Genomic DNA, 55,707 nt, shown 5'->3' with positions numbered 1-55,707 from the left:
ATCGAGCGCCTGTCGATCACCTGGGAAGAGCGCGGCGCCAGCCATGCCATGAAAGTCGCCATCGGCACGCTGTTCGCAGCCTCCCTGGCGTTCCTGATCATGACCGTGCCGCAACTGACCTATTTCGTCTTCACCTTCCCGGCCGTGTTGCTGGTGCTGGTCGGCTTCATGCTGGCCATGGGTCGCTACCGCGGCTACCGCCTGACCGAGCTGGTGCGTTTTCGCGCCTTCCTCAAGGAAGACGCCAAATGATCGGCTGGTGGAAGACCTGGAAGGCGCTGGAAGCCAAGGGGATCATGGGCATCAACCGGCGTAACGCCGACTATGTGCTCAAGTACAACAAGCGCAGCCTGTACCCGATCGTCGATGACAAGATCATCACCAAGGAGCGCGCCATCGCTGCCGGCATTCATGTGCCGCAGATGTACGGGGTGATTTCCACGGAAAAGCAGATCGACAACCTCGGCAAGATCATCGACGGCCACGACGATTTCGTCATCAAGCCAGCGCAGGGTGCCGGCGGCGACGGCATCCTGGTGATCGCCGACCGCTTCGAAGACAACTTTCGCAGCATTTCCGGGCGGCTGGTCAGCCGCTCGGAAATCGAGCACCAGATTTCCAGCATCCTGACCGGCCTGTACTCGCTGGGCGGCCACCGCGACCGGGCGCTGATCGAGTACCGCGTCATCCCCGACACCATCTTCAAGAGCATCAGCTACGAAGGCGTGCCCGACATCCGCATCATCGTCCTGATGGGCTACCCGGTGATGGCCATGTTGCGCCTGCCGACCCGTCAATCGGGCGGCAAGGCCAACCTGCACCAGGGCGCCATCGGCGTGGGCGTGGACCTGGCCACCGGCATCACCCTCAAGGGCACCTGGCTGAACCGCATCATCAGCAAGCACCCCGACACCGCCAATGCCGTGGATGGCGTGCAGTTGCCCTATTGGGACGGCTTCATGAAGCTGGCCGCCGAATGCTACGAGCTGTGCGGGCTGGGCTATATCGGCGTGGACATGGTGCTGGACCAGGAAAAAGGCCCGCTGATTCTGGAGCTCAACGCCCGCCCCGGCCTGAATATCCAGATCGCCAACGACTGCGGCCTGACCCTGCGCACCCAGGCGGTGGAAGCGCACCTGGAACAGCTGGCGCTCAATGGCGACCAGCAGACGCCGCAGGAGCGGGTCAGGTTTGTGCAGGAACTGTTCGGGCATGTGCCGACGGCCTGAAACCGCCAGCGCGACAAGGTCTGTGCATAGACGCTGCTGGTGACTACAATCAGCGCCTTTCTGTTATCGACTGTAGTCCCGCATGCCAACCTGCACGTTGCACTCCTTGCCTTACGCCCCAGACCCAGCCGCCTGTTTTGCCCGGATCCGCCAGGCGCCGGGCGCGGTGCTTCTGGACAGTGGCCGGCCGGGTGCCGATCGGGGGCGCTTCGACCTGTTCAGTGCCTGGCCGCTGGCGCAGGTGCAGTGCACGCCCGGGCAATCCGGGGCGGCATTTTTGCGCCACCTGCGCGAACAGCTGGCGCTGCTGGGTGAGGCGCAACTGCCTGAAGGCTGCGAGCTGCCCTTTGCCGGTGGCCTGATCGGTTATCTGAGCTACGATTTTGGCCGGCGCCTTGAGGCCTTGCCGCAGCAGTCCATCGATGACCTACTGCTAAACGATGCGCAGCTGGGGCTGTATGCCTGGGCGGCAGTCACCGACCATCAAACGGCAACCACCCAATTGGTGTTTCACCCGTCACTGACCGAGGCCGAACGCCAGCGCCTGATCACCCTGTTCACTCAAGAAGTTACTGAAACAGCGGGCCACTTCCGTTTGACCGCACCGTTCAAGGCCAACCTCAGTGCCGACCAGTATCAGGCTGCTTTTGAGCGTTTGCAGGCCTACATTCAGGCCGGTGACTGCTACCAGGTCAACCTGACCCAGCGCTTTCAGGCCGATTGCAGCGGAGATCCGTGGGCCGCGTATGTGGCCTTGCGCGCCGCTTGCCCGACGCCCTTTTCAGGCTATATGCCTCTGGCCGATGGCGGCGCCATTCTGAGCGTGTCGCCGGAGCGTTTTGTCAGGGTCAGCCACAATCAGGTCGAGACCCGGCCGATCAAAGGCACCCGCCCACGGGGTCGCGATGCCACTGAAGACGAACAACTGGCCAATGAATTGCTGGCCAGCCCCAAGGACCGCGCAGAAAACCTGATGATCGTCGACCTGCTGCGCAACGATCTGGGCCGCACTTGCCGTATCGGCTCGGTCAAGGTGCCGCAACTGTTCGGCCTGGAAAGCTACCCGAATGTGCACCATCTGGTCAGCAGCATCACCGGCGAGCTGGCGCCGGGGCGCGATGCCCTGGACCTGATCGCCGACAGCTTCCCCGGCGGCTCGATCACCGGCGCGCCGAAAATCCGCGCCATGCAGATCATCGATGAACTGGAGCCGCACCGTCGCGCGGTGTATTGCGGCTCGCTGATGTATCTCGATGTGCGCGGCGAGATGGACAGCTCCATCGCCATCCGCAGCCTGCTGGTCAAGGACGGTCAGGTGTCTTGCTGGGCCGGCGGCGGTATCGTCGCCGACTCCGATTGCGAGGCCGAGTATCAGGAGTGCTTCACCAAGGTCGGCGTGCTGCTCAAGACACTCGAAGCCCTGTAAGCCCTGCCATGAAAATCACAGGCTCAACGTGCGGTTCGAGGCCTTGATGAATTCTTTCTTCAGGTCTTCGAAGGTGTGCACCGCCGGGAATTGCGGGAATTCGCGGATGACGTTTTCCGGGGCGTGAAAGAGGATGCCGGCATCGGCTTCGCCCAGCATGGTGGTGTCGTTGTACGAATCACCGGCTGCGATCACGCGGTAGTACAGGCTCTTGAACGCCAGCACCGATTGACGCTTGGGGTCTTTCTGGCGCAACTGATAGCTGATCACCCGGTCGGTCTCGTCGGTAATCAGGCGATGGCACAGCAAGGTCGGGAAACCCAGCTGGCGCATCAGCGGCTGGGAAAATTCGTAGAAGGTGTCGGACAGAATCACCACCTGAAAGCGCTCGCGCAGCCAGTCGACGAACTCGATGGCGCCGTCCAGCGGCTTGAGGGTGCCGATCACTTCCTGGATATCGCCCAGCTTCAGACCATGTTCGTCGAGGATGCGCAGGCGCTGTTTCATCAGCACGTCGTAGTCGGGAATATCCCGGGTGGTTGCGCGAAGCGACTCGATGCCGGTTTTTTCGGCAAAGGCAATCCAGATTTCCGGGACCAGCACACCTTCCAGGTCAAGACAGGCAATTTCCACAGCACACTCCTTGATGGGGCGAAAAGAAGCGGCACTTTAGGGGCTGTTGGCGTGGTTGTGCAAGCCAGGAGGTTGCGCTCACGGCGGGCGGATTTTGTTACCATAACCGCCATCACGAGCGCTTAAGCGCCACCCTTGTATTAGGAACACACCTGATGAGCCAACCTTTCGACGTAGCCGAACTGGCGGCGACGTACGCCAACAAGTCACCACAGGACATCCTGAAGCTGGCTTTCAACCACTTTGGCGACGATCTGTGGATCTCGTTCAGCGGCGCCGAAGATGTGGTGCTGGTGGACATGGCCTGGAAGATCAACAAGAACGTCAAGGTCTTCAGCCTCGACACCGGTCGCCTGCACCCGGAAACCTACCGCTTCATCGACAAGGTGCGCGAGACCTACGCCATCGACATCGAACTGGTGTCGCCGGACCACAGCAAACTGGAGCCTTTCGTCAAACAGAAGGGCCTGTTCAGTTTCTACAAGGACGGCCATGGCGAATGCTGCGGCGTGCGCAAGATCGAACCGCTGCGGCGCAAGCTCAGCACCGTGAAGGCATGGGCCACCGGCCAGCGCCGCGACCAGAGCCCAGGCACCCGCAGCCAGGTGGCAGCCCTGGAAATCGACGGTGCCTTTTCGACGCCGGAGCGTGCGCTGTACAAATTCAACCCGCTGGCGCAGATGAGCAGCGAAGAAGTGTGGGGCTATATCCGCATGCTCGAGCTGCCGTACAACAGCCTGCACGAGCGCGGCTTTATCAGCATCGGCTGCGAGCCATGCACCCGCCCGGTACTGCCCAACCAGCACGAGCGCGAAGGCCGCTGGTGGTGGGAAGAAGCCACCCAGAAAGAATGCGGACTGCACGCCGGTAACCTGATTACCAAAGGTTAGGCGCGCACAGACAGTAGGAGTGAGCGTAGAGCTCGCGAATGCTGACTATCAATCACTGAAGGTGTTGAAAGTACAGGCCTCTTCGCGAGCTTTACGCTCGCTCCTACAGGTCCGTGTGTCAGTGGACGGGCAATTGCACGTCGGCAAACAGGTCTTCGAGTTCTTGCTTGTTATGGCAATGAACCGCCTTGGCCATGACTTCGCGGGTCAGGTGCGGGGCGAATTTCTCGATGAAGTCGCACATGAAGCCGCGCAGGAAGGTACCGCGACGGAAGGCGATCTTGGTGACGCTGGACTCGAACAGGTGGCTGGCATCCAGCGCGACCAGGTCGTTGTCCAGCTCTTCGTCCACGGCCATGTGCGCGACGATGCCCACGCCCAGATTCAGGCGCACATAGGTCTTGATCACGTCGGCGTCGGCGGCGGTAAACACCACCTTGGGCACCAGGCCGCGATGGCTGAAGGCTTCGTCGAGCTTGGAGCGACCGGTGAAACCGAACACGTAGGTCACGATCGGGTATTCGGCCAGCAATTCCAGGGTCAGCTTGGGCACCTTGGTCAGCGGATGGCCCAACGGCACCACGACGCAACGGTTCCAGCGGTAGCACGGCATCATGATCAGGTCGCCGAACTGCTCCAGCGCTTCGGTGGCAATGGCGAAATCGACAGTGCCATCAGCCGCCATTTCGGCGATCTGCATCGGTGAGCCCTGGTGCATGTGCAAGGCCACGTCCGGGTACTGCTTGATGAAGCTGCTGATGATCGGCGGCAAGGCATAACGCGCCTGGGTATGCGTGGTGGCAATCGACAGGGTGCCCTTTTTCTCGTTGGAGAATTCCTGGGCGATCTGCTTGATGCTCTCGACCTTGCGCAGGATTTCACCGGCGGTGGTGATGATCCGCTCGCCGGCCGGGGTCACCCGCGTCAGGTGCTTGCCGCTGCGGGCGAACACTTCGACACCCAGTTCATCCTCGAGCAGACGGATCTGTTTGCTGATTCCGGGCTGAGAGGTATACAGGCTTTGAGCCGTCGCCGAAACGTTGAGGTCGTGGTGCGCCACTTCCCAGATGTAGCGCAATTGTTGAAGCTTCATAAATATCCCTCAAAGCAGATAAACCCGGAGCCGGGGCCGAAAAGTGCATTTCGCTCGTCGACTTTTCAGCCAGGTATTGGGGCATCAGCGACGGTATATAACCGTATCAATGGTCAGAAGAAGAAAGCTAGAACTTTTTATCATCTTTACACGATAATGGCACGCTCCATTTCACTTCTGACCACAATTTACCCGCGCTGTCTGTACTGCATCATGGGGACCATATAAACCGGAACAGCGCAGTGCTGTAAAACCCTGGCAGCCGTGCGTCCGACAGGCGCGCCCTCGCCGACCATCCGGCTATGGCTGCCCATCACCAGCAGATCGACGGCCAGCTCATTGGCCTGTTGAAGTATCACGCTGCAAGGATCGCCCTGAACGACTCGAACGGCGCGGATAAACGCCAGATCCTGATGCCCGTCGCCCAGTTCTTCACGAAACTCATCGAGCATCCGTTGCTCTATGCCTTGCATGAAGGTGCTCACACCCTGGCCGTGCAACTCGCGCAGCGCATTCTCACCCAGATAACTTTGCAGCACAGATTCAGCGAACAACCCCAGCGGTTCGACCACATGAATCACATACAAACCGGCATTGAAGGTTCGCGCCAATGCCAGTGCGTGCTGCGTCACATAGGGCGCATAAAGCCCCAAGTCTGTGGCATACAGCATCGAACGAACCATACAACCTCCCGAACAGCCAACGTGGCGGAGATTGACTGAGCTTAGCAGCGCCCCCGCCAGTACGAAGGCGAGAGCCGCAGATTCAGGATTTCAACTCGTTGCTGATGCCATGCGGTACATGGCCGGTGGCGACAAATTCGCGGGCCCGCTCGCAATGGCCAGGCTGATCGTCGAAGAACATATCGGCGCCAAACGCCTCTAGAAATGCCGCCTTCTGCAAACCGCCGAGAAACAGTGATTCGTCCAGGCGGATATTCCATTCGCGCAAGGTCCGAATCACCCGCTCGTGGGCCGGAGCCGAACGCGCGGTGACCAGCGCGGTGCGCACCGGGCAGGCATCTTCGGGGAATTCGCTTTGCAACAGGTTCAGCGCCGCCAGGAACGGCTTGAACGGCCCGCCCCGCAGCGGCTCGCGCGCCGATTGGCGCTCGCTGGCCTGAAACGCTTCCAGGCCACCACTCTGATAAACCCGCTCGGAGTCATCGGCAAACAGCACTGCATCGCCATCGAAGGCAATGCGCAATTCACTGCTGAAATCGCGTCGCACGCCGCCGCTGAGAATCGTTGCCGCCGCAAACCCCGCTTCCAGCGCGCTGCGCACGTCTTCGGCGTGGGTCGAGAGAAACAGATGGCAGCCAAACGCCGCCAGATAAGGGTACGGGCTACGTCCGCCAGCGAAGGCGGCGCGGGAGATATCCAGCCCGTAATGCTGGATCGAATTGAAGATGCGCAGGCCGGTGTCGGCGCTGTTGCGCGAGACCAGCACCACCTCGACCCGCTGCCTGCCGAGACGGGCATTGAGGTTCAACAGCTTCTCGGCCAGGTGATACGCCTCGCCGGGCAGCAAGAGTTCGTCTTCGTGGTCGATCTGGTACTGGCGATACGCTTCGACGCCGCTGCTCAGGTACACCGCATGGCTTTGCTCAAGGTTGAACAAGGCCCGCGACGAAATCGCCACGACCAGTTTGTCGCTGCCACTGATCATGACACTGACTGCCGACGCTGATCGATGAACGCCAGCGTCCGATACACGGTGCGGACTTGAAGCATGTCGTAGCCGGCCTCCAGCGCTGCCTGCAAAGGACGCTCGTAAATGGCCGCCAGCTCCAGTGGGCGCTGGCCAATGAAGTCGTGGTACATGCTGGGCAGATAGTCGGGCATGTTTTCGGTAAAGGTGAACAGGGTTTGCGCGTAATCGGCCGGCAAGCTGTGACCGCAGGCAGCAGCGCCCTGAATCACTTCGTCCATCAGGGCCAGGATCAGTTCGCGGCAGTGTTGCTCGCTCATCAGCACCTGGGTGCCGGCCTGCAACAGCACCGACAAGCCGTTATAGGGAATATTCCACACCAGCTTCTGCCAGCGTGCCTGTTGCAGGTCAGGCATGACCTGTGAATCCACGCCGGCTGCACGCAACAGCGCCGCGCCCTCCTCGACAATCGCCTGGCGTGCTGCGTGATCCGCGTCCGGGCCGCTGTGATAGCCCAGGTTCACCGTGCCGCCCGACTGGTGCACGACCACACCCGGCGCCTGGCGATGGACACCGATGAAGCACAACCCGCCGAGCAAATGCAGGCTGTCGGGCAGCAACTGGCGCAATGACTCTTCAATGCCCAGGCCGTTCTGTAACAGCACGACCCGCGCACCGGGCGCTGCCGCCTGCGCGATCAGTGGCGCCAGTGCGGCGTTGCTGGTGGTCTTGGCGCCTACCAGCAACCAGTCGCAAGGCGGCATATCGTCGGCGCTGGCATGGGCCTGGACCGGATAAAGGCTCAGCGCGCCGTGCACCTGGCTATCAACGCGCAGGCCGTGCTGCACGACGGTGTCGAACTCGCTGCGCAGCAGAAAATGCACGTCAAAGCCGGCGCGGGCCAGCATCAGGCCATAAAAGCCGCCGATGGCACCGGTGCCGATAATGCCGATACGCGGTCGTGAGGAGATTACGGTCATTGCAGTTCAAATCCTTTTATCGAGTGGCCTAGGGCAGTTCGTCGGGCTCGCGAGCAAATGCCTGAGCCAGCGCGTCAGTCAGCGCTTGCTGATCGAGGCGGCAGCGTAACGCACCCTGAAAGAGGCCGTCGCGTACCACGAACAATGCCGGCAAATGAAAGACTTCATAACGTTGCACGGCGCCGCCATTGCGGCCCGCATCGACCCAGCAGAGCCGTTCCAGCGCCAGGTTCATCTGCGGCAACCGCTGCCGCGCCCAGCGGCAGCTGGCACAGCCATCGCCGGTGAACAGCACCAGCGAACGCCCCGGCAGCGTGAGTAGCTGCTGGTCGATGTCTAGGTCAGTGAGTTGCAACTGCTCCATCCGGTTACCTGTAAGAGACGATTGGCAGGGCTGACAAGCATACGCCTGTGTTTGCACGCCGATGAACCCGGCATATGGCCTCATCGCCAGCTTGTCGAAACACGCGCTAACGCGCTAAGGTTCGCGCACCCCGCAACGCGATATCTTGCTGGAACCGCCCACCGTGCGGCCAGTGACCGTGACCAAAGAGTAACCCGATGGCCGATTTACCGATTGACGACCTCAACGTTGCCTCCAACGAGACGCTGATCACCCCCAACCTGCTCAAGCACGAGATCCCCCTGACCGCTTCGGCGCAGCGGACCGTGAGTGAAGGTCGTGAGGTGATTCGCAACATTCTCGACGGCAAGGATCACCGCCTGTTCATCGTGGTCGGGCCTTGCTCGATTCATGATCTCAAGGCTGCCAAAGAGTACGCCGAGCGCCTCAAGGCGTTGTCTGCCGAGGTGTCGGACACGCTGTATCTGGTCATGCGCGTGTATTTCGAGAAGCCGCGTACCACCGTCGGCTGGAAAGGCCTGATCAACGATCCGTACCTGGACGACTCGTTCAAGATTCAGGACGGGCTGCACATTGGTCGCCAATTGCTGCTGGACCTGGCCGAAATGGGCCTGCCCACCGCCACCGAAGCGCTGGACCCGATCTCGCCGCAGTACCTGCAAGACCTGATCAGCTGGTCGGCGATTGGCGCACGCACCACCGAATCGCAGACTCACCGCGAAATGGCCTCGGGCCTGTCTTCGGCCGTCGGCTTCAAGAACGGCACCGACGGCGGCCTGACCGTGGCCATCAACGCCTTGCAGTCGGTGTCCAAGCCGCACCGCTTCCTGGGCATCAACCAGGAAGGCGGCGTGTCGATCGTCACCACCAAGGGCAACGCCTACGGCCACGTGGTACTGCGCGGCGGCAACGGCAAGCCCAACTATGATTCGGTCAGCGTTGCATTGTGCGAGCAGGACCTGAACAAGGCCGGCATCGTGCCCAACATCATGGTCGATTGCAGCCACGCCAACTCCAACAAGGACCCGGCCCTGCAGCCGCTGGTCATGGAGAACGTTGCCAACCAGATTCTCGAAGGCAACCAGTCGATCATCGGCCTGATGGTCGAAAGTCATCTGAACTGGGGCGCCCAGTCGATTCCCAAGGATCTGGCAGAGCTGCAATATGGCGTCTCGGTTACCGATGCCTGCATCGACTGGCAAGCCACCGAAAAAACCCTGCGCAGCATGCACGCCAAGCTCAAGGATGTGCTGCCGACGCGCCGCCGCGGCTGATCGCCAGCAGACACGAAAACGCCGGGCATATGCCCGGCGTTTTTCATTTCTGCGCACCTGTCAGCTGAGCAGATCCTGGACGCCGCTCTGGCGCTGGTGCCGCTCCATGTAACGCTCCACATAAGAGCAGGAAGCGATAACGCTGTAACCACCCTCATCGGCAAACGCCAATGCCTGCTCGGTCAGCGCCGCAGCAATGCCGCGACCGCGCAACGCATCGGGCACGAAAGTGCGGTAAAAATCCAGGGTTTGTTTACCCAGGTCCATATAGGTCAGGTAGGCACGATGGCCATCGACATCAACTGTAAATTGATGCCCTGCCTGATCGTGGTGGATGGACAACGCCTCGCTCATCATGACTCCTAGCGGGTCTTGGAATTGGACCCCTACCTTACCGATGTTTTTCCGGCGAAGGAACCTCTACGCCACCTTGTGCCTGACCGGACACCGGTAAAAGCATTGCCGATTACCTTTAACAGCACCTTCAAATAGTAGGCGTCATTACGCGGTCTGCTCAAGCGGCATATTGCTTTAAAACGCAGCGCCCCGAATCCTTTGTCGGCGCATTGAACCGGGACGGGCCGAAAGTTGTCCATTGAGACGCTCGAACCCCAATAAAGTCACTGTGATATCAACCACGTAGTGTCATCTTTCGGGCATAGCGTTATGCAATGACGTGGGGCAAGGGCCAGGTGGATAGTTTTCATACAATCTGCTTGAGAAGTATGACGGAAGACTTTCAGAGGCAAGAATTTTGCAGGTAGCTTGCGCTTCGTCCGTTTACTTACTAGAAACAATGAGTACCATGTACACCGGTCATTTTCTCACTTTCGAGAGATGACATATTTGATGAAAAGTCCTTGAAGGGGAACACAATGAACAATGTCCTGAAACTTTCCGCTCTGGCTCTGGCTGCCGTTCTGGCCACTGGCTGCAGCAGCGTTTCGAAAGAAACCGAAGCTCGTCTGACCGCTACCGAAGACGCCGCTGCTCGTGCACAATCGCGCGCCGACGAAGCCTACCGCAAGGCTGACGAAGCACTGGCTGCTGCTCAAAAAGCTCAGCAAACTGCCGACGAAGCCAACGAGCGCGCTCTGCGCATGCTCGACAAGGCAAGCCGCAAGTAATAATCCCTTCGGGATTGTAAAAAGGCCGACCCGCTTGCGCGGGTCGGCCTTTTTTGTGGCGCATGAAACCCCGTAGAAGCGGCTTTACCAGACTTGCTGCTGTGCAGGCGCCTCGCTCACGGCACCGGCTACCGGAACGGCAATCTCGGTCGGCATGCCCTCTTCCGCCGCGACCACATCGCGCACGGTGTCCCAATTGGTGCGCATGCTGTTGGCCAGGCCTTCGTGCTTGAGCAGGGTATTGATCACCGCCGTGTGCTTGTCGACCACCGACGGGTTGCCCTCCTCGTCCAGCGGCGTGTGCGCCTCCAGCCAGACCTTGCCGCCACTGACGCCGAACTTGTAAGGCTCGTTGATGATGCGCACCGGCGTGCCCACCGGTGCCAGGTCGGCCAGTTCCAGCACGTTGTTGTTGTACATGCGGAAACAGCCGTGGCTGGTGCGCATGCCGATGCCAAACTTCTTGTTCGAGCCATGAATCAGGTAGCCCGACATGCCCAGGCCGAACTTGAACGGCCCCAGCGGGTTGTCGGGGCCGGCCGGCACAACGGCAGGCAGGATATCGCCATCGGCAGCGTGCTCGGCGCGAATCGAAGCCGGTGGCGTCCAAGTCGGGTTCGGGGTCTTGGCCACCACCTTGGTCGTCCCGATCGGCGAGCCCCAGCCTTCACGGCCGATGCCCAAGGCGTAGGTGTAAACCGTGTTGGTGCCTTTCGGGTAGTAATACAGCCGGTACTCGGCCAGGTTGATCACGATGCCTTCACGCGGGCCCGGCGGCAGGATGAACCGGGTCGGCAGGGTGATCTTCGTCCCGGCGCCCGGCAACCAGGCATCCACGCCCGGGTTGGCGGCGATCATCTCCAGATAGCCCAGGCCATAACGGGTGCCAAGATCGGCGAAGGTGTCTTCGTATGTAGCCTCGATGACCTGCTCCTGGCCGACGATGTCTTCACCCGGCGGCGGCAGGGGCAGTTCGATGGCTTGAACAGAACCGGCTGCCCACAACACGGCCAGGGACAGACAGCGGGCAACGACAGGAATGCGCGACAACATCCGGTGAAATCCTTCGGCTAAACGGAAACAGGAAAGAACGGCAGTGTACACCCGGCATCACAGGCACGGGAATGTGCTACAGCCGCCCGCCTAGAGTTCTGGCCAGATCGGCTGCATGCCGCGCCGTTGAGCATCGAGAATAGCCTTGCACAGCAGGCACAGGCGCTCGTCCTGCAACACCTGTGTTTCAACCTGTAACAGGCGTGGCTGGGCCGGCAGCAGGGTGCCGCACAAGGTACGGTCGGCAGAGCCGCCCAGCACCAGTTGGCGGGCAATCAGATGAACCTTGACTTCCTGGCAGGCGAACAGGTCGAGCTGCTCGTCCGGTTCGATCATTTGGTAGGCGTACAAGGACCAGGAGGGGCGCGGCGGCATGAAGGGCTCCAGTAAGGGGGGCGCAACCTTAGCCGAAAGCCCCCGTCCAGAAAAGCCTTAAAGCAGCGGTTTCAGGGTCGGCCAGACATTTTCCAGCAATGCGCCCTGCGCACCGGCCGCCGGATGCAGGCCATCGGCTTGCATCATGTTCGGCACGCCGCCCACACCCTCGAGAAAAAACGGCACGAACGGCACCTTTTTCTCGGCCGCAAGGTCGGTATAGGCCTTTTCGAACAATTGGGTATACCGCGGTCCGTAGTTGGGCGGGATGCGCATGCCCAGCAGCAGTACCTTGGCGCCGGCCTGTTGCGACTGCTGAATCATCGACGCAAGATTTTGTTGCAATTGTGCAGGCTGCTGGCCACGCAGGCCATCATTGCCGCCCAACTCAAGCACCACCAGCTCAGGCTTATGCTCTGCAAGCAGCGCCGGTAGCCGCGCCAGGCCCCCGGCACTGGTGTCGCCGCTGATCGAGGCATTGACCACCTTGTCGCTGAAACCCTGCTCCTGCATACGCTGTTGCAGCAGGCTGACCCAGCCTTGACGGGTATCCAGGCCAAAACCCGCGCTGATACTATCCCCGACGATCAACACCGTGCCCGCCGCTGCGCCCTGTGACAGCAGCAGCAAACCAAGGCTCGCACTTAATAACCACGCACGCATCGGACTCTCCATGAGTGAAAGTATTCTCAGTGCCCAAAGCCTCAGTAAAGTGGTCCCCAGCACCGAAGGTGACCTGACTATCCTGCACGAACTCTCTCTGGAACTGAACAAGGGCGACACATTGGCCATCGTCGGTGCCTCGGGGTCGGGCAAGTCGACCCTGCTGGGCCTGCTCGCCGGCCTGGACCTGCCCAGCGCCGGCAGCGTGATTCTTTCAGGCAACAACCTGAGCCAGCTGGACGAAGACGAACGCGCCCGGGTGCGGGCCGAACACGTAGGCTTTGTGTTCCAGTCGTTCCAGTTGCTCGACAGCCTCAATGCGCTGGAAAACGTCATGCTGCCCATGGAGCTTGAGGGTCGCAAGGACGCTCGCGAGCGCGCCCGTACCCTGCTTGAGCGGGTCGGCCTGGGCAAGCGCCTGACCCACACACCACGCCAGCTCTCGGGCGGCGAGCAGCAACGTGTTGCCATCGCCCGCGCCTTCGCCGCCGAGCCCGATGTGCTGTTCGCCGACGAACCGACCGGTAACCTCGACAGTCATACCGGCGAGCGCATCAGCGACCTGTTGTTCGAACTCAACAAAGAGCGCAACACGACCCTGGTGCTGGTCACCCATGACGAGCGGCTCGCACATCGCTGCCGTCGCCTGATCCGCCTTGAAGCCGGGCGCCAGATCGCCCCTCTGGAGCCTTGATGGCACGCATGCCTCTGTCGCGTCTGTTCAGCCTCGCCACCCGCCAGTTGCAGCGCGATGCCCGCGCCGGCGAGTTGCGGGTGCTGTTCTTTGCCCTGCTGGTGGCCGTTGCCGCCAGCACCGCCATCGGTTACTTCGGCGCCCGCCTGAACGCCGCCATGCTGCTGCGTGCCACCGAGTTTCTCGGCGCCGACCTGATTCTCGAAGGCTCCAGCCCCGCCACGGCCGAGCAACGCAGCGCCGGCGAACAGTTGCAATTGAAGCACGCGCGCATCGTGATTTTTTCCAGCGTGATCGCCACCGACGACGGCATTCAGCTATCGAGCATCAAGGCCGTCGACAACGCCTACCCGCTGCGCGGCGAGCTGAAAAGCGCCGCCGACCTTTATCAACCCGATCAGGTCAGCGCCGGCCCTGCGCCGGGCGAGGCCTGGGCCGAGGCGCGCTTGCTGCCGGCGGTCAACCTCAAGATCGGCGACACCATCGATGTCGGCGCCAAGCCACTGAAGCTGACGCGCATCCTTACGTACGAGCCCGACCGTGCTGGCAATTTCTACAGCCTGACCCCGCGGGTGATGATCAACCTGCAGGACCTGGAAGCCACCGGCGTGGTGCAACCGGGCAGCCGGGTCAGTTTCCGCGAAATGTGGAGCGGTCCGCCTGAAGCCCTGGCCGCCTACCGCAAGGCCATCGAGCCGGGCCTGCAAGCGCATCAGGAAATCAAGGACGCCCGCGACGGCAGTCAGCAGATCGGCGGTGCACTGGGCAAGGCCGAGCGCTACCTGAACATGGCCAGCCTGGTTGCCGTGCTGCTGGCCGGCGTGGCCGTGGCCATGTCGGCGGCGCGCTTTGCCGCCCGGCGCTTCGATGCCAGCGCCCTGCTGCGCTGCCTGGGCCTGTCACGCCGTGAAGCGCTGCTGCTGTTCAGCCTGCAACTGGCGATCATCGGCCTGCTGGCCAGCCTGGCCGGCGCACTGCTGGGCTGGCTGGCGCAATTGGGGTTGTTTGCCCTGCTGCATAACCTGCTGCCGGCCAGCGTGCCGCCCGGCGGCGTAGTGCCGGCACTGGCGGGCATCGGCACCGGGCTGGTGGCGCTGGCAGGCTTTGCCCTGCCGCCGCTGGCCGCACTGGGCCGGGTCCCGCCGCTGCGCGTGTTGCGTCGCGACATGCTGCCGGTGCCGGCCAGTTCGTGGCTGGTGTATGGCACCGCCATCGTGGCGCTGGGCTTGATCATGTGGCGCCTGAGCCTGGACCTGGTGCTGACCTTCGCCCTGCTCGGCGGCGGCATCGTTGCAGCCCTGGTATTCGGCGCCCTGCTGCTGCTCGGCCTGAACAGCCTGCGCCGCCTGCTGGCCGGCGCCACCTTGCCGTGGCGCCTGGGTCTGGGGCAACTGCTGCGTCACCCGCTGGCGGCTGCCGGTCAGTCGCTGGCGTTCGGTCTGATCCTGTTGGCCATGGGCCTGATCGCCCTGCTGCGCGGCGAGCTGCTCGACACCTGGCAAAACCAGTTGCCCGAAGACGCGCCCAACTACTTCGTGCTCAATGTGCTGCCCGCCGACAAGGACAACTTCGCCAAGACCCTGACCACGCTGTCCACGCACGCAGCGCCGCTGTACCCGGTCGTGCCGGGCCGGCTGGTGAGCATCAACGACAAGCCGGTGAACGAGTTCGTTACCAAGGATTCGCGCGGCGAGAACGCTACCCGCCGCGACCTGAACCTGACCTGGGCGGCCAACATGCCCGAGGGCAATGTCATCACGGCCGGGCAATGGTGGCAGGACAACGGCGCGCAACCGGCGGCGGAGGCGGCGCCAAAGGTCTCGGTCGAAGCCAAGCTGGCCGACAGCCTGGGCATCAAGCTGGGTGACCGGCTGGGCTTCACGGTGGGCGGCCTGACCCGCGAAACCGTGGTCAGCAGCCTGCGCGAGGTCAACTGGGACACCTTCCAGCCCAACTTCTTCATCATCTTCCAGCCCGGCACCCTGACCGACCTGCCGACCACCTTCATGACCAGCTTCTACGTGCCACCGGGTCATGACCGGCAGATCGTCGAGTTGTCGCGGACCTATCCGTCGATCAGCATCCTGGGCGTGGAAGCGCTGCTGGCGCAGGTGCGCAGCATCCTTGACCAGGTGACGCTGGCGGTGCAGTTCGTGCTGCTGTTCGTGCTGGCGGCGGGCGTGGCGGTGCTGTTCTCCGGCTTGCAGGCCACGCTGGACGAACGCATCCGTCAGGGCGCCTTGCTGCGCGCACTGGGCGCCCGACGGGCCTTGCTGATCAAGTCGCGGCGCATCGAGTTCGGCTTGCTCGGTGCGGCCAGCGGCTTGCTGGCCGCGCTGGGCTGCGAGCTGGTGAGTTTCGTGCTGTATCGCTTTGCCTTCGACCTGCAATGGTCGCCGCACCCGTGGCTGCTGGTATCGCCACTGATCGGTGCCCTGCTGGTTGGCGGTGCGGGCGTCTACGGCACCCGCCGCGCGCTCAACGCCAGCCCGCTGAGCGTATTGCGCGAGGGTTGATATTGGCTATTACGCCGGGAAAACCTTGGCGATCCACTCCTCGACCTTGTCGCCGCTGCTCAGGTCCGCCTGTACCAGCCCGTCGACGATGAAGGTCGGGGAGACATGAATACCGTTCTGCCGCGCGTATTTGCTGTGCCATTTGATCGCATGCTCCAGCTGCGGCAGGTCAAAGGCTTCGCTCAGGCGCACGCCGCTGTAGCCTTCCAGGCGGGCAATGATGTCATTAGGCGTGGCATCGCGGTTGGGACCGGTCGCATGGTGGTCGAACTCGAACGCCTCGCGGTGCGCTGCAATCGCGGCCATCACCGTCCAGGCCGTGTCCTTGCCGCCTTCAAGGGTCGAGGCCGCGAGAATGCAGCGCACCAGCACGCCTGAGTACATGTGCCACGGCTGCGATTGCAGGCGCACCTTGACGGTAATCCGCTCCTCACCGGCCTGGGCCAGCAAAGCCTTGAGCTTGCCAAAGGCCCTGACCGAGTACGGGCAGGTCGGCTCGAGAAACACTTCGAAGGTGCGCGGCCCGTGCCCCCATACCAGCGGATCGGCGTTCCAGACAGACGTTTCCATGATCACTCCTCGGATTAAAAGGCCACGACGGTAGCACCGCCATGGCCAAGATAACTATTGCCCTTGTGCCCTCAACAGGTGCTCAGTGGTCCACCAAACCGGCATGCCATTGCGCATAGGGCGTATTTTCGACCTTGTACCGATTGAAGTCCGGTGCGCCGTCCTGCCACCACACCGGCCCTCGTTCCCCTAACTGCACCTTGCAGGCATTGACCTCGGCGCGGGCCTGGCGCAAACCGGCTGCATCGCCGGCGCCCTTGGTTCGCCGCACCTCACGGCGTGCCGCCATCAGCGTGTCGACCAGTTGCTGGCGCAGCGGCTCGTGCAACGACGGATCGGTACACCGCCATAACCTGCCCTTGACCACAAAGTAACGTCCATCGGGTGTGACCGGATAGTGCGTGCCCGTCATGGGTCGATCCTTGTCGTGAATAGGGCCGTCTTGAATAGGGCCACGTTCAAAAAACCTTCGTGCTGGCGTACTCTGCACAGACTTGCAGCGCCGATTGATGCCCGCCGATAGAACATCGTCGTGTGCAGACAGTCCCATGCCCAGAACAACTTCAGGTCACGTCGATGATACTCAACACACTGGTTTTTCTCGCCACGCTGGTGGGCATGGAAGCCTTCGCCTGGTACGCGCACAAGTACGTGATGCACGGCTGGGGCTGGGGCTGGCACCGCTCGCACCATGAACCGCGCAGCGGCTGGTTTGAAAAGAATGATCTCTACGCGGTGGTGTTCGCCGGCGTGGCCATCGTGCTGATCGCGCTGGGCACCGCCGGCTGGAATCCGCTGGAGTGGATCGGCGCCGGCATGACCGCCTACGGCCTGCTGTATTTCATTGCCCACGATGGCCTGGTGCATCAGCGCTGGCCGTTTCGGCATGTGCCACGTTCCGGCTATCTCAAGCGCCTGTACCAGGCCCACCTGATGCATCACGCCGTGGCAGGCCAGCACCGCTGCGTGTCGTTCGGTTTTCTCTACGCGCCGTCGACCGCCACGCTCAAGGCGCAGTTGCGTGAGCTGCATGGCGGGCCGTTGAATCGTTCGCAAGCGGGCGTTGCCACAGCCCCTGAGGACGCGCCGGCCACTGCCGACCACGGCCAGTGATCGCCCGCCAGGCGCCCAAGGCCACCAGCCGCAGCTTGTCGGCCTTGCTGGTCGAGACGCGCGTGTCCCAGGCCTGAGCGCCGCGCTGACGCACCTTGACGCCGATTTCCCGGTAAACACCGCTGGCGGTCGCCACCGCCCACGCCGAGCGCCACGGCAAGGCGCTGAGGCCGGCCTCGGCGCTGTGGTAAAACGGCTCGGCCAGATCGACCAGCCGCTGCGCCAGAATCGCCAGGCTCTGGCGATACTCTGGCTCAGCCAGCCGCGCACGCGGGATAGACAACTCATCCAGCCAGTCTTGCGGCAGATAGCAGCGGCCGACACCGGCATCCTCGACGATGTCGCGGGCGATATTGGTCAACTGAAAGGCCATGCCCAGATCGCAGGCGCGGTCCAGGGTCGGCTCGTCGCTGGCGCCCATGACCTGCGCCATCATCAGGCCAACGACGCCGGCGACGTGATAACAATAATCAAGGGTGTCGCCAATGCTGCGGTATTGGCGCTCGTGCACGTCCATGGCAAAACCGGCCAGGTGCTCAAGCGCGTACTGGCGGCGCAGGTCATGGCGGCGCACCACTTCACGCAGTGCGGCAAACGCCGGGTCCTGCACCGGCAAGCCGGCATACACCGCCTCGGTATTAGCGATCAGCCCGTCCAGCCGCCGGCGCACTTCGTCTTCGCTGAGCACCACGGCGTCGTGCCCGGCCTGCTGGCCGTCGATCACATCGTCGCAATGCCGGCACCAGGCATACAGCATCACCGCGCTGCTGCGCGTTGCAGGATCAAACAGCCGTGAAGCGGCAGCGAAGCTTTTCGAGCCGACTTCAATGCTTTGAATCGCGTGATCGAGCAGGCGCTGATCGTCGACCGCATCACTCATGCATGCACCTCGCTGAGCATCAGGCCGGCAGTGGCCTTGGCCGAACCGATCACGCCTGGCACGCCAGCGCCCGGATGAGTACCGGCGCCGACCAGATACAGATTGCTCAGGCTGGCATCGCGGTTATGCGGGCGGAACCAGGCGCTTTGTTGCAGCACCGGCTCCAGCGAAAACGCCGAACCCAGGTGCGCATTGAGCTCATCGCGAAAGTCGAACGGGGTGAAGATGCGGCTGGTCACCAGATCGTCGCGCAAGCCGGGCATGTAGTGTTTTTCGAGGTAAGCGAAGATGCGGTCGCGGTAGCGCGGCCCTTCCACTGTCCAGTCGATCGGCGCGTTGCCCAGGTGCGGCACCGGCGACAGCACGTAATGGCTGGAACAGCCCGGCGGCGCCAGGCTCGGGTCGGTGACGCACGGCGCATGCAGGTACAGCGAAAAATCCTCGGCCAGCTCGGCGCCGCTGAAGATTTCCTTGATCAGCTCGCGATAGCGTGGCCCGAAGCACACCGTATGGTGCTGCAATTGCGGCTGCGGCCGCTTGAGGCCGAAGTGAATGACAAACAGCGAATTACTGAAGCGCTTGCCGGCCAGGCGCTTGCCTTCCTGCTGGCCACGCGGGTGCTGGCCCAACAGGTCGGCATAGGTGTGCATCACATCGGCGTTGGACGCCACGCAATCGGCCGGCCAGTGACGACCGTCCCGGGTACGCACGCCGGTGACCCGACCGCCTGCGGCATCGATGCTCGCCACGTCGGCGTTCAGCTCGACGCGCCCGCCAAGGTCTTCGAACAATTTGACCAGCCCGCTGACCAGCGCGCCGGTGCCGCCCTTGGGAAACCACACGCCCCATTTGCGTTCCAGCGCGTGAATCAGGGTGTAGATCGATGAGGTGGCAAACGGATTGCCGCCCACCAGCAACGAATGAAAGGAAAACGCCTGGCGCAGTTTTTCGTCTTCGATAAAGCTCGACACCTTGCCATACACGCTGCGCCAGGCCTGCAAGCGCGCCAGTTGCGGCCCTGCCTGGATCATGTCGCGAAACGACAGGAACGGCACCGCGCCCAGCTTCAGATAGCCCTCTTCGAACACCGCTTTGGAATACGCCAGAAAGCGCTGATAGCCGGCCACATCCTTGGGGTTGATGGCATGGATCTGCCGGTCCAGCCCGGCCTGGTCGTTGACATAGTCGAACTGCGTGCCGTCTTCCCAGCACAAGCGGTAGAACGGCGACACCGGCAACAGCTCGACATAATCGGCCATCGGCTTTTTCGCCAGCGCAAACAGCTCTTCGATGGCGCTCGGGTCGGTGATCACCGTAGGGCCGGCATCGAAGACAAAGCCCTGGTCTTCATAGACGTACGCACGGCCACCGGGCTTGTCGCGTTTTTCCAGCAGCGTGGTCTGCACGCCAGCGGCCTGCAAGCGAATCGCCAGGGCCAGCCCGCCGAAACCTGCGCCAATCACTACTGCCTGTTTTGCCTGAGTCATGAATGTTTCTCGAAATGCCGGGGCGAATAGCGCAGCGCCGCGCGCAGTGCCTCACCCACGGGAACGGGAGGTTTGCCGGAAAGAATGCGCAGTTTGTCGAACACATGGCTGTGGCCTGCATAAAAGCGGCTGATCAGCCCTTCGGGCAGACCGTAGAAACGCTGCATGACCTGCCAGCGGTTCTCGGCACGCCCGGCCAGAAACAACATGCGGTTGAGCAGCCGGTAAAAGCCCTGGCGCTGCCATTGATGATCGGCCAGCAGGCCAATGCCACGCGCCAGCGTATCGGCGTGCAGATCGGTCTGTGTGGCGATCCAGTCGGCCAGTTGTACGGCATGCGGCAGCGAATAGCCGGTGGTGCAATGGAACAATCCGGCGCGCAAACCCGATACCGGCTGTTTCAGCGACTGAGCCTTGAACGCGTCAAAATCCCCGGCCAGGGTAATCGGCAATACGCCGGTTTCTTCACGCAGGCACTCGCTGATCGTCCAGCCCTTTTGCTGCACATACTCGGCGATGTTGCGCCGCAGTTGCTCGGCCGACGCCAGCGGCCGGTCGACATAATGGGTGTCTTCGATCAACAGCGTGTCGTCGCTGAACGGCAGCACATAGACAAAGCGATAGCCGTCAGCCTGGGTCACGCGGGCGTCCATGATGATCGGCACCTGCACGCCATGCGGCTCGCGCAGGCGCAGCAACTGGCCGAGAAACGCCTGCTGGCCCAGCACCAGATGCGCACTGGGTTGCAAGCCGCGCCCGTCGATGACGGCATGCGCCTGCAACACCTCGCCGCTGTCCAGCACCACGCTGCGCGCGCCGAGCTGGCGGATGCTGCAATCGGTGCGCAGGTCCTCGCCCAGGGCTTCACGCAGCACGCGGGCGAAACGCTCGGAGGTGATCGAGGCGTAACCGCTGTTCAATCGCCGCGAGCGATTGGGGAAATGCACGTCGTAGGCCGGCCAGGTCTTGGCCACCAGCGGCTCGATCCATTGCCGCTGCGCAGGCGTCAGGTCGCCATCGTGAAACGACCAGGTGTGGTTGCCGCCTGGCTCGCTGGCCTGCTCGATGCACAGCACGCGCAGCTCTGGGCGTAGCTGCTTGAGGCGCAAGGCAATCAGCCCGTTGGCAAGGCCGGCGCCTGCCAGAATAAGATCCCGAATCACGTCGTTGCCTCCTCTGCGATGACAGGTTGCCCAGTACGAACGGCCTGCTCGACGATGTCAGCCGCGCGGCTGACACCGCCTGCCCGCTCAAGCTCGGCGGCCAGACGCTGCAACGGCTCGCGTGGGCGCTGCAACAGGTCGCTCAAACGCCGCGCGATCCGCGCCGCATTGGCCCGACGGCTCAGTTGCAGGCCCACGCCACTGTGGCTGACCCGCGCCGCTACCCCTGGCTGATCGAAGGCAATCGGCATGACCAGCATCGGCGTCTGCGCGGCAATGGCGTCCATCACGGTGTTAAGCCCGCCATGGGTGATAACCGCATCGGCCTGTTCGAGCGCCCAGCGCTGCGGGGCAAAATCGGTGACCCACGTCGCGCCATGGCGCAGCAAAAAGCTTTCTTGCGTGGTGTTCAGCGCGCCGCAATGGGCGATCAGCAGTTGCGTATCCAGGTGCCGGCAGGCGATGGCCATTTGTTTGAACATGCCCAGCCGATCACCTTGCAAGGTGCCGAGGCTGGCAAACACCAGCGGGCGTTGATCCTTGATTGGCCAGGTGCCCTGCGTGTCGTTGACGCCGGCGCGCAACGGGCCCACGGCATGAAAATGCGCAGGCGCCGACAGGCGCGGAAAATCAAAGCCGGTGAGGGTCTGACTGATCTGCGCCAGCGGCGAGAGGTAATCGTGCAAGCCGTCACGCGGTGCCACGTTCAATCGCCTGGCCGCCTCATGCAGCGTGCGGCGCAACGGGCGCATCAGCCAGTCATGCACCTGGCGGCTGCCCTCGTACATGCGCAGGCTGCGCTCATCGGTGCCGTAGGCAAAGGGCATTACCGGCAAGGGCAACTGCGGCTCACGATTGATCGGCAAGGCGCAGGCCAGCGAGACAAACGGCAAGCCCAGGCCTTCGGCGACCAGACCGCCAGCGGCTTCCATCTGATCGCACAGCAGCGCATCGACCCGGCCTTGTTGCAGCGCGCCCGGCAGCTCGGCGGCGAGCATCGCGGTGCTGGCGGCCATATCCCCAATAATGCGCCGCAAGCCAAACGGCAGGCCGGGCCGGGCAGCACGTCTCAGGTTTGCCGCCAGGCTGCCGGCGGGATGGCTGAGCGTACCGAGTGGGCAGAACTCGATGCGCGGGTCGCTCAGCCAGGCGCGGGTATCGGCCTGCTGAAAGAAGGTCACCCGATGCCCGCGATCCAGCAAGGTCGTGGCCAACGCCTGAAAGGCCTGGAAATGGCTGTACCAGGCCGACGGCACGACCCCGAAGTGACTCATGAACGAGGCAACGCCTGCGGATACGCGCCGACCAGCCGCGCCTGACGCAAGGCGGCAAGGTTGGCCGAACCGGTGCAGAAACAGGCAATCCGCAACTGGCGGATCATGATTTCGAAATGGGCGATCACGGCCTCCGTCGACACGGTCGCCGCCTGCAACGTGCCGGCCGCCTGACCGACCAGGTCTGCGCCCAGGTGCAGCGCCTTGGCCGCGTCCACGCCATTGCGAATGCCACCGGAGGCCACGATCGTGACCTTCGGAAGCGCTTGTCGCACATTGACCAGGCTGACGGCGGTCGGAATGCCCCAGTCGGCAAAGGCCATGGCGACCTCGCGATCAGCCGGGCTGCGTGCGCGATGCGCCTCGACCGCCGCCCAGCTGGTACCGCCCTGCCCGGCCACATCGATCACCTGCACGCCGGCCTCGACCAGCGCCCGCGCCACTGACGCAGACAGGCCGGCGCCGACTTCCTTGACGATCACCGGCACCTGCAAGCCTTTTACCGTCAGGCTTATGGCGTGCAGCACGCCGCGCCAGTCACGGTCGCCCTCGCCCTGCACCGCTTCCTGCAAGGGATTCAAATGAATGATCAGCGCATCGGCCTGCAGGCTGTCCACCGCGCGGCGTGCCAGGTCGACGCCGTCGCGGCCCAGCAACTGCGCCGCGCCCAGGTTGCCCAGCAACGGAATATCGGGCGCCAGGCGGCGCAATTCAGAGGTCAGGCCCTGATCGCTGCCGCCCTGCAAACCCACACGCTGCGAGCCCACGCCCATGGCAATGCCCAGCGCCTGGGCGGCCTCGGCCAGGTGCCGGTTGATCGCGGTAGAACGCTGTGCGCCGCCGGTCATGGAACTGATCAGCAACGGCGCCTTCAAGGCAATGCCGAGCAGCGCGCTGCTCAGGTCGATATCATCCAGGTTCAGTTCGGGTAATGCACAGTGTTCGAAACGCAATGCGTCAAACCCGGAACCGGCGCCACGGGCGTCGTCCAGGCCGTCGAGCACGATATTCAGGTGATCATCCTTGCGCCGACTCAAATCGTGTTCATTCATGACAGTTGCGTATCCCTGGAATCATTTCGAACGAGGCATTGTCTGTAGATGGATCAAAGTTGTACAAAGCGTAGAGTTTTGCACAACTTACGTACAAGATGTTGCTCTTCAGGCACCCTTGAACGCCAGTCGTTCCATTCCAAGAAACAAGCGAACAAAAACCTTTGCCAAGATGACTCTCCAGGGTTGTCTGCCCCGATCAGGATTCGGCCATGACCACAGCGCAAGCGTGCACACCTCTAGAAAATGGATTTACACAACACCTGGCAAAGGTGCGTGCCAGCGTTGAACAGCGCCTGGATCAATTGCTTCCCGAAAGTGGTAATGAGCGCGACCTGATCGTGCTCGCGATGCGTGAAAGCACCCTCGCCCCCGGCAAGCGCATGCGCCCTATGCTGCTGGTGCTGGCCGCCGAAGGTCTGGGCCAGAGTGGCAATCAGGCACTGGAGCTCGGCTGCGCCGTGGAAATGATCCACGCAGCGTCGCTGGTGCTGGACGACATGCCGTGCATGGACGACGCCAAACTGCGCCGTGGGCTGCCCACCGTGCACCTCAAGTTTGGCCAGGACGTGGCGATTCTCACCGCCATTGCGCTGTTGAGCCGTGCCTTTGCCGTGGTCGCCGCCATCAGCGACCTTGAGGCGACGACCCGCACGCAACTGGTCGAGGTGCTGGCCAACGCGGTGGGCATGCAAGGCTTGGTACGCGGCCAGTTTCAGGACCTGCGCGAAGGCCAGGGCGAACGCTCGGCCGAGCAGATCGCGCGCACCAATACCCTCAAGACCGGCGTGCTGTTCAGCGCGATCATGGACATGGCCTGGATGGTCAGCGACGCCGCACCCGACAAGCGCACAGCCTTGCAAGGCTTTGCGATGGAGCTGGGCCAGGCATTCCAGCTGTACGACGACTTGCAGGACAACAGCCCCGACAACGCCAAGGACCAGGGCAAGGACGAAGGCAAATCAACCTTTATCTCGCTGTACGGCCCGCAGAAAGTCACCCAGCAACTGCACCAGCACCTGCATACCGCACAAGCGCATCTGAATGATGCCTTTGAGGGTGAGCAGCACCTGGCGTGTTACCTGCAAATGATCTTCAACAAGGTTGTGCTGCCAGAGGCGGGTTAATGCAATTCGGCCACGGCCTTGCCCAGCACCTCTGCTTCAGTGAAATGCTTCTCCTGGGTTACCACACCCTTCTCCAGCTTCAGCCATTGCACGCTGTCGCGGTCGCCTGAATAGCGGGCGGCCACGCGGCCGTCCTGATCGAGCAGAATCCGGTATTTGGCCGAGCGCATGGCCGGCACGATCACCGGTTTCATCAGCGCCGGCATCATTTCGATGTCGGCGATATAGATCACCTTGCGTGCCTCCAGATACCCCGCCGGCTGGTCTTCAAGGGCGGCATTGACCATTCTGGCCGCCGACATGCTGCGCGCAACCAGCAACACCTGTGCCTGATCGTCCAGGGTATAGGCCTGCTCGTGCTGGTCGAGCAGGGTCCACCTGACCACCGGTTGCACCGCCGTGTCGGCCAGTACGTTGAAAGAAGTCAGCAGAGCGAACGCGGTAATTGCCAGGCGCATGAATGGTTATCCTCAGTGTCGTAGGGCCACTTTACACATTAAACCGGCCCAGCAGATGACTCTGCTGCTGAACCTGCTCGCCCATCAGCGCACATTGACGCACTTGCTCTTCGGCACCGGCCGCCACTTCATGGCTGATGTCGCGGATGTTGGTGGTGTTGCGGTTGATCTCTTCAGTGGTCGCGCTCTGCTCTTCGGCAGCCGTCGCGATCTGGGTGTTCATGTCGTTGATGTGCACAATCGCCTGGCGAATGCGGGTCAGCATCTCGTTGGCCGCACCGGCATCGACGGCGGTCTTGCTGGCGCTGTCACGGCTCTTTTGCATGCGCGATTCGGCCTGACGCACGCCCGATTGCAACTGATCGATCATCTGGCGGATTTCCTGGGTCGACTTCTGCGTGCGCGACGCCAGGCTGCGCACCTCGTCGGCGACCACGGCAAAGCCGCGCCCGGACTCACCGGCACGCGCCGCTTCAATCGCAGCGTTCAGGGCCAGCAGGTTGGTCTGTTCGGCGATGCTGGTGATCACCGCCAGAATCGACTCGATGTTGTCGCTCAGGCGCGACAGTTCAAGAATCGCTTGCCCTGTGTCTTCCATCTCCACGGCCAGGTGCTTGATCGCCTCGGTGGAACGTAACACCACGCGCTCGCCGCTCTCGGCTTCCTGATTGGCGGCCAGTGCGGCCTGGGCCGCGACCTGGGCGTTGCGCGCCACGTCTTCGGCGGTCGACGACATTTCCTGCATGGCGGTGGCCAGTTGATCAAGCTCCTGCAACTGGCGCTGCAAGCGGCTATCGGCCTGGTTGGCCTCGTGCGAGGTCAACGCCGTGCTCTCGCGCACCTGATTGGAGGTGCCCAGAATCTGGCTGACCAGGCTCTGCAGGCTTTGCAGAAAGTCGTTGAACTCTTTGGAGACGATCGCCACTTCATCGTTGCCATGGGTCGGCAAGCGCCGGGTCAGGTCGCCCTCGCCGCTGTTCACTTCTTTGATCGAACGGTGCAGCAGGTCCAGCGGCTTGAGCAGGTGACGCATGAACGAACCCAGCAGCACCAGGCTGATGATGCCCCCCAGCAACGTGGCAATCGCCGCGCGCCAGCTGAGGCTGTCGGCCTCGGCCATGACGATCTTTTCGTCCAGCACCACGCCGATGTACCACTCGGCACCACGCAGCTGCGTCAGCGGGGTGAACGACACCAGCAAGTTGCTCGCGCCGCTGCTGACCTCTTGCAGGTTGCCGGTCAGCGCCGGCTGCTTGCCGGCGAACAGTTCGCTGTAATGCTTGCCGTTCATCTCAGGCTTCGGGTGAGAGATGATATTGCCGCTCTTGCTCAGCAGAAACGCATAGCCAGCGCCGTTGAAGTCCAGGGTATTGACCGCATCGACCACGGTTTTCAGGCGCAGGTCGCCACCCAGTACGCCACTGAACTGCCCGGCATTGCTCAGCGGCGTCACCGCCGAGATCAGGTTTTCGCCACTGGTCGTATCGACATAGGGTTCGGTCAGCACCGCCTGGCTGGACGCCTTGCCCTGCGCGTACCAGGGCCGGGTGCGGCCGTCATAGTCGGCCTTGGGTTTCCAGGAGTCGAGATTCTTCAACGTGGTACCGTCGCTGGCCAGCGAGCCGAAGATCATGATGAATTCGTCTTTGAGCACCGGGCTGTTGATGCTGCGCTCGATCTGCTCGGGGCTGTAGTTGCTGGCGATGTTCTGCACCGTCAGGTCCATCAGTTTGAGCTTGGCGTTGAGCCAGTTCTCGATCTGCCGCGCCAGCGCGCTGCTTGACTCGCCGATGCTCGCTGCGGTCTGCTTGTACAGCGAGTCGCGCACCTGGCTTATTTGCGTGAGCGACAATAAACCGGTGGTTAGAAACAGCACGGCGGCGGCCGCCAGGCTGACCTTGTGAACAATTTTCAACGGCACGCTCCTGCACAATGGGTTGACCGGTTTTTTATCGGCACCGTAATGGCTATCTGAAGCCGAATCGATTGGATAGCGGCTTTATCTTTTTTTGTACGAATGAACGATCGTCATATTCAAGGAGGCGGCTTGGCCACCAACATCATCACCCGCGAAGGCCATGACAAACTCAAGGCCGAACTGGATCACCTGTGGCGCGTGTACCGTCCGGAAATCACGCAAAAAGTGTCCTGGGCGGCAGCGCTGGGCGACCGCAGCGAGAATGCCGACTACCAGTACAACAAGAAATTGTTGCGCGAAATCGACCGTCGCGTGCGTTATCTGCGCAAGCGTCTGGAAGATGTGAAAGTGGTGGATTATTCGCCGCAGCAGGAAGGCAAAGTGTTCTTTGGCGCCTGGGTCGAAATCGAAAGTGACGAGGGGCAAACCCTGAAGTTGCGCATCGTCGGCCATGACGAGATCTATGGCCGCAACGATTACATCTCCATCGACTCACCCATGGCCCGTGCGCTGCTTAAAAAGCAGAAAGACGATGAGGTGCTGGTGCAGATTCCCGGTGGTCAGGCGACCTGGTACATCAACAGCATCGCCTACCAGCCGGTCGATCAGGCTCAGCCGAGCGTGATCAATCCCTGACGGGCAATGCGCGTCAGGTCGTGGATCACGCTGGCGGCGCTGGCCGAGTCGGGGGCGTGGATCACCGCCAGATCAAACTGATCGTTGCGGTAAGCCGAAAGCGATTGGGTGGTGTCGACAAATTGCAGCAGGAAGGCACTGGCCTTGCCGCCCTTACGTGGCCAGCCATCGAGATAGCGCAGCAGAGTCGGCTGGTGCGTGCCGCCCAGCAAAATGCGCGGGTTCTTGCGGCCGATATAGGTAGTGATGGGCGACAGGCGCAGGGGACGGCGAAGGGAGTGGCGCAGCGATTGGCTCATGGCAAAAATCTCAGCCTCACAGATTCCGCTTGGCAGCGGTGGGAGGCGACACCGAACCAACGTTTTAGCGGTATTTCGGCTTTCGCCAGGCGCCCCGCAAGTAGTTGTTAAATCGGCGCTGGGGGCAATCCTAGAGACGCCCCCAATTATTGTCAAATCAGATCCGGTTGGCGATGACGCGGTCCAGCGACAGCTTGCCGGCCCCTTCGATCAGCACCGCGAGGGCGCCGCCCAGCAAGGCCAGGGCAAACTCGTAACCGTTGTTGGCCATGAACAGGCCATTACTCAGGTGCACCGAGACAATCGCAACCACCAGCAGGAACACCAGCACCGCTGCCGCCGGGCGGGCCAGCAGGCCGAGCAGCAGCGCCAGGCCGCCGAAGAACTCACCGCTGCCGGACAGCAGCGCCATCAGGTAGCCGGGGTTCAGGCCGATGCTGGCCATCCATTGCCCGGTGCCTTCCAGGCCGTAGCCACCGAAGGCGCCAAACAGTTTCTGGCTGCCGTGGGCAATAAAGATAATGCCGACGATGATGCGCACAGCGGTCAGGCCGAAACCTGCGCGGGTGGAGAGGATGTTGTTGATCAGTGCTTTCATTTCGTTGATTCCAAATTAGGTGATGAGCGGGAATGGCGCCATCTTAATCGAATCAACGAATATGAAAATCGCAAAAAACGCGACATTAAGATCGAATTATTCGATCACTTGCGCATTGCATACCGGGCTTGCTGTTGCCCTTCCAGCGATTCGCGCTGGCGGTCGAACGCCAGGTAGTACTTGTTCACGCTGTTGACGAAGCTGACCACGCCCATGCCGTTCTGCTCCATGGCCACCCGCTCGGTCTGGAAAAACCATTTGTCCGGGTTCAGTCCACGGCGGCGTGCTTCCTGGCGCAGCTTCTGCACCCGCTCTGGCCCCAGGTTGTAGGCGGCCAGCACAAAGGCCATGCGCTCGCGGTCATTGATTTTCGGGCTGGCAAAGAATTTGCGCTGGATCAGCGCCATGTAGCGCGACGCCGCCTGCACATTGCCATCGGCGTGCTGGATATTGCTGACCCCGACGCGCCTGGCCGCCGACGGCGTGATCTGCAACAAGCCGGTCGCCCCGCCGCTGCCCTTGGCGGTCGGGTCCAGCTTGGATTCCTTGAAGGCCAGCGCCGCCAGGTCCAGCCAGTCGATGCCCTGGGCATCGCCATGGCGTTGCAGGATGGGACGCAACTGTTCAAGGCGTTGCAGGTTGCTGCGTGCCAGCGGGCTGTTGACCCGGTACAAACTCTTGTAGGCCTTGGCGAAGGCCTGGTTCTGGTTGGCCGGCGCCTTATAAGTGCTCAGGAAGCGGTCGACATCGGCGCGCAACAGGGTCGCGTCCTGGCGCACGAACCAGCTGATGTCGCCTTCGCTGCCAAACTTGAGGTTGCGATCCACGCGCAGTTTGGGCATGACCTGCGCCCAGCGCTCGGCAATCGGCCGTTCGACCAGGGTCAGCGGGTAGATACCGGCCTGGACCATTTCCAGCACGTCTTCCACGGCCAGGCTGGGGTCGGCCCATTCGATGTGCACCGGCGCCAGTTTGCGCAGCGCCAGACGCTGGTTCAGGCGCTGCAGTGCCTCGCCGGCCGCGCTGCCGGCGGGCAGGCTCAGGGTGCGGCCGGACAATTGCTCAAGCTGCTTGAAGGTGCGCTGGCCACGGGCGCCGACCAGCACCAGCGGCACATCGGCGACAATCGCCCGGCTGGCGACGACGCCCTTCACCGCCTGTTCGTCGAGCAGTTCGCTGGGCGCGACCAGATCGCCTTCGCCGCGCAACAGGGCACCGAGCAACTGGTCCTTGGGTTTGGGAATGAATTTGACGGTGAGCTTCTGGCCAGCCTTGGTCTGGCTGTTCAGATAACGCTCGAAGGCTTGCAGGCGGTGGTATTCGACACCGATTTCCTGGCCCTTGACGTCGCCTGAGCTGTTGCGGCTCTGGTTGACCAGCACGCGCAAGACCTTGCTGGTGCGAATGGCCGGCAGGTCGCGGGCCTGGTTACGGGGCTGGGTGTGTTTCTGCACGGCGTGCGGGCCGCTGTTCTGGCGGGTTTCCCGGGCTTCAGCCAAGGGGGCTGTCAGCGACAGGCAGACAATCGACAAAAGCGCGGCTCGGATCATTCGCTCTCCATGGGGTATTCCAGGGTGGTCAGACAGAAAAAAGGACCTTTTTCGCCATCGGTGTCGTGGCCAGGTCCCTTCAGGTGTTGCCAAAAGCGTTGAACCGTTGGGCTCAAGTAATTGAATGCACTGCGTTTTCGGGTCGTTCGGCAGGCTCTGGTATGCTCGTGGGCATTCGGCCTGAGGTAGCACCATGCAATTGATCGACATCGGCGTCAACTTGACCCACTCAAGCTTCGCATCGGAGCGACCAGCGGTATTGCAACGCGCACGCGATGCCGGGGTCAGCCAAATGCTGCTCACCGGCACCAGTTTGCCGGGCAGCGAAGAGAGCCTGCAGCTGTGCCATGAGCTGGACGAAAGCGGTCAGCGGTTGTTTTGCACGGCCGGTGTTCACCCGCATTCGGCGAGCGAATGGAACAGCGACAGCGAGCGCCGTTTGCAGGCCTTGCTCAACGAACCGCGCGTGCGCGCCGTGGGTGAATGCGGGCTGGACTTCAACCGCGACTTCTCGCCGCGCCCGCAGCAAGAGAGCGTGTTGCATGCGCATCTGGCGCTGGCGGTGCAGTTGCAGCGCCCGGTGTTTCTGCATGAGCGCGATGCCAGCGAGCGCTTGCTGGACATCCTGCGCGACTACCGCGATCACCTGCCCGCCGCCGTGGTGCACTGTTTTACCGGCGAGCAACAGACGCTGTATCGCTACCTGGACCTGGACTTGCACATCGGCATCACCGGCTGGATCTGCGACGAGCGCCGTGGTAGCCATTTGCACCCGCTGATGCGCGATATCCCGCGCGGCCGGCTGATGCTTGAAAGCGACGCACCGTGGCTGCTGCCACGCAGCCTGCGGCCCAAACCGAAAAACGGTCGCAACGAGCCGGCGTTTCTCAGCGAAGTGCTGCGCGAAGTGGCGCTGCACCGAGGTGAAAGCGAGCAAGACCTGGCGCAACACAGCACCGCCTGCGCCAGGGCATTTTTCGGTTTGCCGGTACCGGCAGATGAAACTTCCGGTTTTATTGACGCACATCAAGGGTCGAAATAATGGATGAGGCAATGTGATATCACCTTGCCGAATACCTTAACCAAAGAAGACCACTCATGGGCTCATGGCTTAGCAACCTCTCGTTGAAGTACAAGTTCTGGGCCGTGAATACGGTCGCCTTCTTCACCACCCTGATGCTGGTGCTGTATGCCCTGCAACTGGAGCAACACGCGCGTCAGGACAGCGCCCGCGATAACGCGATCAGCCAGGCACGACTATTGACCGCGTGGCCGGCCGCGCAAGCGTTGCCCGCCGATAGCGATGCGCTGACTTACAGCGCCGGCCAGACGCCGTCGCTGGCTGGCCTGCCCTTGCCGGCGCTGGCCTCGGCGCGCGGCTGGGTTGAACTCGATACGCCCCTCAAAGACCGTCAGTTGTCGGGTGCCCAGGTCATTGAGCGCAATGATGGCCAGCGCATCGCCGTCCTGGCCTACGCGCCGACCTTCGTTCAGTTGCTGGCCGAACGCTTCGCTCAATACGCCCTGGCCGTGGGCGTGCTGATGGTGCTGATGCTCTGCGCTTCGCAATTGCTGATCCGCTTTCTGCTCAGCCAGCTCAATGCCCTTAAAGACGTGATGCTGCATGTTGAACGCAGCGGCGACCTGTCGGCCCGGGCGCCACAAGGCAGCCGGGATGAAGTCGGGCAAATGGCCAATGCCTTCAACGCCATGCAGGCCGGCTACCAGCGGGTGGTCAATACCGTTTCGCAAACCGCCGCACGCCTGGACAGCGGCGCTGCCAACCTGGCCGCCGGCATGAGCGATGTGCGCCAGGGCATGCTCGGCCAGCAGAGCGAAACCGATCAGGTCGCCACCGCCATCAACGAGATGTCGGCCACCGTCTACCACATCGCCCAGCACGCCAGTACCACCCGCGACCAGTCGCAGACTGCTGACACCCTGGCCGGCAGCGGCAAGGTGGTGGTCGACCGGGTGCAGCTGTCGATTGCCGGGCTGTCCAGCGGCGTGCAGCAGACCGCCGAGATGATCCAGCGCCTGGCCGAAGACAGCCAGAAGATCAATGGCGTGGTCAACGTGATCCACAGCATCGCCGAACAGACCAATCTGCTGGCTCTCAACGCTGCCATCGAAGCGGCTCGCGCCGGTGAAATGGGCCGTGGCTTTGCCGTGGTTGCCGATGAAGTGCGCAACCTGGCCAAGCGCGTGCAGACCTCCACCGACGAAATCACCAGCATGATCGGCGACCTGCAGGCCGGCACCCGCGATGCCGTGGACTTTATGCAGGACAGCTCGAACAAGGCCGACGAATGCGTGCAACAGGCGCAGGAAGCCGGCGAAGCGCTGGCAGCGATTGCCCATGCCGTGGCGCAGATGCGCGAGAGCAACACGCAGATCGCCGTGGCCGCGCAACAGCAAAGCCAGGTGGCCGAAGAAATGAACCGCGCCGTGGTGAGTATTCGTGACGTGACCGACCGCACCGTGTCGCAGACGGTGGACTCGGCGGCGACCAGTAGCGATCTGGCTACGTTGGCTGGCGAACTTAACCGCTCGATTGGGCAATTGCGGTTGGGTTGAGTGTGTCGACTGCCGACTGATCTGACTACAAAATCTTGGAAAGGCTGAAAATTTACGACTGCTAACGCAGCCGGTCGCGGGCAAGCGCGCTCCTACTATCAAGCCAATAGCCAGCTTCGATTCGCGCACTTGCTTGCCCAGGCCTAGACTTCAGGCATTGCAGCGCAATCTTGAGTCGAGGATCGAAGTATGGCCAAGCGCATTTCCAATCTGTCTGTCTGGCACTGGCATGAACATAACCCCGAGCAGCCGCATTCGACCTTGCGCCTGATCGCGGTGCCGATTTTTATCCTGGCGGCGCTGTTGCTGCTCGACGGTGTGGTTTCGGCCAGCCTGACCTCGCTGGGCGTGGGTGTCATCGGCCTGGTGGCGGCCGTGGGCCTGCAGCGTCACGGCCAGGACACTAAACGTTAGCCAAACACGGTGACCGTCTGCCGGCTGATCGCGATCAAGGCGCCATCCGGGGCGCGCAAGGTGGCGGCGGTATGGCCGTAACCGTCACGGGCGTGCTCGATTTCGGCGCGGTAGCTGCACCAGTCGTGGGTGGTCAAGGCAGGCTGCGGGTGGATGAATTCGATGGTCCAGGTCAGCGAGCTGGCCGGGATCGGTTTGTTCATCCAGGTCAGCAGCCCGGTCGGCCAGGCATCGACCAGCGCCAGCACATGCGCTTCGCTCAAGGGTTGCTGCTCGGCATCGCGCAGGCGCACATAACCGCCAATCACCGGCGACGGGGTATTGCTGAACGGCAAGCCGCCCAGCGCCCAGTTCACTTGCATATGCTGAAGAAAGTCCGGCATCGCGCCTTTGACGAAGGGCAAGGTGAAGCTGTGCTCTACAGGCTTCAGGTCGGTGGGGCCCACTGGCAATTCATAACGGGCCACCGACTCGCGCGGCGCGCCGAAGCTGCCTTGCACCAGCGCCATGGTCTGGCCATTCTGTACGGCACGACCCAGCACCTGGGTCACCGCTGAACCCTCACGCAAGATCTCGACCTCGAACGCCACCGGCACATCCGGCGCCACCGGCCCGACAAAGGTAATCGCCAGCGAGCGAACCGGGCGGTCCTCAGCCACCTGCGCACGCATCGCCAGGTATTGCAGGGCAGCCACCAGGCCACCAAAACTGGCCCGGCCTTGCGCCCAGTGTGCGGGGATCACGACTGAACGCGGATTATCGGTGACCGCAGCAATCAGCTCGGCAAAGTTCATGATGGCTCCCTGGGTTTTCAATGCTGAAGTAACGCGATGTTACCCAGCCTGATCGACAGACCATGAAGCCATACACGCCATAAATGCGGCCAAAATGTCTTATTTACCGAAGCACGCCTTGCCAAGCCGCTCCAGAGCAACGTCGCTCTGCTCCTCGGCACGCACGATGCCTGACTGCCAAAGGACAATGCACGGTGAAAGGTCGGCGTGCTGATCAGCGAGCGCCAGCCATTGCAAATGGTCGTGCCAGTCGCCCAGCGCGCCTTGCGCCTCCTTGAGCCGGGCGCGCATGCCTTTGGGCTGGTGGCTGAGTTCGGGATAGGCTTCAGCGGCGTAGCGCACCCGCTTGATCAACAACCGCAGGCGATGGCGGTCGTGTTCGGGGTCGGCCATGGCCTCGCGCAGTTTTTTCCATTGCTTGTCCATCTGCTTCTCGATGCGCTTGCGCAGCCCGCGCAATTGCCCACCGCGCTGCTGGTCTCGCAGGCGCGCCGGCAATTGTTCGAGCAGCTTGAGCAAGTGCTTGAGTTCAGCGCTGTTGGCCACCGGCGGGCAAACCCGCTCCAGGTATTCGTCGCGCGGTCGGGCCAGCGCGTGCCGGCCCTGCTCGTGCAGGTACTCGCTGAGCACCTGCAGGTCGCGCAACGGCGTGGTCAGTTGCCCGATGTCACGGGCGGCCTGTTCCAGCGCATCGACCCCGCTCAAGCCGCGTAGCGGTCGCAACAGGCTGCGCAGCCGCCGCACCGTGGTACGCAGGTCGTGCAGCGCTTCGCTGTCGGTCGATACGGCAAGGCGTGCCTGACACGCCAGCAGCTTGACTTCCAGCACCAGTAATTCGGCAATCAGATGACCCACCATCGATGACATATATCCCCCACTGGGCTTATTGATTTTTGTCCTTGATGGTCGCCCGCCGCCACGGCAAATCGCGGCGCAGGCGTTTCAGGGCGCGGCGCAGGCCGTGCAACGAAGAGGCAGAAGCGGCATAACGCAACAGCATGAACTGCGCGATAAACGCCTCGATGGCTTCGCTCTGTTGCGGCATCGCCAACCTGGCGCGGTCGCCAAAGGCTTGCGCGCCCTCGCCCGGCAGACGCCGCAGTCCATGCCGCGCCAACAAGCGTTCGAACGCATTGAACAGGCGAAGTTGCGCATCGTTTTCACGCTGCCAGGGCTTGAAGATCCACAGGGCAACCAGGCTCAGGGCCAGGCCAAGGCCGGCCACGAACGCCGGCACCTGCCAGCCGGAGAACCAGCGGTCGAGCACCTGCAACTGCTGCTGGCCCTGATAACCCAGCACCCAGCGCTGCCAGCCATAGTTGAGGTTATCCCAGCTCAGGCGCACAGCGTTGATCCACGGCACATGGCGATAGCGCAAGGCCGACATCGGCGAGTCGGCCAGAAACGCCTCGTCGGCCGACAACGCCTGCTCAAGCCCCTGTTCGATGCGTTGCGGCGCCACGGCGGCGGTCGGGTCGACACTGCGCCAGCCGGTCTGCGGCTGCCAGTATTCGACCCAGGCATGCGCATCGAACTGGCGCACGGTCAGGTAGTCGCCTTCGGGGTTGAACTCGCCGCCCTGATAGCCGGCCACTACCCGCGCCGGGATGCCGGCGGCGCGCAACACAAAGACCATGGCCCCGGCGTAATGCGCGCAGAAGCCCTGGCGGCTGGTAAACAGGAAATCGTCGATGCTGTCCGGCCCCAGCGTCGGCGGCTTGAGGGTGTAATGAAACGGTTGCTCGGCAAACCAGCCCAGCAGCGCTTCGACCAGCCGGTCCGGCTGCGGGTAGCGGCGCTTCAGATCGGCCGCCCACTGCCGCGCTTCCGGGTTGCCACGCGCCGGCAGTTGCAGCGCCTGGTGCTGAATGTTGTCGGTGATTTGCGTGTCGCGCAGCGCTTGCGGCCAGGACTGCGCGGCGTACAGCAATGCCTGAGAGACCGGGCGACGACGCTGCAAACGGAAATCGCTCATCAGGCGCACTTCTTCAGCGCGGGTTTCGGCGACGTCGAGGCTGGGCAGCCATGGCCGGCCGCTGGGCTCCAGCACGATGCTGTAGGCCAGCGGTTCACCCTGCTTGCTCCACTGCGCCAGTTGCACCGACTGGCTGCGCCCCGATTGCGACCAGCGCCGGCCATCGAACTGATCCAGGGTCAGGCTGCGCCAGTACAACTGGTTGCGCGCCGGCGCAGGTCCCTCGAAGCTTGCCCGGAACACCAGCGCGGCCGAGCGGCTCAGCTCGGCCATGTCGCCCGGCGCCATGCTGTCGGACAAACCGGTGACGCCCTTGTTGCTCGGTTGCGGCAATGACCAGAGCGGGTCCAGGCGCGGGAAAAACAGAAACAGGATGAGCATCAGCGGCAGCGCTTGCAGCATCAGCTTGAGCGACAGGCGCAAGGTCGCCTCCGGCTTGCTGGCCACATCGACCTGCTGCAAGCCGATCAAGGCTGCCAGTAACGTACCGATCGGCAACAGGGTAAACAGCGCCCACACCAGGCTGTCTTCGAACAGATAGCCGACGACCACGCAGAAGAAACCGAGAAAGATCAGCACCAGCGCATCGCGACGGGTGTGCATTTCAAGCATTTTCAGGATAAAGGCCGCAATCAATAGCGCAGCGCCCGCCTCCAGGCCCACCAGGCTGCCGCGTGCGAGGTACACGCCGCCGGCCGTGCCCACCAGCAGACCAGCCTTGACCCAGGTGCCCGGCAAACGCGCGCGCATGCGAAAAATCTGGATGCGCCACAGGGTACACACCAGCCACAGCATGATCAGCGGCGGCGGAATGTGCAGCGCAAACGGCACGATGACCAGCGCCTGGGCCAGCAGCAGCCAGGTCAGGCAGATACGCGGAATCGGCAGCGTCTGGCGCGCCTGTTCATTCATGACCGGCATCGACGGGGCCTGCTCGCTCATGGCCGGCTCCCGTACAACGCCAGCGCCCGCAGGCAGACTTCGCGGTGCCCTTCGCCGCTGTCCATGGCCACCTCGAAACCCGGCAGGCGCAGGGCAAACGGCTGCTGGCGCTGCGACAGTTCGAGCACCCAGTAGCACAGCCGCGACAAGCGCTCTTCGATATCGCCCTCAAGCACCATGAAGTCCAGGCACAGGTCATGGCCGCTCAAGTCCGTGAAGTCCTTGACCAGCAAGCCTTGCCCGCGCGACCAGGCTTTCCAGTGCACCCGCCGGCGATTGTCGCCGGGCTGGTAATGGCGCAGGCCCTGATAATCGTCGACGCCCTGGCCGCGTGTGGCCTGGCCGTCATCCTCGGCATGCGGTTGTACACCGGCCAGCAAAGGCATGGTGCCCGGCACAGGCCGCGGGTAAATCAGTACCGTCTGTTCCAGGTCAAGCCAGGTCCAGGCACGCAGAATCCCCAGCGGGAACACGCTCTCGATGCGCAGCCGTGGTGCGCGTAACCAGCCTCGGGCATCGGCCGGGCGGCTGAGTTCGACCTCGCTGTTGCCGGCCGCCAGCACGTCGTACTGCTGCATGTGCTGCGCACTCCAGCCCACGCCGATGGCCTGATGGGCGGCGCCGATGCTTTCCAGGCGCAGGCGCAGTTGCACCGACTCGCCGACAAACACGGCCCGCGTGGTGCCGGCACTGATCACCATGCCGCTGAGGTTGCGATAGGTGTGCAGGATGCCCAGCACGCCCACCGAACCGAGCAGAAAGGTCAGGCCATAGGCCAGGCTGTTCTGGTAATTGATCGCCACCAGCAGCATCAGCACCAACACCAGCAGGAACACCGCGCCGCTGCGGGTGGGCAAAATGAAGATGCGCCGATGATCCAGCGCAATGCTCGCCGCCGGCGGAATGCGCCGCACCAGCCAGCGCTGCCAGTGCGGCTTGAACCGGCTGATCACAATACCGCCACATCGCGCAGCAAGCCCTGCACCAGCACGCTGCCGCCATGCCCGGTCGGGTCGTTGCGGTCACGCAGGCGATGGCCGATGACCGCAGGCAAGACCGCCTGGACATCTTCGGGAATCACATAATCGCGGCCCAGCAACATGGCCCACGCACGCGCCGCGGCCAGAATCGCCAAGCTGGCGCGTGGCGACAAGCCATAGGCGAACTGCGCCTGGCTGCGTGTGGCATCGACCAGGCGCAGCACATAATCGACCAGCGGATCGCTGACCCGCACCTGCCGCGCCTGGGCTTGCAGCAGGCCCAATTGGGCGTGGTCGAGAAGCGGCTTGATCTGCGGTAACAGCTGGCGCCGCGACTGGCCCAGCAGCAGGGCTTTCTCGGCGGCCCGCGCCGGGTAACCCATGGAGATGCGCATCAGAAAGCGGTCGAGCTGCGATTCGGGCAGCGCAAAGGTGCCGCCGGAACTGAACGGGTTCTGGGTCGCAATCACGAAAAACGGATCGGGCAGCAGGCGCGTGGCGCCTTCGATGGACACCTGCCCTTCTTCCATGGCCTCCAGCAAGGCGCTCTGGCTTTTCGGCGTGGCGCGGTTGATTTCGTCGGCCAGCACCAGCTCGGCGAAGATCGGCCCCGGATGAAAGGTGAACTGCCCGGTGTCGCGGTCGAACACCGAGGTGCCGAGGATATCCCCCGGCAACAGGTCAGACGTGAATTGAATCCGCTGATAACTCAGGCCCAGCACCCGGGCCAGAGTATGGCTGAGGGTGGTCTTGCCCATCCCCGGCAAGTCTTCGATCAGCAAATGACCGCCCGCCAGCAGGCAGGTCATGGCCTGACGAACCTGCGTTTCCTTGCCCAGTACCACCTCGTTGATCGCACTCAGGCATGCATCCAGCTTTGTGCCCATATAAAGCCTCTCCACGACTACTTAAGGCCATTACCCGGCCACACGTATGAACACTGTAGTTTTAGCGTAGGCTTTTTCGTCAGGGAGGCCGCTGTAATTAGCGACGTAATTAACGACCGGCGCGCGATTCGCGAATATAGAAACGTGCCTTTTCAGCTTTTTCGGTGCAGCCTTCAAAGGCTTCGAACTGTTGCTGTGTCTTGGCCCCGGTCAACAAAGACAGCGCTTTGGAATAACTGACGGTGCCGGCAAAGCCTTCGGCCTTGGCCAGATCGAGCTCTTTCCAGGCGCTGTCGAGCTGATTGCCGCAACTGGCGCGATAGCTGGTCTTGCCAGCGCAGCCTGCGAGAACCACGATGATCAATGGCAGACAGATCCAGGCTTTCATGGGGTGTTTCCTCAAGATAACGGGGGGAGATGCGCGTTTGACGATCCGGTGCATTGAAAGTGCCATGATCGCGGGCGGCAAGCGTAACTGTTTTTGTCGCCTGATCTTTGCGCTGCGCGATCAATTAATTCGAACAAGGACCCGCAGATGAGCAAACGAATAGCATTGGTGTTGGGTTCCGGCGGGGCTCGTGGTTATGCGCATATCGGCGTGATCGAAGAACTGGAACGCCGTGGCTATGAAATTGCCTGTATCGCCGGCTGCTCCATGGGCGCGGTGGTCGGCGGCGTCTATGCGGCCGGCAAGCTGGACCACTACCGGCAGTGGATCGAAAGCCTGGATTACCTCGATGTGCTGCGCCTGGTCGACGTGAGCTTTCGCCTGGGCGCCATTCGCGGCGAGAAAGTCTTCGGCAAGATTCGTGAAATCGTCGGTGAAATCAATATCGAAGACCTGGCCATTCCCTACACGGCGGTGGCCACCGACCTGACCAACCAGCAGGAAATCTGGTTTCAGGAAGGCTGCCTGCACCAGGCAATGCGCGCCTCGGCGGCGATTCCCAGCCTGTTCACCCCGGTATTGCAGGGCGGGCGCATGCTGGTCGACGGTGGCCTGCTCAACCCCTTGCCCATCGTGCCGGTGGTGTCCAGCCACTGCGACCTGATCGTGGCGGTCAACCTCAATGCGACCCAGGCGCAAAACTACAGCTTGCCGGTGATCGAGCGGCCGCCAGCGGTCAAGAAACGCTTCGACCTGCTGATCGACTCGCTGGGCTCGCGCCTGCCGTTTCGGCGCAAGCTTGAACCCGGCGAGACCCGACCCGCCAGTGCCCGGCTCGACAGCCCGCAGATCGACAACCCGTGGCTCAGCGAACAAGCCGCCGCCAGCCCGCAAAGCCCTGGCGCTCCGAAGTCGGCCACCGGTGCGGTGATCGTCGATAACGTCGGCCCCGCCTCGTTGCTGGACCTGATCAACCAGAGTTTCGAGGTGATGCAAACCTCGCTGGCGCAATACAAGATCGCCGGCTACCCGCCGGATATCCTGATCAACGTGCCCAAGCGCGTGTGCCGTTTTTTCGAGTTCTACAAAGCCCCGGAACTGATCGCCCTGGGCCGCGAAATCGCCCGCGACACACTGGACCGGTATGAAAGCAAATAACCCTGTTGATCCGCACCTCAACCTGTGCAAGGCAGCAACTGTTTTTGACCATGCCGGCCTCATCGCCTGCAGAGCAGCCTCCCACAGGTTATGTGTCCAGCCTTGAAGAAGAGTCGACGCTGGTCTGTGGGAGGCAGATGCGCAAAGCCTCATCGCCTGCAGATCAGTCTCCCACAGGTTATGTGTCCAGCCTTGAAGAAGAGTCGACGCTGGTCTGTGGGAAGCAGATGCGCAAAGCCTCATCGCCTGCAGAGCAGCCTCCCACAGCTTATGCGTCCAGCCTTGAGGAAGAGTCGACGCTGGTCTGTGGGAGGCAGATGCGCAAAGCCTCATCGCCTGCAGAGCAGCCTCCCACAGGTTATGTGTCCAGCCTTGAAGAAGAGTCGACGCTGGTCTGTGGGAGGCAGATGCGCAAAGCCTCATCGCCTGCAGAGCAGCCTCCCACAGGTTATGTGTCCAGCCTTGAAGAAGGGTCGACGCTGGTCTGTGGGAAGCAGATGCGCAAGGCCTCATCGCCTGCAGAGCAGCCTCCCACAGCTTATGTGTCCAGCCTTGAGGAAGGGTCGACGCTGGTCTGTGGGAGGCAGCTTGCTGGCGATTGACCTCATGGTCGCCATGCCGCCCAGAGCAGAGCGCCTCTCGAAGGTCAGTGAAACCTCTAGTCCTGCGCCGCCAGGCGATAGCCCACGCCGGCTTCGGTGATGATGAATCGTGGCGCCGTCGGGTCGTCGGCGAGTTTCTGACGCAGATGGCCGATGACGATGCGCAAATAGTGGCTGTCGTGGGTGTGGGTCGGGCCCCAGATTTCGCGCAGCAGGTGTTGCTGGGTGATGACCCGGCCGGGGTAGCGCGCCAGTTGCGCCAGCACCGCGTATTCCTTGCGGGTCAGGGCCACGTCCGTGCCGTCGAGCTGCACCCGGCGGGCGGCCAGGTCGATACTCAGCGGACCCAGTTGCAGCGCCGCTTGCGCTTGCTGGCCTTCAGGGGCCTGGCGCAGCAGGGCACGCACCCGTGCCAGGAATTCCTGAATGCCGAACGGTTTGGTCACGTAGTCGTTGGCGCCGGCGTCCAGTGCCTGGACTTTCTGTGCTTCGCTGGCGCGCACCGACAGCACCATCACCGGCACGCGCAGCCATTCGCGCAGGTCGCGCAGCACCTGCTGGCCGTCCATGTCCGGCAGGCCCAGGTCGAGCACGATCAGGTCCGGGCGATTCAGCGCCGCCTGGTTCAGGCCTTCGGCGCCGTCGGCCGCTTCCAGCACCTTGTAGCCCTGCGAGGCGAGGCTGATGCGCAGGAATTTGCGGATCTGCGGTTCATCGTCGATGACCAGAATGGTCGAGGTCTGGCTCATGATTGCCTTGCGCCTTGCATGCCGAAACAGGCTGCCAGCCTAACGTAAACCTGCCAGCGAGCCATCATTCGATCTCCAGCGGTGGCTGGGTCGGCAACGGCAGGTGCAGGGTCATGCAGGTGCCTTTGCCTTCGCGACCCGACGTCACGCTGACCCGGCCGCCATGCGCACCGACCATGCCCTGACAGATCGCCAGGCCCAGCCCTGTGCCCTGCCCGCCGCGATCGCCACGGGCGGCGGTGTAGAACATGTCGAAAATCTTGCTGCGCTCGGCCTCGGGAATGCCCGGGCCCTGATCGCTGACGGCAAAGCACAGCGCGCCCTCATGCACAGAGGCATCGACCTCCAGCAACGCGCCGGCAGGCGAAAAGCGCGCGGCATTTTCCAGCACATTGACCAGTGCCTGCTCGATCAGCGCGGCGTGCACGTACAGCAGCGGCAACTCATCCGCCACCTGCACGCGCACCTGCAACGGCGCGAGCACCGCACGCAGGCGGTTCAACGCGCTGCCGACAATGTCGGCCGGCGCCACCCAGTCGCGGGCCAGTTTCAGCGCGCCATGCCCCAGCCGGGTCATGTCCAGCAGGTTCTGGATATAGCGGTCCAGGCGCTCGGCCTCGTCGCGTGTGCCTTCGAGCAATTCATAGCGGTCGGCAACCGGAATGGCCTCACCGAGGGCCAGCAGGCTGTCGATGCTGCCGCGCATCGCCGTCAGCGGCGTGCGCAAATCATGGGACACCGAGGCCAGCAAGGCACTGCGCAGTTGTTCGGTTTCACCCTGCAAGCGCGCTGCCTCCAGGTCCTGAGCCAGTTGCGCACGGGCCAGCGCCTGAGCCAGCGGCTGGCTGAGGGCGCTGAGCAAACGCCGCTGTTGGGCGCTGAAGGCATGGCCTTCTTGCGGGCACACGCCCAGCAACGCCAGCGGCCCGTCTTCGGCCGACACCGGCCACCACCACCAGCGCCCGGACGGCAAGGTGCCGGTGCCATGCCCGGCCGGCTGGTCGTGTTGCCAGGCCCAATCGGCCGCCACGCGCTCGGCTTCGCTGAAGGTCAGCGGCCCCCCGATTTCCACTTGCCAGCCGGCCTCGGCATCACGGCCCAACAGGCACAACTGCAGGCCGGGCCAGCCGCTCAGATGCTGTTCGGCGGCGCGCAGCACCGCTTGCCGGTCGGTGGCGGCGGTGAGCTTGCGCGACAGGTCGAGCAAGGCGCTGGTTTCCTCCTGCGTACCGCGCAGGGCATTGAACTGCCGACGCTGGCGGCTGGCGAGCTGGCCGGTCAGGGCCGCCATCAGCAGGAAGAACACCAGGGTCAGCACATCTTCTTCGCGTTGAATGCTCAACGAGAAACTGGGCGCGATAAACAAGAAGTCATAGGCCAGAAACGACAGCACCGCACACACCAGCGCCGGGCCCATGCTGCTGCGCACCGCCACCAGCAGCACGGCCATCAGAAAAATCAGCGAGATATTGGGCAGCTCGAGCAGCCCGGCAATGCCCCAGGCCACACCACTGGCCAGCGCCGTGGCCAGCACCGCCAGTGCATAGTCGAAGCGTTTGGCCGGATAACGCAACGCGCGGCGTGGCGGCGGCGGCACGCTGTCATTGTCGAACACGCTGATTTCCAGCCCGTGCGCCTCGCGCAGCAAACGCCCGGCCACGCCGGCGCCAAACAGCCGACGCCGCCAGCGATGCCGCGACTGGCCGACCATCACCACGCTGGCGCGGCGCTGGCTGGCGTGCTGCAACAGGGTGCGCGCCACCTCGCCGGCGCGCAGGCTGACCACCTCGCCGCCCAGGCGCTCGGCCAGTTGCTGCGCGCTTTGCAGGTAACTGCGGCCCTGCTCGTCGAGCGGCTGGCCTGCATCGACATGCACCAGGCTCCAGGGCAAATGCCGCCGTTGGGCGACGCGGCTGGCATGGCGCACCAGTTGTTCGGCCTGGGCATCGCCGTCGACGCCGACCAGCAAGCGCCCACGCAAGGCCGGCGCCGTCTGGCCGCGCTGGCGGTAGCCTTGCGCCAGATCGTTGTCGACCTGGGCGGCGGCGGTCTGCATCGCCAGCTCGCGCAGGGCGCTGAGGTTGGTCTGGCTGAAAAAGGCATCGATGGCCGCCCGCGCCTGCTCCGGCACATAGACCTTGCCGTCGCGCAGCCGCTCCAGCAACTCGCGCGGCGGCAGGTCGATCAGCACCAGCTCGAAGGCTTCCTGCAACACCCAGTCGGGCAGGGTTTCACGCACCTGCACGCCGGTGATGCCACGAATCTGGTCATTGAGGCTTTCCAGGTGCTGGACGTTGACCGTGGTGTAAACGTCGATGCCCGCCGCCAGCAGTTCCTGAACGTCCTGCCAGCGTTTGGCGTGACGGCTGCCGGGCGCGTTGCTGTGCGCCAGCTCGTCGACCAGTGCCAGCGCCGGTGCCGCCTGCAACAGGCCGTCGAGGTCCATTTCTTCCAGGGTCATGTCGCGGTACTGCGAGCGGCGCATCGGCAGCTGCGGCACGCCGGCCAGCAGCGCCTCGGTTTCAGCCCGGCCATGGGTCTGCACCACGCCGGCCAGCACATTGACGCCCTGGCGCAACTGGCTGTGCGCGGCTTGCAGCATGGCGTAGGTCTTGCCGACGCCGGGGGCGGCACCGAGAAAGACTTTCAAACGGCCCCGGCCTGCGCGGGGCAGTTGGGCCAGGAGGGCATCGGCTAGACCTGGGTTGCTCACGTTCTGGGGCGCTCTCGGGTTATAGAGTGTTAAGGCTGCGATTCAAGGCCAGCACATTGACCACTGGCGGCCCGAACAACGGACGTTCGGTGTGCGCGGCGATCAGCGCCCTGACCTGCTCGACCGGCACCTTGCGCGCGCCGGCGATGCGTGCAGCCTGCCAGTCGGCGGCCTGTGGCGGCAAGTGCGGGTCAAGGCCGCTGCCGGAGGTGGTCAGCAGCGCCAGCGGCACAACGCCCTGCCCGGCCTGCGCCAGACGGGCGGCGTCTTCGCCAACGCGCTGCGCCAGTGCCGGGTTGCCGGGCGCCAGATTGCTCGCGCCACTGGCCACCGTGGCATACGCGGCCGCCGAAGGGCGTGGCTGAAACCACTGCTCGCCGTTCAAGGGCTGAGCGATCAGTTGCGAGCCACGGACCTGGCCGTCGGCGTCGCGGATCAGGCTGCCATTGGCCTGATCGTTAAAGGCCAGTTGCGCCACACCGGTGACCGCCAGCGGGTAAGCCACGCCGGTGATCAGGGTCAACAGCGTCAGCAAGGTCAGGGCCGGGCGTAAGGTAGAAAACATCAGTCAATCCTCTGGATCGTTCGGGTACATCACGGTTTACGCGGGCCTGCGGGATCGGCGAAAAGCCGTCACACCAGGCCCAGGCCAACGAGCATCAGGTCAATCGCCTTGATCCCCACAAACGGCACCACCAGGCCGCCGACGCCATAGATCAGCAGGTTGCGGCGCAGCAGGTGCGCGGCGCTGGCGGCCTGGACCTTGACCCCGCGCAGGGCCAGCGGAATCAGCACCACGATGATCAGCGCGTTGAACACGATCGCCGAGACAATCGCGCTTTGCGGGCTGGCCAGTTGCATCAGGTTCAAGGCGCCGAGTTGCGGATGGATCGAGGCGAACAGCGCCGGCAGCACGGCAAAATATTTGGCCACGTCGTTGGCAATGGAAAACGTTGTCAGCGCGCCACGGGTGACCAGCAATTCCTTGCCGACCTGCACCACGTCCAGCAGCTTGGTCGGGTCGCTGTCCAGATCGACCATGTTGGCCGCTTCGCGGGCAGCCTGTGTACCGTCGTTCATGGCCACGCCGACATCGGCCTGGGCCAGCGCCGGGGCGTCGTTGGCGCCGTCGCCGCACATGGCGACCAGCCGGCCCTGGCCTTGCTCGAAGCGGATGCGCTCCAGCTTTTTCTCCGGCGTCGCTTCGGCCAGCACATCGTCGACCCCGGCTTCAGCGGCAATCGCCGCCGCCGTCAGCGGGTTATCGCCGGTGACCATCACCGTGCGGATGCCCAGTTTGCGCAGCTCTTCAAAGCGCTCGCGAATCCCCGGCTTGACCACGTCCTTGAGCTGGATCGCGCCCAGCAGCCGGCCTTCGCCAGACACCAGCAGCGGTGTGCCGCCGGATTTGGCGATGCGTTCGATTTCGCGCTGCAGCGGCGCGGGCAGGTCTTCACGGCTCAGGCCGATAAACGCCAGCAGCGAATCCACCGCGCCCTTGCGGTACACCCGGCCCTGATAGTCGACGCCCGACAGCCGCGTCTCGGCGCTGAACGGCACGCCGGTCACCGCGCTCAGTGCAGGCTCCTGAAACGGGTGCAGGTTGCGCAGGTACTCGACGATGGATTTACCCTCGGCGGTGTCGTCGGTCAGCGAGGCCAGCAAGGCGCCCTCGCTCAATTGCTGCGCGCTGATACCGGGCGCGGCGTAGAGGCCGGCGCAGCGGCGGTTGCCGAACGTGATGGTGCCGGTCTTGTCGAGCAGCAGCACGTGCACATCCCCCGCCGCTTCCACCGCGCGGCCCGAGCGGGCAATCACATTCAGGCGCACCAGGCGGTCCATGCCGGCAATGCCGATGGCCGACAGCAGCCCGCCGATGGTGGTCGGAATCAGGGTCACCAGCAGCGCCACCAGAAACACCAGCGGCAGGCTGCCACCGGCGAAGCGGGCAAACGGCTGCAAGGTGATGACCACCAGCAAGAAGATCAGGGTCAGGCCGATCAACAGGATGTCCAGCGCCACCTCATTAGGGGTTTTCTGGCGCTTGGCGCCTTCGACCAGCGCGATCATCCGGTCCAGGGTCGACTCGCCGGGGTTGCTGCCGATGCGCACCAGCAGCCAGTCGGACACCAGCCGCGTGTTGCCGGTGACCGCCGAACGGTCGCCGCCGGACTCGCGGATCACCGGCGCCGATTCACCGGTAATCGCCGCCTCGTTGACCGCCGCGATGCCGGCGATGACTTCGCCGTCGCCGGGGATCATTTCACCGGCCTCGACGCGCACTACGTCGCCCTTGCGCAAGGCCGTGGCGTCGACCACGCGAAACGTGCCATCGGCGTCACGCAGGCGCGCTTTCAGGCCTTCACTGCCGGCCTTGAGGCTGTCGGCGCGGGCCTTGCCACGGCCTTCGGCCAGCGCCTCGGCAAAGTTGGCGAACAACACGGTAAACCACAACCACAACGCGATCTGCACGGCGATGCCGGTCGGCACCCGCGGGTCGGGGATCACGCACAGCACGGTGGTCAGAATGGCGGTCAGTTCGACCACCAGCATCACCGGCGAACGCACCAGTTGCCGTGGGTCCAGCTTGATGAACGCCTGCAGCAGCGCCGGGCGCCACAGTGCTGCAAAACGGGTCGAAGCCTGAGCAGGCGTGGCGTCAGCGCCGGCCTGCGCGGGTGTATCGGTTACGGGCATGTTCATGATCGGCTCCTTAAAAACCCAGGCTCAGATGATCGGCAATCGGCCCCAGGGCCAGGGTTGGCAGAAAGGTCAGGCCGCCCACCAGCACGATGGTCACGGTCAACAAGGCGACAAACAGCGGGCCATGCGTCGGGAAGCTGTCGCTGCCTTGCGGCGCGGCGTGCTTGCTCGCAAGACTCCCGGCCAGGGCCAGCACGGGCAGGATGTAGCCGAAGCGCCCGAGCAACATCGCCAGGCTCAGCATCAGGTTATGAAACGGCGTGTTGGCGGCAAAACCGCCGAACGCCGAGCCGTTGTTGGCCGTGGCCGAGGTGTAGGCGTACAGCAACTGGCTGAAGCCATGCGCGCCGGGGTTGCTGACCGAGGCCACCGGGCCCGGCAGGCTGGCGGCGATGGCGCCGAGCACCAGCACGCCCAGCGGCATCACCAGCAAGGTCGCGACCAGCAGCTTGACCTCGCGGGCCTGGAGTTTCTTGCCCAGGTATTCCGGGGTGCGGCCGATCATCAGGCCTGCGAGAAACACCGCGATCAGCACGTTAAGCAGCATGCCGTTGAGGCCCACGCCGACGCCGCCGAAGATCACCTCGCCGACCATCATGTTGACCAGCGCGATCATGCCGGTCAGCGGGTTAAGGCTGTCGTGCATGCCGTTCACAGAGCCGTTGGAGGCCGCCGTGGTGGCCACTGCCCACAGCGTGGTGCCGGTCACGCCGAAGCGCGCTTCCTTGCCCTCCAGCGAAGCGGTCTGCTCGACACCGGCGATGGCCAGCGTCGGATTCGGTGCGTACTCGGCCCACAACGCCAGCCCGGCGCCGAGGCTCAGCAGCAACAGCATGCAGCCCAGAATCGCCCGGCTCTGGCGCAGGTCCTTGACGTAGTGACCGAAGCTGAACACCAGGGCGGCCGGAATCAGCAGGATCGCCACCAGCTCCAGCAGGTTGCTGAGCGCCGTGGGGTTTTCGAACGGGTGCGCCGAGTTGACGCCAAAGAAGCCGCCGCCATTGGTGCCCAGTTGCTTGATCGCAATCTGACTGGCCGCAGGGCCCATCGGCAGGCTTTGCGGGTCGCCTTGCAGGGTCAGCGCATCGACGTAGTGGGCAAAATTTTGCGGTACGCCCTGCCATACCAGTAACAGCGCCAGCACGATGCACACCGGCAGCAGGCCGTAGAGCGTGGCGCGGGTCAGGTCGACCCAGAAGTTGCCCAGTTGCGTGGTCGAACGCCGGGCAATGCCACGGCACAGGACCGCCAGCACGGCGATGCCGGTGGCGGCACTGACGAAGTTCTGCACGGTGAGGCCGAGCATCTGGCTCAGGTAACTCAGCGAGGCTTCGCCGCTGTAGGCCTGCCAGTTGGTGTTGGTGACGAAGCTGACGGCGGTGTTGAACGCCAGCGTCCATTCCAGACCCGGCAATTGCTGCGGGTTAAGCGGCAGCACGCCTTGCAGCATCAACAAGGCGAACAGCAGCACGAAACCGGCCAGATTGAAGGCCAGCAGCGCCACGGCGTAGGTTTTCCAGCTGTGCCCGGCCTGCGGATCGACACCGCTCAGGCGATAACACCCGCGCTCGACCGGCCCCAGCAATGGCGTCAGCCAGGTGCGCTCGCCCTCCATCACCCGGTACCAGAAACGCCCCAGCAACGGCGCGCCGCCCAGCAACAACAGGGCAAAGGCGCCTATCAACAGAAAGTCATGAATGTTCATGCTCACTCCTGTTGGTGATCGGCGCGCAACAGCGCAACCAACAGGTAAATGAACAGCCCGATACCGAGCAACAGTGACACCCCATCCAGCACGCTCATTGAAATCCCCTAGCTGATCAGATCAGTACGGCGACCGCCGTGTGTCAGGGATTGTCAGCAAGATGGGCGTAAAGGAACGAGAGCACGAGTGCGGCTCTCGCATAAAGAAAGTGTAAAAGATCAATAATCTGTATGTGGGCCCTTGTAGGAGCGCGCTTGCCCGCGACCGAGTGCGCAGCGCTCGCAAAATTTCGGAAACGCTGAGAATTTACGACTGCTAACGCAGCCGGTCGCGGGCAAGCGCGCTCCTACTGGGGGTAAGTTCAGTAACCGAGTGACAATCCGGTGTTGCGCCGTGGGTCGTTGGCGCCGTAGTACTTGTTATTGCCCACCGGTGTGCCGTTCAGCGCAGGCGCGCCGACCAGAATCGCGGCCAGGTGGTTGGGGTCTTGCGGGCCTGCAAATTTATGCCCCCAGCCTTCGAGGATTTTGCGCGTGTCGGGGCTTACGGCGAAGTTTTCCAGGTTGGTTTCCTCAGGCAGCCATTGCTGATGGAATTTCGGCGCGTCCACCGCTTCCTGAATGTTCATGCCGTAGTCGATGACATTGAGCATGGTCAGCAAGGTCGCGGTAATGATCCGGCTGCCGCCCGGCGTGCCGAGCACCATCACGGTCTTGCCATCCTTGGTGACGATGGTCGGGCTCATCGACGAAAGCGGCGCCTTGCCGGGCGCGATGGCGTTGGCTTCGCCCTGCACCAGGCCATACATGTTGGGCACGCCGACCTTGACGGTGAAGTCGTCCATCTCGTCGTTGAGGATAACGCCGGTCTTGCTGGCCATGACCCCGGCACCGAACCAGTCGTTGAGGGTGTAAGTCACCGACACCGCGTTGCCCCATTTGTCGACGATCGAATAATGCGTGGTGTTGTTGCCTTCATGCGGTGCGATGCCCGGCGCCAGGTCCTTGGAAATCGCCGCCTTTTGCGGGTCGATGGCCTCGCGCAGTCTGGCTGCGTATTTTTTGTCCAGCAGATGCTCGACCGGGTTTTTCACGAAATCCGGGTCACCCAGGTAACTGTTGCGGTCGACATAGGCGTGACGCATCGCCTCGATCTGATAATGCGTGCCCTGGGCCGAACGGAAGCCCAGGTCCTGCATCGGATAGCCTTCGAGAATGTTCAGAATCTGGCAGATCACCACACCGCCCGAGCTGGGCGGCGGCGCGGAAACCACGTGGTAGCCACGGTAATCGCACTCAACCGGCGCCAGCTCGCGGGTCTTGTAGCGATCAAGGTCGGCCTGGACGATGATGCCCTTGCCGGCCTTGCTGGAACTGACAATGGCATCGGCCACCCAGCCCTTGTAGAAACCGTCCTGACCCTTGCTGGAGATCTCGCGCAGGGTCCTGGCCAGGTCCTTCTGCACCAGCTTCTGGCCGACCTGCATCGGCTTGCCGTCCGAGAGAAAGATCGAGCCTGAGTCCTTCATGTCCTTCTTGAAGTCTTCGGTGGCGGTCCACAGCAAGTCGACGTCGCCCTGCTCCAGCACAAAGCCTTCTTCAGCCAGCTTGACCGCCGGCGCAATCAGCTCGGCGCGGGGTTTGCTGCCGTACTTTTCACGCGCGTATTCCATGCCCGACACCGTGCCCGGCACACCGACCGCCAGGTGCCCGCGCGAGCTGAGCCCGGGGATCACGTTGCCGTCCTTGTCCAGGTACATGTCGGCGGTGGCGGCCAACGGGGCTTTTTCGCGGAAATCGAGAAAGGTCTTCTTGCCGTCCGCCATCTGCACGGTCATGAAGCCGCCACCGCCCAGATTACCGGCAGCCGGGTAAACCACCGCCAGCGCGTAACCCACCGCCACGGCGGCATCCACCGCATTGCCGCCGGCCTTGAGCACATCGACGCCGACGTGGCTGGCCAGGTGCTGAGCGGTGACCACCATGCCGTTTTCGGCAGCGACCGGCGCGGTTGAGGCGGCGAGAATAAAGGGGCTTTCTGTCAGTGCGAAGGAAACTACAAAAAATGCAGTCAAGGTGCGGTACATCATGGGCGAGTCATCCTTGTCCAAGGTCTGATTGTTCTTGTTCTGCTGCCCCACTGTCCGTGGCCAGCCTTGCAAAAGCATAGCGGCAAATTGCATACAAGCTGATCACGCAGGCGCTTGCATAATCTCCTTGCTGGCAGAGATGCCCGAGGTTTCCGGCATCAGCAGCAGGTACAGCACAAACCCGACTCCTGCCACCGCCGCCAGGGTCAGAAAGGCATGGGCGTAGCTGAACTGCACAATGATCACCCCGGCGACCGTGGCGCTGATCGATGCGCCCACGCCTTGCGCCGTCGCAATCGCGCCCTGGCTGATATTGAAACGGCCCGTGCCGCGGGTGAGGTCGGCCACGACCACCGGGATCAGCGCGCCATAAATACCGGCACCGATGCCGTCCAGGCATTGCACCGCGACCAGGTAATACGGGTTATCGGAAAAGGTGTAGAGCACGCCGCGAATCGCCAGCACTGCGAACGCCAGCAGGAAGATCGGCTTGCGCCCGAAGCGGTCGGCCGTCCGGCCCACCACAATGGCCACCGGCACCATCACGCACTGGGCCGCGACGATGCACAGCGCAACCAGCGAGGTGGCGCTGTCCTTGCCGACGATGTGGGTGAGTTGCTGGCCGATCGAGGTCAGCATCGCTGCGTTGGCCAAGTGAAAGATCGCCGCCAGCAGCGCCAGCAGCATCAGGTGCCGGTTCGACAGCAACACCTTCCAGGCCGACACCGGAGGGTGTTGGGGATCATGCGCTGTGCCCTCTTCCAGCCCACGCGCCAGATCGTTGTCGATCTCGTGCGCGGGCACGCGCCACAAGGCCGCGATCGAGGCGACCGCCATCACCGCCATCAGCCAGAACACCACCATCGGCCCGAACGCATAGCCCAGCATGGCCGCCAGTGCGGCCGAAAACGCATTGCCGGCATGGTTGAAGCCTTCGTTGCGACCGATGTGCCGGGTGAAGGCCGCAGGGCCGACGATGCCCAAGGTAATGGCCGCCAGCGCCGGGGCAAAGATCGCCGCCGCCACCTGCGCCATGGACTGGGTGAGCGCCACGGCATAGAAGTTGGAAATCAGCGGCAGCACCAGGCAGCACAGCGTGACCACCAGTGCCGCGATACCGATCATTGCGCGTTTGTTGCGCGTGCGGTCGATCAGCGCGCCCATCGGTGTTTGCGCCAGCAACCCGGCAAGGCCTGCCAGGGTCATGACGAAACCGACAGTGGCCTCGTTCCAGCCTTCACCCGGACCGCGCACCGCAATCAGGTAAATGGCCAGATACGGTCCCAGGCCGTCGCGCACATCGGCCAGGGTGAAGTTGAGTGCGTCCAGACCGCGGCGGGTGCGCCGTGAGGGCTCACCGCGCGTGGCGGCGACAGAAGAAGGAATGGCTGACATGGAAAGCTTCCAGGCAATGGAGTGAAAACTCCCCTTGCCCAGCGGCGCCAGCAAAGGTTACGAAATATGACCAAGGCCAATCGGCGCAGTGCGGGTGTCGGCGCAAAGAAATATTGCGTTCCCGCCTACCCGCTCAATACATCCACTTCTGCACGATCTCATCGCCCAGGTGCTCGCGCAGCAGGTCTTCATTGTCTTCTTCGCCATGGGCTTCGAGCAGGCACTTGAACATCAACACATCGAGGTACTGACCCACGTCGGTGAAGATTTGCGTGAGCATGGGCGCGTCGTCGTGATCGAAGTACCAGACCTCACCGGTTTCGCGGTGAAAACACCACAGGTTGCCGTTGCCCAGATAGTCGCCGAAAGCGATCAAGGCGTTGACCAGCGCCCATTGCTGATCGGCATCGGGGGCATCTTCAAGAATGTCGGTAATGCCGGGATAGGCCTCACGCAGCGGCTCGATGCTGGCGTATTTGGCCGGCGTCACGCTGCACAGCGTCTCGGCCAGGTTCAGTGTGCCTATGTGCTCGTGATAGGTGCGAAGCAACGGCGGCAGCGAACATCCCAGCCGCTGTTCGAGTGCCTCCAGCGCCTGAGTACTGACCGGGCTGAGGGGATCGGGTTTTTCCCACAGCGAGAGATAGGCCTGCACGCAAGAACGCCACCACTCCAGTCGTGCGTTGTCATCGGTAAATTGCGGCCAGGCCAGGGGCGGAAGTTCGCTGGCAAGCTCCGGTGTATCGTTGGTTGTATTCATTTGAAACCCATCAATTCAAAGCGCTACCCATTCGAGACGCTATCGATTCAAAACACTATCGACGCCAGGTCATCGTCGAAAACACGCCATCGCGGTACACCCAGGCATGCAGCAGTGCCGCCGACAAATGCGCCAGCACGGTGGCAAACAGGGTCCAGGCCAGCAGGCCGTGGGCATCGCGCAGCCAGGCATAGGCTTGCGGGCTGGCCGGCACGATGGCGGGCAGGTTCCAGCCGCTGAACACCGTGACCGGATAACCACCGGCCGACAGCAGCGCCCAGCCAAGTACCGGCAGTGTCAGCATCAGGGCATAAAGCATAACGTGCGAGGCCTTGGCCAGGAACGCCTGCCAGCCCGGCACGCTGGCCGGCAACGGTGGCGGCTTGTGGGTCAGGCGATTGATCAGGCGCACCAGCGCCAGCAGCAGAATCGCCAGGCCCAGCGGACGGTGCAGGTCGATCAGGAAAATCCGGTGGTGCACCGAACTGACCATGCCGACGCCGATAAACAGCATGGCCAGAATCATGAATGCCATCAGCCAGTGCAGCACGCGCGCCAGGGTATTGAAGTGGCGTGGCGATTGTTCAGTGGACGGCTTCATGGCGCGCTCCTTTTTTCGGCCGGATTGCCGACTGCATCCGTGGCTTTGCCATAACCGATCTCCCGTTCGCGCGCATTGAACGAGCGTGAATAGGCGGCCGAGCGGGCAACAAGAATCGGGTCGTTGGACAGGTCGACGCCGACCGGCACGATGGTCGGGTCAAAATTGATGTCTCGGCAGGCGCCGGTGGCCTGATCGGCAACCTGGGTGACTTCCAGCGTGCCGGCTACCACTTGCTGGCGGTCGGCGGGCCATGGCTGCGACGGGTCATCGACCGGGTCACCGGGCTGCGCCACTTGCATGACAAAGTCCCAGTACAGCGGCTTGTCGGCCAGCTTGTTTTTCAGGTCCTGGAACAGAAAGTCCTGGCCGGCCTGTGCGCTGCGCTCGACAAAGGCGTCGTGCGCGCGCATGTGCCAGCGCACCGGCACGCGCTTGCCCTGCTCCGAGGTCAGGATAAAGGCGTTGATGCCGTGGAAATCCACCCCGGAATAACTGCCCGGTGCCGGTGCCGCCTTGGCGCGGTCGAGAAACTTCTGCGCCTCGGGGTACTGCTGCAGAAACTGCGCAACCTGCTCAGGAACCGGCTTGCCGGTGGCCGGATCGGGCGCCATGGCTTTTTGCAGGGCCAGAAAGCCTTCGGCGTCATGGGTGGCGAAGTACGGCTGGTTGTTCATCGCCATGCGCCACTGCTGGTGATCGTCGGTGGTCATCAACAGCGCCATGCTGATGGTCTTGGTCGAGTCATCTCCGGCAAACGGGCTGCCAGCCCCTACCGAGAAGCGCCCCACGATGGGTGTTTGCGGCTGCGCAAAGGCTCGCGCCTTCGACAGTGCCCGGCCTTCTTCGGTCGGACGAAAGGTCGCGGCAAAGCACAGGCCCTTGCCATGCGCACGACGAAAGCCTGGCGGGAAGGTCGGGGATGCATTGACGAACGCTTTGCTGGTGACCCGCTCGCCGATCCAGCCCGCGCTCCAGGCAAAGGCCAGCGCCAGGGAGCCGGCAATAACGCCGATGACCGCTAGCGGCCACCATCGGCGGATTAAGGCGTACTGTGTTTTCGACATGGGATGAACAATTCCGGATAAGGGTTGCCGCACACCGAGTACGGCATCAGTTTGAGATCACAGGCTGATAACGCTAGTTCAATACACCGGCACGCCTGAACCTTGACTGATCGGCGTGCTGATTCAGCCGACAAACAGAGTTTTTTGGAAACTTGAGCGCTCAGGCGACTCAAACAGACATCAAGGCCGCTTTACGCTTGAGCAGACACTCACGGAATGCCCACCCACACGAGGCAATTTGCAATGAAAGTACTGATGGTTCTGACCTCCCACGATCAACTCGGCGACACCGGCAAGAAAACCGGCTTCTGGCTGGAGGAGTTCGCGGCACCCTACTACGTGTTCAAGGATGCCGGTGCGCAGGTGGTGCTGGCTTCACCGGCCGGCGGTCAGCCGCCGCTGGACCCGAAAAGCGATGAGCCTGATGCGCAGACCGAAGCGACGCATCGCTTCAAGGCCGACGGCGCCGCCCAGGACGCGCTGGCCAGCACGGTGAAACTCGACACGGTCAAGGTCGAGGACTTCGACACCGTGTTTTATCCCGGTGGTCATGGCCCGCTGTGGGATCTGGCCGAGTCGCAGACCTCGATCGGCCTGATCGAAAGCTTCCTGCGCACCGGCAAGCCGATCGGTTTTGTCTGCCACGCGCCTGGCGTGCTGCGCCATGTCAAAACCTTCGATGGCGCGCTATTGATCGAAGGCCGTCGGGTGACCGGCTTTACCAACAGTGAAGAAGAGGCCGTCGGCCTGACCGATGTGGTGCCGTTTCTGATCGAGGATGAATTCAAGAAGGCCGGCGCGCTGTATGAGAAAGGCCCGGACTGGGGCGTGTTCGTGGTCGAGGATGATCGGCTGGTTACCGGGCAGAACCCGGCCAGTTCAGAGGCGGTGGCCGAGAAGCTGATCGAGCTGGTCAAGGAATATCGCTAAAGCGTGTGCCGTCGTAGGGGCCAGCCGGATCGCTATCTGTTGTCGAATGGACTTGCGGTGATGGGCTGTTAGAGGGGTTCCGGCCCTCTTCGGGCCGGGTTACTTTGTCATGGCAAAGTAACCAAACCGTTTGCTCCTGGCTGGGCCCCTTCGGGGTACCCTCACTCCGGCGCCACTCCATCGGGC

55 protein-coding genes and 1 pseudogene (1 of these 56 only partly in view) are annotated in these 55,707 nt (G+C 63.0%); 16 read left to right on the top strand and 40 right to left on the bottom strand.

The genetic code is table 11. The annotated features are described in order from the left end of the window. The 3 genes from rloB to pabB form a co-directional block, all read left to right on the top strand. Positions 1–252, top strand: partial view of an osmotic stress tolerance membrane protein RloB gene (gene rloB / locus ACYAS9_RS16750; protein WP_463569387.1) — the final stretch only. Its footprint begins 1,284 nt before the window's first position; 252 of the gene's 1,536 nt are visible here — the last part of the coding sequence; its start codon lies off the left edge, out of view; its stop codon occupies positions 250–252. Then, entirely contained in the window at positions 252–1,229 is a 978-nt protein-coding gene (locus tag ACYAS9_RS16745; RefSeq protein WP_463569435.1) for an alpha-L-glutamate ligase-like protein, read from the top strand. The genes rloB and ACYAS9_RS16745 overlap by 1 nt, the downstream gene beginning before the upstream one ends. 82 nt (positions 1,230–1,311) lie before the next feature. Further along, positions 1,312–2,655, top strand: a complete 1,344-nt coding sequence (pabB, locus tag ACYAS9_RS16740; RefSeq protein WP_463569386.1) for an aminodeoxychorismate synthase component I — start codon at positions 1,312–1,314, stop codon at positions 2,653–2,655. Between the two features lie 15 nt (positions 2,656–2,670). On the opposite strand, the gene thrH is transcribed toward pabB, so the two are convergent. Then, complete coding sequence (gene thrH / locus ACYAS9_RS16735) at positions 2,671–3,288, bottom strand: bifunctional phosphoserine phosphatase/homoserine phosphotransferase ThrH (protein WP_463569385.1); 618 nt, start codon at positions 3,286–3,288, stop codon at positions 2,671–2,673. A 155-nt stretch (positions 3,289–3,443) separates the two neighbouring features. Between thrH and ACYAS9_RS16730 the strand changes: the two genes are divergently transcribed. Next, positions 3,444–4,178 carry a phosphoadenylyl-sulfate reductase gene (locus ACYAS9_RS16730; RefSeq protein ID WP_463569384.1) on the top strand — a complete coding sequence of 245 codons (735 nt, stop codon included), beginning with the start codon at positions 3,444–3,446 and terminating at the stop codon, positions 4,176–4,178. Positions 4,179–4,296: 118 nt separating this feature from the next. Here the strand turns inward: ACYAS9_RS16730 and cysB are convergent, their stop codons facing one another. The 5 genes from cysB to ACYAS9_RS16705 all read right to left on the bottom strand — a co-directional run bounded on the left by cysB (position 4,297) and on the right by ACYAS9_RS16705 (position 8,265). Further along, the gene (cysB, locus tag ACYAS9_RS16725; protein ID WP_459745294.1) at positions 4,297–5,271 is read right to left on the bottom strand and encodes an HTH-type transcriptional regulator CysB; all 975 of its coding nucleotides are present in this window, start codon (positions 5,269–5,271) and stop codon (positions 4,297–4,299) included. A gap of 188 nt (positions 5,272–5,459) precedes the next feature. Then, positions 5,460–5,954 carry a universal stress protein gene (locus ACYAS9_RS16720; protein ID WP_463569383.1) on the bottom strand — a complete coding sequence of 165 codons (495 nt, stop codon included), beginning with the start codon at positions 5,952–5,954 and terminating at the stop codon, positions 5,460–5,462. A gap of 82 nt (positions 5,955–6,036) precedes the next feature. Then, positions 6,037–6,939, bottom strand: a complete 903-nt coding sequence (locus tag ACYAS9_RS16715; RefSeq protein ID WP_463569382.1) for a 5'-nucleotidase — start codon at positions 6,937–6,939, stop codon at positions 6,037–6,039. After that, positions 6,936–7,901, bottom strand: coding sequence for a putative 2-dehydropantoate 2-reductase (locus tag ACYAS9_RS16710; RefSeq protein WP_463569381.1), 966 nt, complete (start codon positions 7,899–7,901; stop codon positions 6,936–6,938). The genes ACYAS9_RS16715 and ACYAS9_RS16710 overlap by 4 nt, the downstream gene beginning before the upstream one ends. Before the next feature lie 28 nt (positions 7,902–7,929). Beyond that, positions 7,930–8,265, bottom strand: a complete 336-nt coding sequence (locus tag ACYAS9_RS16705; RefSeq protein ID WP_463569380.1) for a YbbN family protein — start codon at positions 8,263–8,265, stop codon at positions 7,930–7,932. A gap of 197 nt (positions 8,266–8,462) precedes the next feature. On the opposite strand from ACYAS9_RS16705, the gene ACYAS9_RS16700 reads away from it, so the two are divergent. Further along, positions 8,463–9,539 carry a 3-deoxy-7-phosphoheptulonate synthase gene (locus ACYAS9_RS16700; RefSeq protein WP_463569379.1) on the top strand — a complete coding sequence of 359 codons (1,077 nt, stop codon included), beginning with the start codon at positions 8,463–8,465 and terminating at the stop codon, positions 9,537–9,539. A 60-nt stretch (positions 9,540–9,599) separates the two neighbouring features. On the opposite strand, the gene ACYAS9_RS16695 is transcribed toward ACYAS9_RS16700, so the two are convergent. Next, positions 9,600–9,893, bottom strand: coding sequence for a GNAT family N-acetyltransferase (locus tag ACYAS9_RS16695; protein WP_463569378.1), 294 nt, complete (start codon positions 9,891–9,893; stop codon positions 9,600–9,602). A 521-nt stretch (positions 9,894–10,414) separates the two neighbouring features. On the opposite strand from ACYAS9_RS16695, the gene ACYAS9_RS16690 reads away from it, so the two are divergent. Continuing rightward, positions 10,415–10,666, top strand: a complete 252-nt coding sequence (locus tag ACYAS9_RS16690; RefSeq protein WP_056837380.1) for an Lpp/OprI family alanine-zipper lipoprotein — start codon at positions 10,415–10,417, stop codon at positions 10,664–10,666. 84 nt (positions 10,667–10,750) lie between these two features. Here ACYAS9_RS16690 and ACYAS9_RS16685 read toward each other — a convergent pair whose 3' ends face one another. The 3 genes from ACYAS9_RS16685 to ACYAS9_RS16675 all read right to left on the bottom strand — a co-directional run bounded on the left by ACYAS9_RS16685 (position 10,751) and on the right by ACYAS9_RS16675 (position 12,757). Then, the gene (locus tag ACYAS9_RS16685; RefSeq protein ID WP_463569377.1) at positions 10,751–11,719 is read right to left on the bottom strand and encodes a L,D-transpeptidase family protein; all 969 of its coding nucleotides are present in this window, start codon (positions 11,717–11,719) and stop codon (positions 10,751–10,753) included. Between the two features lie 90 nt (positions 11,720–11,809). Next, a complete protein-coding gene (locus ACYAS9_RS16680) occupies positions 11,810–12,094 on the bottom strand; it encodes a hypothetical protein (protein ID WP_463569376.1) in 285 nt (94 codons plus the stop codon). Positions 12,095–12,151: 57 nt separating this feature from the next. Next, complete coding sequence (locus ACYAS9_RS16675) at positions 12,152–12,757, bottom strand: arylesterase (RefSeq protein ID WP_463569375.1); 606 nt, start codon at positions 12,755–12,757, stop codon at positions 12,152–12,154. A 10-nt stretch (positions 12,758–12,767) separates the two neighbouring features. Here ACYAS9_RS16675 and ACYAS9_RS16670 point away from each other — a divergent pair, with 10 nt between their 5' ends. Together ACYAS9_RS16670 and ACYAS9_RS16665 are read left to right on the top strand one after the other, a co-directional pair. Then, on the top strand, positions 12,768–13,451 hold the full coding sequence (locus tag ACYAS9_RS16670) for an ABC transporter ATP-binding protein (protein ID WP_463569374.1): 684 nt from the start codon (positions 12,768–12,770) through the stop codon (positions 13,449–13,451). Then, entirely contained in the window at positions 13,451–15,967 is a 2,517-nt protein-coding gene (locus tag ACYAS9_RS16665; RefSeq protein WP_463569373.1) for an ABC transporter permease, read from the top strand. Before ACYAS9_RS16670 ends, ACYAS9_RS16665 begins: the two co-directional genes overlap by 1 nt. Before the next feature lie 9 nt (positions 15,968–15,976). On the opposite strand, the gene ACYAS9_RS16660 is transcribed toward ACYAS9_RS16665, so the two are convergent. Further along, entirely contained in the window at positions 15,977–16,537 is a 561-nt protein-coding gene (locus ACYAS9_RS16660; protein ID WP_463569372.1) for a DsbA family protein, read from the bottom strand. Between the two features lie 82 nt (positions 16,538–16,619). Beyond that, positions 16,620–16,949, bottom strand: a complete 330-nt coding sequence (locus tag ACYAS9_RS16655) for a hypothetical protein (protein WP_463569371.1) — start codon at positions 16,947–16,949, stop codon at positions 16,620–16,622. A 164-nt stretch (positions 16,950–17,113) separates the two neighbouring features. Between ACYAS9_RS16655 and ACYAS9_RS16650 the strand changes: the two genes are divergently transcribed. Continuing rightward, positions 17,114–17,650 (top strand): sterol desaturase family protein, encoded by a 537-nt coding sequence (locus tag ACYAS9_RS16650; RefSeq protein WP_463569370.1) that lies wholly within the window; start codon positions 17,114–17,116, stop codon positions 17,648–17,650. Here the strand turns inward: ACYAS9_RS16650 and ACYAS9_RS16645 are convergent. From ACYAS9_RS16645 to fni, 5 genes are read right to left on the bottom strand one after another with little or no spacing between them, the layout of a single operon-like run. Then, positions 17,544–18,530, bottom strand: coding sequence for a phytoene/squalene synthase family protein (locus ACYAS9_RS16645; RefSeq protein WP_463569369.1), 987 nt, complete (start codon positions 18,528–18,530; stop codon positions 17,544–17,546). The two genes, ACYAS9_RS16650 and ACYAS9_RS16645, sit on opposite strands and share 107 nt — an antisense overlap. Continuing rightward, positions 18,527–20,017, bottom strand: coding sequence for a phytoene desaturase (locus ACYAS9_RS16640; protein WP_463569368.1), 1,491 nt, complete (start codon positions 20,015–20,017; stop codon positions 18,527–18,529). Before ACYAS9_RS16640 ends, ACYAS9_RS16645 begins: the two co-directional genes overlap by 4 nt. Continuing rightward, positions 20,014–21,180 carry a lycopene beta-cyclase CrtY gene (gene crtY / locus ACYAS9_RS16635; RefSeq protein ID WP_463569367.1) on the bottom strand — a complete coding sequence of 389 codons (1,167 nt, stop codon included), beginning with the start codon at positions 21,178–21,180 and terminating at the stop codon, positions 20,014–20,016. Before crtY ends, ACYAS9_RS16640 begins: the two co-directional genes overlap by 4 nt. Beyond that, the gene (locus tag ACYAS9_RS16630; protein WP_463569366.1) at positions 21,177–22,454 is read right to left on the bottom strand and encodes a glycosyltransferase; all 1,278 of its coding nucleotides are present in this window, start codon (positions 22,452–22,454) and stop codon (positions 21,177–21,179) included. The genes crtY and ACYAS9_RS16630 overlap by 4 nt, the downstream gene beginning before the upstream one ends. After that, a complete protein-coding gene (gene fni / locus ACYAS9_RS16625) occupies positions 22,451–23,506 on the bottom strand; it encodes a type 2 isopentenyl-diphosphate Delta-isomerase (RefSeq protein WP_463569365.1) in 1,056 nt (351 codons plus the stop codon). The genes ACYAS9_RS16630 and fni overlap by 4 nt, the downstream gene beginning before the upstream one ends. A gap of 212 nt (positions 23,507–23,718) precedes the next feature. Here fni and ACYAS9_RS16620 point away from each other — a divergent pair, with 212 nt between their 5' ends. Beyond that, positions 23,719–24,633, top strand: a complete 915-nt coding sequence (locus tag ACYAS9_RS16620) for a polyprenyl synthetase family protein (protein ID WP_463569364.1) — start codon at positions 23,719–23,721, stop codon at positions 24,631–24,633. Here ACYAS9_RS16620 and ACYAS9_RS16615 read toward each other — a convergent pair. The 3 genes and pseudogenes from ACYAS9_RS16615 to ACYAS9_RS16605 form a co-directional block, all read right to left on the bottom strand. Next, complete coding sequence (locus ACYAS9_RS16615; protein WP_463569363.1) at positions 24,630–25,091, bottom strand: hypothetical protein; 462 nt, start codon at positions 25,089–25,091, stop codon at positions 24,630–24,632. The two genes, ACYAS9_RS16620 and ACYAS9_RS16615, sit on opposite strands and share 4 nt — an antisense overlap. A gap of 31 nt (positions 25,092–25,122) precedes the next feature. After that, positions 25,123–25,932: a methyl-accepting chemotaxis protein gene (locus ACYAS9_RS16610; protein WP_463569434.1), complete on the bottom strand. Its 810-nt coding sequence runs from the start codon at positions 25,930–25,932 to the stop codon at positions 25,123–25,125. Positions 25,933–25,980: 48 nt separating this feature from the next. After that, a pseudogene (locus ACYAS9_RS16605) lies at positions 25,981–26,919 on the bottom strand (cache domain-containing protein); the annotation flags it as partial. 219 nt (positions 26,920–27,138) lie between these two features. Between ACYAS9_RS16605 and greB the strand changes: the two are divergent. Beyond that, positions 27,139–27,645 (top strand): transcription elongation factor GreB, encoded by a 507-nt coding sequence (gene greB / locus ACYAS9_RS16600; RefSeq protein ID WP_463569362.1) that lies wholly within the window; start codon positions 27,139–27,141, stop codon positions 27,643–27,645. Here greB and ACYAS9_RS16595 read toward each other — a convergent pair. The 3 genes from ACYAS9_RS16595 to ACYAS9_RS16585 form a co-directional block, all read right to left on the bottom strand. Next, positions 27,621–27,944, bottom strand: coding sequence for a class I SAM-dependent methyltransferase (locus tag ACYAS9_RS16595; protein WP_463569361.1), 324 nt, complete (start codon positions 27,942–27,944; stop codon positions 27,621–27,623). The two genes, greB and ACYAS9_RS16595, sit on opposite strands and share 25 nt — an antisense overlap. Positions 27,945–28,101: 157 nt before the next feature. Beyond that, positions 28,102–28,542 carry a DoxX family protein gene (locus ACYAS9_RS16590; RefSeq protein ID WP_463569360.1) on the bottom strand — a complete coding sequence of 147 codons (441 nt, stop codon included), beginning with the start codon at positions 28,540–28,542 and terminating at the stop codon, positions 28,102–28,104. Positions 28,543–28,646: 104 nt separating this feature from the next. Further along, a complete protein-coding gene (locus ACYAS9_RS16585; RefSeq protein ID WP_463569359.1) occupies positions 28,647–30,092 on the bottom strand; it encodes an MltF family protein in 1,446 nt (481 codons plus the stop codon). Between the two features lie 193 nt (positions 30,093–30,285). Here ACYAS9_RS16585 and ACYAS9_RS16580 point away from each other — a divergent pair, with 193 nt between their 5' ends. From ACYAS9_RS16580 to ACYAS9_RS16570, 3 genes are all read left to right on the top strand, one after another. Further along, entirely contained in the window at positions 30,286–31,134 is an 849-nt protein-coding gene (locus ACYAS9_RS16580) for a TatD family hydrolase (RefSeq protein ID WP_463569358.1), read from the top strand. A 56-nt stretch (positions 31,135–31,190) separates the two neighbouring features. Beyond that, positions 31,191–32,669: a methyl-accepting chemotaxis protein gene (locus ACYAS9_RS16575; protein WP_463569357.1), complete on the top strand. Its 1,479-nt coding sequence runs from the start codon at positions 31,191–31,193 to the stop codon at positions 32,667–32,669. A 189-nt stretch (positions 32,670–32,858) separates the two neighbouring features. Next, positions 32,859–33,083, top strand: coding sequence for a hypothetical protein (locus ACYAS9_RS16570; protein ID WP_463569356.1), 225 nt, complete (start codon positions 32,859–32,861; stop codon positions 33,081–33,083). Here the strand turns inward: ACYAS9_RS16570 and ACYAS9_RS16565 are convergent. From ACYAS9_RS16565 to ACYAS9_RS16540, 6 genes are all read right to left on the bottom strand, one after another. Then, positions 33,080–33,877, bottom strand: coding sequence for an acyl-CoA thioesterase (locus ACYAS9_RS16565; RefSeq protein ID WP_463569355.1), 798 nt, complete (start codon positions 33,875–33,877; stop codon positions 33,080–33,082). The genes ACYAS9_RS16570 and ACYAS9_RS16565 overlap by 4 nt on opposite strands. Positions 33,878–33,976: 99 nt before the next feature. Beyond that, a complete protein-coding gene (locus tag ACYAS9_RS16560; RefSeq protein ID WP_463569354.1) occupies positions 33,977–34,744 on the bottom strand; it encodes a CHAD domain-containing protein in 768 nt (255 codons plus the stop codon). 16 nt (positions 34,745–34,760) lie between these two features. After that, entirely contained in the window at positions 34,761–36,764 is a 2,004-nt protein-coding gene (locus tag ACYAS9_RS16555) for a transglutaminase TgpA family protein (protein ID WP_463569433.1), read from the bottom strand. Positions 36,765–36,790: 26 nt separating this feature from the next. Continuing rightward, the gene (locus ACYAS9_RS16550; RefSeq protein WP_463569353.1) at positions 36,791–37,747 is read right to left on the bottom strand and encodes a DUF58 domain-containing protein; all 957 of its coding nucleotides are present in this window, start codon (positions 37,745–37,747) and stop codon (positions 36,791–36,793) included. Then, a complete protein-coding gene (locus ACYAS9_RS16545) occupies positions 37,744–38,661 on the bottom strand; it encodes an AAA family ATPase (RefSeq protein WP_463569352.1) in 918 nt (305 codons plus the stop codon). Before ACYAS9_RS16545 ends, ACYAS9_RS16550 begins: the two co-directional genes overlap by 4 nt. A 109-nt stretch (positions 38,662–38,770) precedes the next feature. Then, positions 38,771–39,049, bottom strand: coding sequence for a hypothetical protein (locus tag ACYAS9_RS16540; protein ID WP_459744271.1), 279 nt, complete (start codon positions 39,047–39,049; stop codon positions 38,771–38,773). Between the two features lie 147 nt (positions 39,050–39,196). Between ACYAS9_RS16540 and ACYAS9_RS16535 the strand changes: the two genes are divergently transcribed. Continuing rightward, positions 39,197–40,207 carry a patatin-like phospholipase family protein gene (locus ACYAS9_RS16535; protein ID WP_463569351.1) on the top strand — a complete coding sequence of 337 codons (1,011 nt, stop codon included), beginning with the start codon at positions 39,197–39,199 and terminating at the stop codon, positions 40,205–40,207. A 658-nt stretch (positions 40,208–40,865) separates the two neighbouring features. Here the strand turns inward: ACYAS9_RS16535 and ACYAS9_RS16530 are convergent. The 11 genes from ACYAS9_RS16530 to ACYAS9_RS16480 form a co-directional block, all read right to left on the bottom strand. After that, the gene (locus ACYAS9_RS16530) at positions 40,866–41,558 is read right to left on the bottom strand and encodes a response regulator (protein ID WP_463569350.1); all 693 of its coding nucleotides are present in this window, start codon (positions 41,556–41,558) and stop codon (positions 40,866–40,868) included. A gap of 64 nt (positions 41,559–41,622) precedes the next feature. Beyond that, complete coding sequence (locus ACYAS9_RS16525; RefSeq protein WP_463569349.1) at positions 41,623–44,271, bottom strand: DUF4118 domain-containing protein; 2,649 nt, start codon at positions 44,269–44,271, stop codon at positions 41,623–41,625. A 19-nt stretch (positions 44,272–44,290) separates the two neighbouring features. After that, positions 44,291–44,836, bottom strand: coding sequence for a potassium-transporting ATPase subunit KdpC (gene kdpC / locus ACYAS9_RS16520; protein ID WP_463569348.1), 546 nt, complete (start codon positions 44,834–44,836; stop codon positions 44,291–44,293). Positions 44,837–44,904: 68 nt separating this feature from the next. Continuing rightward, positions 44,905–46,974: a potassium-transporting ATPase subunit KdpB gene (gene kdpB, locus ACYAS9_RS16515; protein ID WP_463569347.1), complete on the bottom strand. Its 2,070-nt coding sequence runs from the start codon at positions 46,972–46,974 to the stop codon at positions 44,905–44,907. A gap of 10 nt (positions 46,975–46,984) precedes the next feature. Beyond that, entirely contained in the window at positions 46,985–48,679 is a 1,695-nt protein-coding gene (gene kdpA, locus ACYAS9_RS16510) for a potassium-transporting ATPase subunit KdpA (protein ID WP_463569346.1), read from the bottom strand. A gap of 2 nt (positions 48,680–48,681) precedes the next feature. Beyond that, positions 48,682–48,777 (bottom strand): K(+)-transporting ATPase subunit F, encoded by a 96-nt coding sequence (gene kdpF, locus ACYAS9_RS16505; protein WP_463569345.1) that lies wholly within the window; start codon positions 48,775–48,777, stop codon positions 48,682–48,684. A gap of 263 nt (positions 48,778–49,040) precedes the next feature. Further along, positions 49,041–50,765 carry a gamma-glutamyltransferase gene (gene ggt / locus ACYAS9_RS16500; RefSeq protein ID WP_463569432.1) on the bottom strand — a complete coding sequence of 575 codons (1,725 nt, stop codon included), beginning with the start codon at positions 50,763–50,765 and terminating at the stop codon, positions 49,041–49,043. Positions 50,766–50,870: 105 nt separating this feature from the next. Further along, positions 50,871–52,181: an MFS transporter gene (locus ACYAS9_RS16495; protein ID WP_463569431.1), complete on the bottom strand. Its 1,311-nt coding sequence runs from the start codon at positions 52,179–52,181 to the stop codon at positions 50,871–50,873. 115 nt (positions 52,182–52,296) lie between these two features. Beyond that, a complete protein-coding gene (locus ACYAS9_RS16490) occupies positions 52,297–52,923 on the bottom strand; it encodes an SMI1/KNR4 family protein (protein WP_463569344.1) in 627 nt (208 codons plus the stop codon). Positions 52,924–52,978: 55 nt separating this feature from the next. Then, positions 52,979–53,524: a cytochrome b gene (locus ACYAS9_RS16485; RefSeq protein ID WP_463569343.1), complete on the bottom strand. Its 546-nt coding sequence runs from the start codon at positions 53,522–53,524 to the stop codon at positions 52,979–52,981. Continuing rightward, on the bottom strand, positions 53,521–54,591 hold the full coding sequence (locus ACYAS9_RS16480) for a catalase family peroxidase (RefSeq protein ID WP_463569342.1): 1,071 nt from the start codon (positions 54,589–54,591) through the stop codon (positions 53,521–53,523). The genes ACYAS9_RS16485 and ACYAS9_RS16480 overlap by 4 nt, the downstream gene beginning before the upstream one ends. 243 nt (positions 54,592–54,834) lie before the next feature. Here ACYAS9_RS16480 and ACYAS9_RS16475 point away from each other — a divergent pair, with 243 nt between their 5' ends. Beyond that, positions 54,835–55,521 (top strand): type 1 glutamine amidotransferase domain-containing protein, encoded by a 687-nt coding sequence (locus ACYAS9_RS16475; RefSeq protein WP_463569341.1) that lies wholly within the window; start codon positions 54,835–54,837, stop codon positions 55,519–55,521. Positions 55,522–55,707: the final 186 nt, after the last annotated feature.

The organism is Pseudomonas sp. HP_08, assembly GCF_055284095.1.
The sequence above is the reverse complement of the archived record's forward strand: the minus strand, read 5'-3'. Positions and strand labels throughout refer to the sequence as shown.

Excerpts from the sequence above, each read along its gene's own strand:
- pabB (WP_463569386.1), top strand. The coding sequence starts at position 1,312 with ATGCCAACCTGCACGTTGCACTCCTTGCCTTACGCCCCAGACCCAGCC.
- ACYAS9_RS16730 (WP_463569384.1), top strand. The coding sequence starts at position 3,444 with ATGAGCCAACCTTTCGACGTAGCCGAACTGGCGGCGACGTACGCCAAC.
- cysB (WP_459745294.1), bottom strand. The coding sequence starts at position 5,271 with ATGAAGCTTCAACAATTGCGCTACATCTGGGAAGTGGCGCACCACGAC.
- ACYAS9_RS16720 (WP_463569383.1), bottom strand. The coding sequence starts at position 5,954 with ATGGTTCGTTCGATGCTGTATGCCACAGACTTGGGGCTTTATGCGCCC.
- ACYAS9_RS16715 (WP_463569382.1), bottom strand. The coding sequence starts at position 6,939 with ATGATCAGTGGCAGCGACAAACTGGTCGTGGCGATTTCGTCGCGGGCC.
- ACYAS9_RS16710 (WP_463569381.1), bottom strand. The coding sequence starts at position 7,901 with ATGACCGTAATCTCCTCACGACCGCGTATCGGCATTATCGGCACCGGT.
- ACYAS9_RS16705 (WP_463569380.1), bottom strand. The coding sequence starts at position 8,265 with ATGGAGCAGTTGCAACTCACTGACCTAGACATCGACCAGCAGCTACTC.
- ACYAS9_RS16700 (WP_463569379.1), top strand. The coding sequence starts at position 8,463 with ATGGCCGATTTACCGATTGACGACCTCAACGTTGCCTCCAACGAGACG.
- ACYAS9_RS16695 (WP_463569378.1), bottom strand. The coding sequence starts at position 9,893 with ATGAGCGAGGCGTTGTCCATCCACCACGATCAGGCAGGGCATCAATTT.
- ACYAS9_RS16690 (WP_056837380.1), top strand. The coding sequence starts at position 10,415 with ATGAACAATGTCCTGAAACTTTCCGCTCTGGCTCTGGCTGCCGTTCTG.
- ACYAS9_RS16685 (WP_463569377.1), bottom strand. The coding sequence starts at position 11,719 with ATGTTGTCGCGCATTCCTGTCGTTGCCCGCTGTCTGTCCCTGGCCGTG.
- ACYAS9_RS16680 (WP_463569376.1), bottom strand. The coding sequence starts at position 12,094 with ATGCCGCCGCGCCCCTCCTGGTCCTTGTACGCCTACCAAATGATCGAA.
- ACYAS9_RS16675 (WP_463569375.1), bottom strand. The coding sequence starts at position 12,757 with ATGCGTGCGTGGTTATTAAGTGCGAGCCTTGGTTTGCTGCTGCTGTCA.
- ACYAS9_RS16670 (WP_463569374.1), top strand. The coding sequence starts at position 12,768 with ATGAGTGAAAGTATTCTCAGTGCCCAAAGCCTCAGTAAAGTGGTCCCC.
- ACYAS9_RS16665 (WP_463569373.1), top strand. The coding sequence starts at position 13,451 with ATGGCACGCATGCCTCTGTCGCGTCTGTTCAGCCTCGCCACCCGCCAG.
- ACYAS9_RS16660 (WP_463569372.1), bottom strand. The coding sequence starts at position 16,537 with ATGGAAACGTCTGTCTGGAACGCCGATCCGCTGGTATGGGGGCACGGG.
- ACYAS9_RS16655 (WP_463569371.1), bottom strand. The coding sequence starts at position 16,949 with ATGACGGGCACGCACTATCCGGTCACACCCGATGGACGTTACTTTGTG.
- ACYAS9_RS16650 (WP_463569370.1), top strand. The coding sequence starts at position 17,114 with ATGATACTCAACACACTGGTTTTTCTCGCCACGCTGGTGGGCATGGAA.
- ACYAS9_RS16645 (WP_463569369.1), bottom strand. The coding sequence starts at position 18,530 with ATGAGTGATGCGGTCGACGATCAGCGCCTGCTCGATCACGCGATTCAA.
- ACYAS9_RS16640 (WP_463569368.1), bottom strand. The coding sequence starts at position 20,017 with ATGACTCAGGCAAAACAGGCAGTAGTGATTGGCGCAGGTTTCGGCGGG.
- ACYAS9_RS16630 (WP_463569366.1), bottom strand. The coding sequence starts at position 22,454 with ATGAGTCACTTCGGGGTCGTGCCGTCGGCCTGGTACAGCCATTTCCAG.
- fni (WP_463569365.1), bottom strand. The coding sequence starts at position 23,506 with ATGAATGAACACGATTTGAGTCGGCGCAAGGATGATCACCTGAATATC.
- ACYAS9_RS16620 (WP_463569364.1), top strand. The coding sequence starts at position 23,719 with ATGACCACAGCGCAAGCGTGCACACCTCTAGAAAATGGATTTACACAA.
- ACYAS9_RS16615 (WP_463569363.1), bottom strand. The coding sequence starts at position 25,091 with ATGCGCCTGGCAATTACCGCGTTCGCTCTGCTGACTTCTTTCAACGTA.
- ACYAS9_RS16595 (WP_463569361.1), bottom strand. The coding sequence starts at position 27,944 with ATGAGCCAATCGCTGCGCCACTCCCTTCGCCGTCCCCTGCGCCTGTCG.
- ACYAS9_RS16590 (WP_463569360.1), bottom strand. The coding sequence starts at position 28,542 with ATGAAAGCACTGATCAACAACATCCTCTCCACCCGCGCAGGTTTCGGC.
- ACYAS9_RS16585 (WP_463569359.1), bottom strand. The coding sequence starts at position 30,092 with ATGATCCGAGCCGCGCTTTTGTCGATTGTCTGCCTGTCGCTGACAGCC.
- ACYAS9_RS16580 (WP_463569358.1), top strand. The coding sequence starts at position 30,286 with ATGCAATTGATCGACATCGGCGTCAACTTGACCCACTCAAGCTTCGCA.
- ACYAS9_RS16575 (WP_463569357.1), top strand. The coding sequence starts at position 31,191 with ATGGGCTCATGGCTTAGCAACCTCTCGTTGAAGTACAAGTTCTGGGCC.
- ACYAS9_RS16570 (WP_463569356.1), top strand. The coding sequence starts at position 32,859 with ATGGCCAAGCGCATTTCCAATCTGTCTGTCTGGCACTGGCATGAACAT.
- ACYAS9_RS16565 (WP_463569355.1), bottom strand. The coding sequence starts at position 33,877 with ATGAACTTTGCCGAGCTGATTGCTGCGGTCACCGATAATCCGCGTTCA.
- ACYAS9_RS16560 (WP_463569354.1), bottom strand. The coding sequence starts at position 34,744 with ATGTCATCGATGGTGGGTCATCTGATTGCCGAATTACTGGTGCTGGAA.
- ACYAS9_RS16555 (WP_463569433.1), bottom strand. The coding sequence starts at position 36,764 with ATGAATGAACAGGCGCGCCAGACGCTGCCGATTCCGCGTATCTGCCTG.
- ACYAS9_RS16545 (WP_463569352.1), bottom strand. The coding sequence starts at position 38,661 with ATGGGCACAAAGCTGGATGCATGCCTGAGTGCGATCAACGAGGTGGTA.
- ACYAS9_RS16540 (WP_459744271.1), bottom strand. The coding sequence starts at position 39,049 with ATGAAAGCCTGGATCTGTCTGCCATTGATCATCGTGGTTCTCGCAGGC.
- ACYAS9_RS16535 (WP_463569351.1), top strand. The coding sequence starts at position 39,197 with ATGAGCAAACGAATAGCATTGGTGTTGGGTTCCGGCGGGGCTCGTGGT.
- ACYAS9_RS16530 (WP_463569350.1), bottom strand. The coding sequence starts at position 41,558 with ATGAGCCAGACCTCGACCATTCTGGTCATCGACGATGAACCGCAGATC.
- kdpC (WP_463569348.1), bottom strand. The coding sequence starts at position 44,836 with ATGTTTTCTACCTTACGCCCGGCCCTGACCTTGCTGACGCTGTTGACC.
- kdpB (WP_463569347.1), bottom strand. The coding sequence starts at position 46,974 with ATGAACATGCCCGTAACCGATACACCCGCGCAGGCCGGCGCTGACGCC.
- kdpA (WP_463569346.1), bottom strand. The coding sequence starts at position 48,679 with ATGAACATTCATGACTTTCTGTTGATAGGCGCCTTTGCCCTGTTGTTG.
- kdpF (WP_463569345.1), bottom strand. The coding sequence starts at position 48,777 with ATGAGCGTGCTGGATGGGGTGTCACTGTTGCTCGGTATCGGGCTGTTC.
- ggt (WP_463569432.1), bottom strand. The coding sequence starts at position 50,765 with ATGTACCGCACCTTGACTGCATTTTTTGTAGTTTCCTTCGCACTGACA.
- ACYAS9_RS16490 (WP_463569344.1), bottom strand. The coding sequence starts at position 52,923 with ATGAATACAACCAACGATACACCGGAGCTTGCCAGCGAACTTCCGCCC.
- ACYAS9_RS16485 (WP_463569343.1), bottom strand. The coding sequence starts at position 53,524 with ATGAAGCCGTCCACTGAACAATCGCCACGCCACTTCAATACCCTGGCG.
- ACYAS9_RS16480 (WP_463569342.1), bottom strand. The coding sequence starts at position 54,591 with ATGTCGAAAACACAGTACGCCTTAATCCGCCGATGGTGGCCGCTAGCG.
- ACYAS9_RS16475 (WP_463569341.1), top strand. The coding sequence starts at position 54,835 with ATGAAAGTACTGATGGTTCTGACCTCCCACGATCAACTCGGCGACACC.